This window comes from Cupriavidus sp. SW-Y-13 (genome assembly GCF_009793345.1).
Classification (GTDB): Bacteria; Pseudomonadota; Gammaproteobacteria; order Burkholderiales; family Burkholderiaceae; genus Cupriavidus.
This window is the reverse complement of record NZ_WHLX01000001.1, coordinates 1,779,960-1,835,611: the sequence shown is the minus strand read 5'-3', so window position 1 is coordinate 1,835,611 and position 55,652 is coordinate 1,779,960. Positions and strand designations below refer to the sequence as shown.

General features: G+C 63.7%; 56 protein-coding genes (2 of these 56 cut by a window edge). 22 read left to right on the top strand and 34 right to left on the bottom strand.

Going from position 1 to position 55,652, the window contains the following annotated elements; genetic code table 11:
* Positions 1–784, top strand: partial view of a BamA/TamA family outer membrane protein gene (locus GA566_RS08205; RefSeq protein ID WP_160472472.1) — the 3' portion only. 386 nt of this gene lie to the left of the window's left edge; the window shows 784 of its 1,170 coding nt (coding positions 387–1,170); its start codon lies beyond the left edge, outside the window; it ends in the stop codon at positions 782–784.
* A gap of 28 nt (positions 785–812) precedes the next feature.
* Here the strand turns inward: GA566_RS08205 and GA566_RS08200 are convergent, their stop codons facing one another.
* Entirely contained in the window at positions 813–1,355 is a 543-nt protein-coding gene (locus tag GA566_RS08200) for a carboxymuconolactone decarboxylase family protein (protein WP_160472470.1), read from the bottom strand.
* A 131-nt stretch (positions 1,356–1,486) separates the two neighbouring features.
* Here GA566_RS08200 and GA566_RS08195 point away from each other — a divergent pair, with 131 nt between their 5' ends.
* The 6 genes from GA566_RS08195 to GA566_RS08170 all read left to right on the top strand — a co-directional run bounded on the left by GA566_RS08195 (position 1,487) and on the right by GA566_RS08170 (position 6,549).
* Positions 1,487–2,446, top strand: a complete 960-nt coding sequence (locus tag GA566_RS08195) for an AraC family transcriptional regulator (protein WP_160472468.1) — start codon at positions 1,487–1,489, stop codon at positions 2,444–2,446.
* Positions 2,443–3,378 (top strand): LysR family transcriptional regulator, encoded by a 936-nt coding sequence (locus tag GA566_RS08190; RefSeq protein WP_160472466.1) that lies wholly within the window; start codon positions 2,443–2,445, stop codon positions 3,376–3,378. The genes GA566_RS08195 and GA566_RS08190 overlap by 4 nt, the downstream gene beginning before the upstream one ends.
* A gap of 104 nt (positions 3,379–3,482) precedes the next feature.
* On the top strand, positions 3,483–3,944 hold the full coding sequence (locus GA566_RS08185; RefSeq protein ID WP_346813628.1) for a CidA/LrgA family protein: 462 nt from the start codon (positions 3,483–3,485) through the stop codon (positions 3,942–3,944).
* 3 nt (positions 3,945–3,947) lie between these two features.
* Complete coding sequence (locus tag GA566_RS08180) at positions 3,948–4,637, top strand: LrgB family protein (RefSeq protein WP_137927476.1); 690 nt, start codon at positions 3,948–3,950, stop codon at positions 4,635–4,637.
* 112 nt (positions 4,638–4,749) lie between these two features.
* A complete protein-coding gene (locus GA566_RS08175; protein ID WP_160472463.1) occupies positions 4,750–5,700 on the top strand; it encodes a Ku protein in 951 nt (316 codons plus the stop codon).
* Between the two features lie 15 nt (positions 5,701–5,715).
* A complete protein-coding gene (locus GA566_RS08170) occupies positions 5,716–6,549 on the top strand; it encodes a tetratricopeptide repeat protein (RefSeq protein WP_137927474.1) in 834 nt (277 codons plus the stop codon).
* Between the two features lie 18 nt (positions 6,550–6,567).
* Here the strand turns inward: GA566_RS08170 and GA566_RS08165 are convergent, their stop codons facing one another.
* Positions 6,568–7,866, bottom strand: a complete 1,299-nt coding sequence (locus GA566_RS08165; RefSeq protein WP_160472461.1) for an Nramp family divalent metal transporter — start codon at positions 7,864–7,866, stop codon at positions 6,568–6,570.
* Between the two features lie 228 nt (positions 7,867–8,094).
* Here GA566_RS08165 and GA566_RS08160 point away from each other — a divergent pair, with 228 nt between their 5' ends.
* Both GA566_RS08160 and GA566_RS08155 read left to right on the top strand, forming a co-directional pair.
* Complete coding sequence (locus tag GA566_RS08160; RefSeq protein WP_160472460.1) at positions 8,095–8,439, top strand: toxin; 345 nt, start codon at positions 8,095–8,097, stop codon at positions 8,437–8,439.
* Positions 8,436–8,750: a DNA-binding transcriptional regulator gene (locus GA566_RS08155; protein WP_137927471.1), complete on the top strand. Its 315-nt coding sequence runs from the start codon at positions 8,436–8,438 to the stop codon at positions 8,748–8,750. The genes GA566_RS08160 and GA566_RS08155 overlap by 4 nt, the downstream gene beginning before the upstream one ends.
* Before the next feature lie 34 nt (positions 8,751–8,784).
* Here the strand turns inward: GA566_RS08155 and GA566_RS08150 are convergent, their stop codons facing one another.
* A complete protein-coding gene (locus GA566_RS08150) occupies positions 8,785–9,036 on the bottom strand; it encodes a zinc ribbon domain-containing protein (RefSeq protein ID WP_137927470.1) in 252 nt (83 codons plus the stop codon).
* 158 nt (positions 9,037–9,194) lie between these two features.
* Between GA566_RS08150 and GA566_RS08145 the strand changes: the two genes are divergently transcribed.
* Complete coding sequence (locus GA566_RS08145; protein WP_160472458.1) at positions 9,195–9,638, top strand: MarR family winged helix-turn-helix transcriptional regulator; 444 nt, start codon at positions 9,195–9,197, stop codon at positions 9,636–9,638.
* On the opposite strand, the gene GA566_RS08140 is transcribed toward GA566_RS08145, so the two are convergent.
* The gene (locus GA566_RS08140; protein ID WP_160473258.1) at positions 9,635–11,023 is read right to left on the bottom strand and encodes a sensor histidine kinase; all 1,389 of its coding nucleotides are present in this window, start codon (positions 11,021–11,023) and stop codon (positions 9,635–9,637) included. The two genes, GA566_RS08145 and GA566_RS08140, sit on opposite strands and share 4 nt — an antisense overlap.
* Complete coding sequence (locus GA566_RS08135; protein ID WP_160472456.1) at positions 11,020–11,736, bottom strand: response regulator; 717 nt, start codon at positions 11,734–11,736, stop codon at positions 11,020–11,022. The genes GA566_RS08140 and GA566_RS08135 overlap by 4 nt, the downstream gene beginning before the upstream one ends.
* Before the next feature lie 201 nt (positions 11,737–11,937).
* Between GA566_RS08135 and GA566_RS08130 the strand changes: the two genes are divergently transcribed.
* The gene (locus GA566_RS08130; RefSeq protein WP_160472455.1) at positions 11,938–13,014 is read left to right on the top strand and encodes a porin; all 1,077 of its coding nucleotides are present in this window, start codon (positions 11,938–11,940) and stop codon (positions 13,012–13,014) included.
* 117 nt (positions 13,015–13,131) lie between these two features.
* Here GA566_RS08130 and GA566_RS08125 read toward each other — a convergent pair whose 3' ends face one another.
* Both GA566_RS08125 and GA566_RS08120 read right to left on the bottom strand, forming a co-directional pair.
* Positions 13,132–14,451 carry a sorbosone dehydrogenase family protein gene (locus tag GA566_RS08125; RefSeq protein ID WP_202126761.1) on the bottom strand — a complete coding sequence of 440 codons (1,320 nt, stop codon included), beginning with the start codon at positions 14,449–14,451 and terminating at the stop codon, positions 13,132–13,134.
* Between the two features lie 120 nt (positions 14,452–14,571).
* Complete coding sequence (locus GA566_RS08120) at positions 14,572–15,057, bottom strand: GFA family protein (RefSeq protein WP_160473256.1); 486 nt, start codon at positions 15,055–15,057, stop codon at positions 14,572–14,574.
* 274 nt (positions 15,058–15,331) lie between these two features.
* Between GA566_RS08120 and GA566_RS08115 the strand changes: the two genes are divergently transcribed.
* Complete coding sequence (locus GA566_RS08115) at positions 15,332–15,667, top strand: hypothetical protein (protein WP_137927932.1); 336 nt, start codon at positions 15,332–15,334, stop codon at positions 15,665–15,667.
* Positions 15,668–15,834: 167 nt separating this feature from the next.
* Here the strand turns inward: GA566_RS08115 and GA566_RS08110 are convergent, their stop codons facing one another.
* From GA566_RS08110 to GA566_RS08090, 5 genes are read right to left on the bottom strand one after another with little or no spacing between them, the layout of a single operon-like run.
* The gene (locus GA566_RS08110) at positions 15,835–16,770 is read right to left on the bottom strand and encodes a LysR substrate-binding domain-containing protein (protein WP_160472453.1); all 936 of its coding nucleotides are present in this window, start codon (positions 16,768–16,770) and stop codon (positions 15,835–15,837) included.
* Positions 16,770–17,681 (bottom strand): 2-hydroxy-3-oxopropionate reductase, encoded by a 912-nt coding sequence (locus GA566_RS08105; RefSeq protein ID WP_160472451.1) that lies wholly within the window; start codon positions 17,679–17,681, stop codon positions 16,770–16,772. Before GA566_RS08105 ends, GA566_RS08110 begins: the two co-directional genes overlap by 1 nt.
* A gap of 28 nt (positions 17,682–17,709) precedes the next feature.
* Entirely contained in the window at positions 17,710–18,501 is a 792-nt protein-coding gene (garL, locus tag GA566_RS08100) for a 2-dehydro-3-deoxyglucarate aldolase (protein WP_137927929.1), read from the bottom strand.
* A 16-nt stretch (positions 18,502–18,517) separates the two neighbouring features.
* A complete protein-coding gene (locus GA566_RS08095; RefSeq protein WP_160472449.1) occupies positions 18,518–19,612 on the bottom strand; it encodes a malate/lactate/ureidoglycolate dehydrogenase in 1,095 nt (364 codons plus the stop codon).
* Positions 19,613–19,615: 3 nt separating this feature from the next.
* Positions 19,616–20,623 (bottom strand): tripartite tricarboxylate transporter substrate binding protein, encoded by a 1,008-nt coding sequence (locus tag GA566_RS08090; RefSeq protein WP_160472448.1) that lies wholly within the window; start codon positions 20,621–20,623, stop codon positions 19,616–19,618.
* 266 nt (positions 20,624–20,889) lie between these two features.
* On the opposite strand from GA566_RS08090, the gene GA566_RS08085 reads away from it, so the two are divergent.
* A complete protein-coding gene (locus GA566_RS08085) occupies positions 20,890–22,566 on the top strand; it encodes a thiamine pyrophosphate-binding protein (RefSeq protein WP_160472446.1) in 1,677 nt (558 codons plus the stop codon).
* Between the two features lie 79 nt (positions 22,567–22,645).
* Here GA566_RS08085 and GA566_RS08080 read toward each other — a convergent pair whose 3' ends face one another.
* Entirely contained in the window at positions 22,646–22,933 is a 288-nt protein-coding gene (locus GA566_RS08080) for a hypothetical protein (RefSeq protein WP_137927925.1), read from the bottom strand.
* A gap of 169 nt (positions 22,934–23,102) precedes the next feature.
* Here GA566_RS08080 and GA566_RS08075 point away from each other — a divergent pair, with 169 nt between their 5' ends.
* Both GA566_RS08075 and GA566_RS08070 read left to right on the top strand, forming a co-directional pair.
* Entirely contained in the window at positions 23,103–24,008 is a 906-nt protein-coding gene (locus GA566_RS08075) for a LysR substrate-binding domain-containing protein (RefSeq protein WP_137927924.1), read from the top strand.
* A 90-nt stretch (positions 24,009–24,098) separates the two neighbouring features.
* The gene (locus GA566_RS08070) at positions 24,099–25,454 is read left to right on the top strand and encodes a VOC family protein (protein ID WP_160472445.1); all 1,356 of its coding nucleotides are present in this window, start codon (positions 24,099–24,101) and stop codon (positions 25,452–25,454) included.
* A 258-nt stretch (positions 25,455–25,712) separates the two neighbouring features.
* Here GA566_RS08070 and GA566_RS08065 read toward each other — a convergent pair whose 3' ends face one another.
* The 17 genes from GA566_RS08065 to GA566_RS07985 form a co-directional block, all read right to left on the bottom strand.
* Entirely contained in the window at positions 25,713–26,819 is a 1,107-nt protein-coding gene (locus tag GA566_RS08065) for a porin (protein ID WP_137927922.1), read from the bottom strand.
* Positions 26,820–27,037: 218 nt separating this feature from the next.
* Positions 27,038–28,246, bottom strand: a complete 1,209-nt coding sequence (locus GA566_RS08060; protein ID WP_237380100.1) for an ABC transporter substrate-binding protein — start codon at positions 28,244–28,246, stop codon at positions 27,038–27,040.
* A gap of 180 nt (positions 28,247–28,426) precedes the next feature.
* The gene (locus tag GA566_RS08055; protein WP_160472443.1) at positions 28,427–29,485 is read right to left on the bottom strand and encodes a cyclase family protein; all 1,059 of its coding nucleotides are present in this window, start codon (positions 29,483–29,485) and stop codon (positions 28,427–28,429) included.
* Between the two features lie 151 nt (positions 29,486–29,636).
* Positions 29,637–30,872, bottom strand: a complete 1,236-nt coding sequence (locus tag GA566_RS08050; RefSeq protein WP_160472441.1) for an AI-2E family transporter — start codon at positions 30,870–30,872, stop codon at positions 29,637–29,639.
* Between the two features lie 194 nt (positions 30,873–31,066).
* Positions 31,067–31,222 carry a hypothetical protein gene (locus GA566_RS08045; RefSeq protein ID WP_237380098.1) on the bottom strand — a complete coding sequence of 52 codons (156 nt, stop codon included), beginning with the start codon at positions 31,220–31,222 and terminating at the stop codon, positions 31,067–31,069.
* Between the two features lie 239 nt (positions 31,223–31,461).
* The gene (locus GA566_RS08040; protein WP_160472440.1) at positions 31,462–31,899 is read right to left on the bottom strand and encodes a hypothetical protein; all 438 of its coding nucleotides are present in this window, start codon (positions 31,897–31,899) and stop codon (positions 31,462–31,464) included.
* Positions 31,900–32,013: 114 nt separating this feature from the next.
* Positions 32,014–33,696, bottom strand: a complete 1,683-nt coding sequence (locus tag GA566_RS08035) for an MBL fold metallo-hydrolase (RefSeq protein ID WP_202126674.1) — start codon at positions 33,694–33,696, stop codon at positions 32,014–32,016.
* Positions 33,697–33,910: 214 nt separating this feature from the next.
* Complete coding sequence (locus tag GA566_RS08030) at positions 33,911–34,213, bottom strand: integrase core domain-containing protein (protein WP_160472438.1); 303 nt, start codon at positions 34,211–34,213, stop codon at positions 33,911–33,913.
* The gene (locus GA566_RS08025; protein WP_160472234.1) at positions 34,197–35,573 is read right to left on the bottom strand and encodes an IS30 family transposase; all 1,377 of its coding nucleotides are present in this window, start codon (positions 35,571–35,573) and stop codon (positions 34,197–34,199) included. Before GA566_RS08025 ends, GA566_RS08030 begins: the two co-directional genes overlap by 17 nt.
* Positions 35,561–36,214: an IS3 family transposase gene (locus GA566_RS08020; RefSeq protein WP_370459281.1), complete on the bottom strand. Its 654-nt coding sequence runs from the start codon at positions 36,212–36,214 to the stop codon at positions 35,561–35,563. The genes GA566_RS08025 and GA566_RS08020 overlap by 13 nt, the downstream gene beginning before the upstream one ends.
* A complete protein-coding gene (locus GA566_RS08015) occupies positions 36,211–36,513 on the bottom strand; it encodes a transposase (RefSeq protein ID WP_160472436.1) in 303 nt (100 codons plus the stop codon). Before GA566_RS08015 ends, GA566_RS08020 begins: the two co-directional genes overlap by 4 nt.
* Positions 36,514–36,639: 126 nt before the next feature.
* The gene (locus GA566_RS08010; RefSeq protein WP_160472435.1) at positions 36,640–39,018 is read right to left on the bottom strand and encodes a DNA polymerase II; all 2,379 of its coding nucleotides are present in this window, start codon (positions 39,016–39,018) and stop codon (positions 36,640–36,642) included.
* Positions 39,019–39,115: 97 nt separating this feature from the next.
* Complete coding sequence (locus tag GA566_RS08005; protein ID WP_160472433.1) at positions 39,116–40,039, bottom strand: ornithine cyclodeaminase family protein; 924 nt, start codon at positions 40,037–40,039, stop codon at positions 39,116–39,118.
* A gap of 244 nt (positions 40,040–40,283) precedes the next feature.
* A complete protein-coding gene (locus GA566_RS08000) occupies positions 40,284–41,078 on the bottom strand; it encodes an enoyl-CoA hydratase/isomerase family protein (RefSeq protein ID WP_160472431.1) in 795 nt (264 codons plus the stop codon).
* Entirely contained in the window at positions 41,075–42,328 is a 1,254-nt protein-coding gene (locus tag GA566_RS07995; RefSeq protein ID WP_137928611.1) for a CaiB/BaiF CoA-transferase family protein, read from the bottom strand. Before GA566_RS07995 ends, GA566_RS08000 begins: the two co-directional genes overlap by 4 nt.
* 41 nt (positions 42,329–42,369) lie before the next feature.
* Complete coding sequence (locus GA566_RS07990; protein WP_137928610.1) at positions 42,370–43,350, bottom strand: tripartite tricarboxylate transporter substrate binding protein; 981 nt, start codon at positions 43,348–43,350, stop codon at positions 42,370–42,372.
* Between the two features lie 67 nt (positions 43,351–43,417).
* Positions 43,418–44,353 carry a LysR family transcriptional regulator gene (locus tag GA566_RS07985; RefSeq protein ID WP_160472429.1) on the bottom strand — a complete coding sequence of 312 codons (936 nt, stop codon included), beginning with the start codon at positions 44,351–44,353 and terminating at the stop codon, positions 43,418–43,420.
* 206 nt (positions 44,354–44,559) lie between these two features.
* Between GA566_RS07985 and GA566_RS07980 the strand changes: the two genes are divergently transcribed.
* The gene (locus GA566_RS07980; RefSeq protein WP_160472428.1) at positions 44,560–45,081 is read left to right on the top strand and encodes a BON domain-containing protein; all 522 of its coding nucleotides are present in this window, start codon (positions 44,560–44,562) and stop codon (positions 45,079–45,081) included.
* Between the two features lie 384 nt (positions 45,082–45,465).
* Here the strand turns inward: GA566_RS07980 and GA566_RS07975 are convergent, their stop codons facing one another.
* Positions 45,466–46,965 (bottom strand): UdgX family uracil-DNA binding protein, encoded by a 1,500-nt coding sequence (locus GA566_RS07975; protein ID WP_202126673.1) that lies wholly within the window; start codon positions 46,963–46,965, stop codon positions 45,466–45,468.
* Positions 46,962–48,176, bottom strand: a complete 1,215-nt coding sequence (locus GA566_RS07970) for a putative DNA modification/repair radical SAM protein (protein WP_160472426.1) — start codon at positions 48,174–48,176, stop codon at positions 46,962–46,964. Before GA566_RS07970 ends, GA566_RS07975 begins: the two co-directional genes overlap by 4 nt.
* Positions 48,177–48,317: 141 nt before the next feature.
* Here GA566_RS07970 and GA566_RS07965 point away from each other — a divergent pair, with 141 nt between their 5' ends.
* The 3 genes from GA566_RS07965 (at position 48,318) to GA566_RS07955 (ending at position 50,799) form a co-directional block, all read left to right on the top strand.
* The gene (locus GA566_RS07965; RefSeq protein WP_137928575.1) at positions 48,318–49,160 is read left to right on the top strand and encodes a class II glutamine amidotransferase; all 843 of its coding nucleotides are present in this window, start codon (positions 48,318–48,320) and stop codon (positions 49,158–49,160) included.
* 159 nt (positions 49,161–49,319) lie between these two features.
* Positions 49,320–49,778, top strand: coding sequence for a hypothetical protein (locus GA566_RS07960; RefSeq protein WP_160472425.1), 459 nt, complete (start codon positions 49,320–49,322; stop codon positions 49,776–49,778).
* 103 nt (positions 49,779–49,881) lie between these two features.
* Positions 49,882–50,799: a LysR family transcriptional regulator gene (locus tag GA566_RS07955; protein ID WP_137928577.1), complete on the top strand. Its 918-nt coding sequence runs from the start codon at positions 49,882–49,884 to the stop codon at positions 50,797–50,799.
* A 78-nt stretch (positions 50,800–50,877) separates the two neighbouring features.
* Here the strand turns inward: GA566_RS07955 and GA566_RS07950 are convergent, their stop codons facing one another.
* Together GA566_RS07950 and GA566_RS07945 are read right to left on the bottom strand one after the other, a co-directional pair.
* Positions 50,878–51,129, bottom strand: a complete 252-nt coding sequence (locus tag GA566_RS07950; RefSeq protein ID WP_202126672.1) for a DUF4148 domain-containing protein — start codon at positions 51,127–51,129, stop codon at positions 50,878–50,880.
* A gap of 184 nt (positions 51,130–51,313) precedes the next feature.
* Positions 51,314–52,066, bottom strand: coding sequence for an SDR family NAD(P)-dependent oxidoreductase (locus GA566_RS07945; RefSeq protein ID WP_160472422.1), 753 nt, complete (start codon positions 52,064–52,066; stop codon positions 51,314–51,316).
* A gap of 120 nt (positions 52,067–52,186) precedes the next feature.
* Here GA566_RS07945 and GA566_RS07940 point away from each other — a divergent pair, with 120 nt between their 5' ends.
* From GA566_RS07940 to GA566_RS07930, 3 genes are all read left to right on the top strand, one after another.
* On the top strand, positions 52,187–53,125 hold the full coding sequence (locus GA566_RS07940) for a LysR family transcriptional regulator (RefSeq protein ID WP_160472420.1): 939 nt from the start codon (positions 52,187–52,189) through the stop codon (positions 53,123–53,125).
* A 248-nt stretch (positions 53,126–53,373) separates the two neighbouring features.
* Positions 53,374–54,591, top strand: a complete 1,218-nt coding sequence (locus GA566_RS07935; protein ID WP_008648470.1) for a tyrosine-type recombinase/integrase — start codon at positions 53,374–53,376, stop codon at positions 54,589–54,591.
* Positions 54,531–55,652, top strand: partial view of a site-specific integrase gene (locus GA566_RS07930; RefSeq protein ID WP_237380096.1) — the 5' portion only. It continues 474 nt past the right edge of the window; the window shows 1,122 of its 1,596 coding nt (coding positions 1–1,122); it begins with the start codon at positions 54,531–54,533; its stop codon lies beyond the right edge, outside the window. The genes GA566_RS07935 and GA566_RS07930 overlap by 61 nt, the downstream gene beginning before the upstream one ends.

Below are 55,652 nucleotides of genomic sequence, written 5' to 3'. Positions count from 1 at the left end.
GTGGGATGGGGACCGCATCCGCTATCTCGGTGCCATCGGGAAGGCGAATGCCAATCTCGAGTATTTCGGGCAGAACAACCAGTCTCGCGCCTATGAACTGGACGGCTTCCTGCTGGTGCAGCAGTTACTGTTCCGGCTGGGCGATTCGCGCTGGTACATCGGTCCGCGCTACGTCTATGCCGATACCTCTGCCACGTTCAAGTTCGGGGGCAATGCGGCGGAACTCGGTTCGTTCGACAAGAACCAGCGCATCGGCAAGGGCGGTCTGGTAATCGACTACGACTCGCGCGACAACATCTTCTTTCCGAACAAGGGCAGCTACGCCGAGATCGAGGCGCAGTTTGCACGTGGCGGGTTCGGTAGCACGCAGAGCTTCAACATGTTCAACGCGCGCGGTTTTACGTGGTTACCGCTGGCGCGCACGTGGATTCTCGGCCTGCGCGCCGATACGAAGTTCTCATCCGGTGACGTGCCTTTCTACGCCCAGCCATACGTAGACCTGCGCGGCGTGCAGAAGGGGCGCTACCAGGACCGCAACGCACTGGCTGCCGAGGTGGAATTGCGCTGGGACGTGACGCCGCGCTGGTCGGTGCTGGCCTTTACGGGCACCGGCAAGGCATACGGACGCTGGCACGATTTCTCCGACGCCAGCACGGTGTTCAGCGTGGGCGGAGGCTTCCGCTACATGATCGCGCGCAAGCTTGGGCTCTCGATGGGTATCGACGTGGCTCACAGCAAGGACCAGAACGCCTTCTATATCCAGGTGGGCAGCGCGTGGCATTGATACATGCCACGCAACCCACCCTTGATCCTTAAGACACGGCCGGGAAATCCAGCGTCGTGTCGTTGACGCGATTGATCATGTTCGTGAACAGGATCGCACTGATAGCCTGGATTGCCTCGACGATCTGGGTATCGCTGTAGCCCGCGGCACGAACGGCCTCGACTGAAGCAGCCGGTACCGTACCGCTTGTGCTGACCAGTTCCACCGCAAAGCGCGTCAGCGCGTCGATCTTCGCATCTTCCGGATAGCTGCCACGGCGCAACTGTTGCGTTTGCTCCACGCTATAGCCGGCCAGCTTGGTCGCGGTCAGCGTGTGGGCGGCCAGACAATAGTCACAGCCGCTAAGTTCGCTCACGGCCAGGTTGATGGCCTCCAGTTCCTTTCCAGAAAGACTGCCTTGCTTCAGCGTGGCATTGGTCTGCAGCGCCTGGGCCAGCACGGCCGGCGCGTTGCTGCCGATGGTCGCGTAGGCGTTGGGCACCTTGCCTACTGCCTTGCGAATGGCGCCGAACAGTTCGGCGGTCTGGCCGGAAGCGTCGGCGACGGGGAGGGTGTGAAGGCGTGTGGTCATGATCGATTTCCTTTCTGAGTGTCTGGTTCGGTAGTGCTCGGACGCTTGTGTCGTTGCCCTTGGAAACCATGGTAGATGTCGCCGTGATCCGCATGGATTAGAATCGGATCAGTTTTTTGCTCGATCGGATCATGGACAGTCTCAGCGAACTTGTGCGCCTGCTGGCACCTTCCGGCACGGTGGATCTGCATTGCCGGGTGGCCGGGGCCTGGTCGGCCTTTCACGACCAGGCCCCGCCGGGCCACGTGCCGTATCACGTGATCCTGCACGGACGCGCCGAGGTGATGGTCGGACGCCAGCAGTTGCACGTGGCGGCCGGCGATGTCCTGCTCTTTCCGCGTGGCGGGGCGCATACCGTATCTGGCATGTATGCGGGCACGCGCCGTGCCGAACCGTCGCGCCACTTCAACGGCGTGGTCACAGAGGTGGTGGTGCCCGGCAACGCCGCACCGCTGGACATCCTGTGCGGCACCTTCGTGTTGGGACGTACTGCCAGCGTGCTGCTGGGCGCGATGCCCGAGGTGCTGCGCGTTCAGACCGCCGGGGCCGGCGACGAGGCCGATAGCGAGCGCCACGGCTGGCTGCGCGGGCTGATCGGCATGATGCATGAAGAGGCCGAGCGGCCGGGGCCCGGCAGCGCGGCCATCGTGGCCAGCCTCTCGAATGCAATGTTTACGGTACTACTGCGTGTGCTGACGGCCGGGGGGCAGGTATCGGCTGGCGTGCTTGGACTCATGGCAGATCCGCGCACAGCGCGGGCCGTGGACGCAGTGGTGCGCGACCCCGCGCACCCTTGGACCGTCGACGGACTGGCGGCCACGTGCCATGTGTCGCGCGCCACGCTGCTGCGGCGCTTTGCCCACGCGGGCTTTACACCGCTGGAACTGGTAAGCGCCTTGCGCATGGAACGTGCGGCGCGCTTGCTTGCGGAAGGCGCGATGTCGGTGTCCGCCGTGGCGGGAGCGTGCGGCTATGTCTCGCAGGCTGCGTTCGGACGGGTGTTCGCGCAGCATTTCGGCGAGCGGCCAAGTGACTACCGGCGCAGGCATCGCGACGCGCGCGGCCACCCCATTGAGGAAAGCGCCGCATGACCACGCGCAAAGCTACCGCACGCGCCACCCCGCGTGCCCAGGACAACTGGGACGACTATCGCTACTTCCTGGCCGTGGCGCGGTCGGGAACGTTGTCGGCTGCGGCCGAACAACTCGGCACGGAACACACCACTGTCGCGCGGCATATCCATGCGTTGGAGGGTGTGCTCAATGCGCGCCTGTTCCACAAGAGCCATGTGGGTTATGCGCTGACGGCGGCCGGGGAGCGGTTGCTGACCACGGCGGAGGCCATCGAGAGCGCCTTGCTGGCATCGAAGGCTGCGGCGGCGGGCGAGCAGGACATCGCCGGGACGGTCCGCATTGGTGCACCCGATGGCTTCGGCAGTATGTTCCTGGCGCCGCGCATCCATCTGCTGACCGAACAGCATCCGAGGCTGGAAATCGAGATTTTCGCGGCGGCTCGGCTGTTCAGTCTCACGCGTCGGGAGGCCGACATCGCCATCGGTCTCGCGGGTGCCGATCACCTGCGCGTGGCCTCCCGACGCCTGACTGACTATCGGATGTTCGTCTATGGCACGAAGTCGTACCTGAAGCGGGCGGCTCGTATTCGAACCAAGACCGATCTGCTGCAGCATCCGTTCATCGGTTACGTGGAGGAACACCTGTTCTCGCCCGAACTGAGCTTCGCGGGAACCATTGGCGTGGACTACAACGCCCGGGTGCGCAGCACGAACCTGCTGACGCAGGTGCATGCGACGCTTGCGGGCCATGGCCTGTGCATCCTCCCAGCCTACGTCGCCGCCGCATTTCCCACGCTGGAAGCGGTGTTGCCGGACGAGGTAGAGGTCACGCGCACCTTTCACATGCATGTCCATGAGGATCACTGGAAGGCCGCGCACGTACGCGCCGTCGCCGCATTCATCGCCGAGCAGGTGGATGCGCATGTCTCGCTGTTTCTGGACGGCGCCTAGCTGGTAGGTTGTGCATATTTGCACAACCAATGCGGAGTATCGGTCTGTCGTTGTGCGGAAATTATGCGAATAATCGCCGTCATCGCCCCCGATTTCTTGTTGCCGTGTCCGTTACCAACGCCGTTTCCCCTGCCGCATCGTCCCTTTCCGAAGCCCGCAAGCACCGCCTGCCGAGAGTCGCCGCGCAGGTTGGCGCCTTGCTGGCCCTCTGGTGGGCGGCGGACTGGCTGACGCGCACGCTGGGCTGGTCCATTTCGCCCGGCGTGCTGGGCCTGCTGGCTGTGCTGGCACTGTTGCTCTCGGGCAAGGCCCCGGTGGGTTGGGTCAAGGATGGCGCGGACTGGATGCTCGGTGAACTCGTGCTGTTCTTCATCCCGTGCGTGGTGGCCGTGGTCAACTACGTGCCGCTGTTCCGCGCCGAGGGCGTCCAGCTCACGATTGCCGTGGTGGCGGGCACGGTGCTGGTGATGGCCGCCACCGCGCTGGCCGTCCACGCGGGATGCCGGCTCGAACGCCGCATCGCGGCATGGCGCGGCAAGGGTGTCACCGAAGGCGAGGGCGAGTAAGCCATGGCCTCGTTCTTCTGCCTGGTGTGGACGATTGCGCTGTACTTCGCCATCAAACCGTTTCATCGTCGCCTGCCGCGTTTCTGGCTGTCGCCAGCCATCGTGGTGCCGGCGCTGACCATTGCGCTGCTGCTGGCCGCTGATATTCCATACGCCGCCTATGTGGCCGATACCCGCTGGATGGTCTGGCTGCTGGGCCCGGCCACCATCGCGTTTGCCGTACCGATCTACGAGCATCGCGCCATCGTGCGCCGCCACTGGCTGGCGCTGGCGATCGGCGTCGTGGTCGGCACGCTGGTGGCATTGGTCAGCGCGCGACTGCTGGCCGAGGCCTTTCATTTCAGCAATGAGGTGTCGAGCAGCCTGATGGCGCGCTCGGTCTCCACGCCGTTCGCCGTGGCCGTGGTGTCGCACACGGGCGGCTCGGCCGATCTGGTGTCGCTGTTCACGGTCATGACCGGGCTGGTGGGCATGATGGTGGGAGATGCCGTGCTGGCGTTGCTGCGGCTGCGCTCGCCAGTGGCGCAGGGTGCATCGCTCGGGGCGGCCGCGCACGGCTTTGGCACGGCACGTGCTCGGCAACGTCATACGGAGGAGGGTGTCGTGGCCAGTCTCACGATGGTCCTGGCCGGCGTGCTGATGGTGGTGGCCGGGCCCACGCTGACTGGCTGGGTGATTGCCGTGGTGGGCTGACCTGAAGGCAGAGCAGCTTGCTGCACCTGGGGCGCGGTCAATGCCACGAGCTTCGTCCCGCGGACTAGACTTCCTCAACCAGTGATGCGCGACTCTTGTGGAGGAAGTTGCCATGGCAGCACGTTCCATTGCCTCGCTATCCATCAGTTTTGGCCTGGTGTCGATCCCGGTGAGGGTCTTCTCGGCCACCGAGACCAAATCCGCCGTGAGCTTCAACCTGCTGCACAAGGGGTGCGGATCGCGGTTGCGGCAGCAGTACATCTGCCTCAAGGAAGACGTGGTGGTGGATCGCTCCGAGATGGTCAAGGGTTACGAATTCGAGAAAGACCGATACGTAACCTTTACGCCGGATGAGTTGAAGGCGCTTGAAGATGCGGCGGCACAGACCATCGATATCGTGTCGTTCATGCCACTTGGTGCCATCGATCCCATCTACTTCGACAAGGCCTATTACCTCGGGCCTGACAAGCGCGGCGCCAAACCCTACAACCTGCTGGCGGAAGCCATGCGGGAGACCGGCACCTGTGCGTTGGCCAAGTGGGCGTGGAAGGGCAAGCAGTACATGGTGCAGATCCGGGTGGGTGCCGATGGCCTGATCCTGCAGCAATTGCTCTATGCGGACGAGGTGCGCGACATGAGCGACCTCAACGTCGAACACACGGACGTGAATGCGGCGGAACTGAAGCTGGCGTTGCAGTTGATCGAACAGAACGCCGTGGAGGGCTACGATGCGGCGGCTTATACCGACGAGGAAAAGCAGCGCATCCTCGACCAGATCGACAAGAAGATCGCCGGGAAGAAGATTACCGTTGCCGCCGAAACGCCAGCCTCCACAGGTGGCGAGGTCATCGACCTGATGGAAGCCTTGCGCAAGAGCATCGGAGCCAACAAGCGGCAACCGGCGGCGCAGGCGTCGGCAAAGACCACTGGCAAGGCCGCGCCAAAGCCGGCGGCGAAGGTGGCCGCCAAGACCGAAGCTGCCGCAGCGCCGGCGCGAAAGACCGCACGGCGCGCCGCCGCGCCAACACCGGTCGAGGCGCCCAGGCGCGCGGCACGCAAATAGGGAGCGCCGGCCACGATGCAAGCCTATTCGATGCGCGATGTGCAGGCGTTGCTTGGCATCTCGCGCACGGTTATTTCCGCCTTGATGACTGCCGGCGTGGTGGCGCCCCGGCGCGGCGCGCGGCACGAGTATCGGTTCAGTTTTCAGGATGTAGTGCTGCTGCGCACCGCGCAATCGCTACGCGAGGCGGGCATTCCCACGCGCCAGATCACGCGTTCGCTGCGGCGGCTGCAGGGACTTGGCGAGGGCCGTCCGCCTACCGGGTTGCGTGTGACCGCTGTCGGCGGCGACGTGACGGTGCAAGATCGGCAGGGCCGCTGGCATGTGGATTCGGGGCAGTTCGTGCTGGATCTCGACGCGCTCAGCGAAACCGCGCGGGCCGATGTGCTCGACTTGCACCGGGCTGCACGGCCGTCACGGTCCGGTCCGTCCGACGAAGACCCGGCCACGTGGTTCGATCGCGCGGTGGCGCTGGAACGGGTGGATCGCCCGCAGGCCGAGGCCGCCTATCTGCGCGCCGTATCGGCTGCGCCCGATTATCTCGATGCCTGGCTCAACCTGGGCTGCCTGCTTTGCGACCAGGAACGCTTCGAGGAAGCCGCCAGCCGGTATCGCGAGGCGCTGGCGCACCTGCCGGACCAGCCGCTGCTGCATTTCAATCTAGGGGTGGCGCTCGAGGACCTCGGCGCATTGCGCGCGGCGCTGGATAGCTATCACGCCTGCATCGACCTCGCCCCCGACTTTGCCGATGCGCACTACAACGCGGCCCGGCTGCATGAGGAACTGGGCGATCCGCATCGCGCGATTCGCCACTACAACCAGTATCGGCGTCTGGAGCCCGTGGATTGATCCACGGGCGCCGGCATATCAGGACACCGCACCCTGCCAGAGCAGCGCACCGTTCAGGAACAGGATGACGGCGGCGCAGCCCCATGCGGCCATCAGAGGCAAGCCGCGAACGCGCCACGCTCCCATCAGGTCGCGGCTCGATCCAAACCAGATCAGCGGCACCACCGCCAGCGGCAGCGTCAGACTCAGCACCACCTGGCTGGCCACCAGCAGGCTGGCCGAACCATGTTCGCCGAACGCAGACACGGCGAGCAGCGCGGGCACGATCGCCACGGCCCGCGTCAGCAGCGCGCGGCGCATGCGCGACATCTTGAGATTCAGGAACCCTTCCATTACCGCCTGACCGGCCAGCGTGCCGGTCAGCGTGGAGTTCAAGCCGCAGGCCAGCAACGCTACGGCGAACAGCAGGCTCGCCATGTCGGAGTGGAGCAGTGGGGCGAGAAGACGATGCGCATCGGCCAGATCCTCGACGTCCGTCAGCCCGTTGGCGTGGAACACCGAGGCCGCCAGGATCAGCAGCGCCGCATTGATCAGGAAGGCGAAGCTCAGCGACCCGAAGGTGTCGAGGTTCATGCCGCTCAGGATCTCGGCCAGCGAACGCCGACGCTCGCGGCGCCCCCCCGGTGGCGGCGTGAACCGGCGCACCAGCGAGGAATGCAGAAACAGGTTGTGCGGCATCACCGTGGCGCCGACGATACCGGCCGCGAGCCAGAGCATGCCCGCGTCACGCACTAGTTGCGAGGACGGCGCCATGCCGCCGAGCACCGCTGCCCACTCGGGCTGCGCCATCGCCAGTTGCGCGACAAAGCACAGTGCCACCAGAAGGATCAGGCTGGCGACCATGCTCTCCATGGTGCGCTGCCCGTAGCGCTGGACCGCCAGCATCAGGATGGTCACCACGGCAGCAATGAGCACGCCTACCCACAGCTTGACGTGGAACAGCAACTGCAATGCCACGGCACTGCCGACGATTTCGGCTACGTCGCAGGCAATGATCGCGATTTCGCTGGCCACCCACAGCGCTACCGTCACAGGCCGGGGGAACCGGTCACGGCAAAGCTGCGCCAGATCCCGCCCGGTCACCACGCCCACGCGCGCGGCAATCCACTGCAGCAGCATCGCCATCACGCTCGCGACGGCAATGACGATCAGGAGGCTGTAACCATACTTGGCGCCCCCGGCGATAGCCGTGGCCCAGTTGCCAGGATCCATGTACCCGACCGCCACGAGCGCGCCGGCACCCACGAACGCAAGTCGCGAACGCCGGGGTGGCGTGGCGGTGGGCTGGAGGACGGCGGAATCGGTCGGGGGCGGCATGGCGAGGTATTCCAGGGCGGGGATACGGGATGATCCCCATGCAGCATTCTAGGACCTTGTTGAGAATAGTTCCCAATTGTATTTGCACATTTGCGCAATAGATGTCGCAAAAGCCGTTCCGGAAACACAAGTTCACATATCCACAGGAGTCGGACACGTTTAGCAAGGCGTCTTCGATACACAGTTACGGCAACCACACTTCCTATCTATACGTAACTAACGTACATTATGCATGCCACATTCGTTGAGTTGCCGGCGTTCGAACGCCACCGCGAAACCTATCTGGACGACGATGGCTTTCGTCTTCTTCAGGCGGCGCTGATTCTGAACCCCATTGGCGGCGAAGTGATTCGGGGCACCAATGGACTCCGGAAGGTGCGCTACATCGATCCGCGACGACAAAAAGGCAAGCGCGGAGGGCTGCGGGTCATTTACTACTACTGGCGAGGCGGCCCGCAGTCCTGGCTCTTCACAATATATGACAAGGACGGACAGGCTGATCTGACGCCTGCCCAGACAGAGCAATTGAGGTTGTTCCTGGAACGGGAACAGAGCAAAAGGAGAGGTATATGACCCGCGACATTTTTGCGGAACTTGTCGAAGGCTTCGACGCACTGGAAGCGGAGCGCCAGGGCAAGACAACGCTTCGCACTCACAAGGTTCGATTGGCGGACCTCCATGACATCGACGGCAAGGACCTAGTTGAAATTCGCCAGCAATTCGGCATGTCGCGGCCAGTTTTCGCTATGTATCTGAGGACTAACGCTCGCACGCTCGAAAATTGGGAGCAGGGCCGGGCCAAGCCCAATGCGCAGGCGACGGTGCTGATCAAGCTGGTTCAGAAGTACCCGGAAACGCTGGAGAAGCTCGCCTCACTTGTCTGAGCGGCAATCGGAGTTGCAAAGCTGCCGCAAGCGCCTATCGACCTGCCGACCACCCACTCCCGCCCGTCCTTCCAGCCAGCTTGACCGGTCCGCAACAGGCGCAATTGCCGCCGTGCGAGGATGAGGTGCCTTCTGCGGCACCGCCGGAAAGCGATGGGGCGGCTACCAACGCGCGGGGGGCCACCTCGCCGCAGCCTGGGCACACGGCGGGTACGTCGCGGCTGGCAATCGGGCGAAGTTGCGAGAAATCACCGCATTTGTCACATCGGTAGTCGTAGGTGGGCATCGCATTTCCGGAGTTTCGGTGTACAGCGCTAGCTTAGATCAGGTTGAGGTGGCCGCGGTGATTCCCAGCGCTTTCCTACGCCATATGGATGGGGCTTGCCAGGTGCAAGACGGTTTCCATCAACGAATGGAACGCTGCGAATCCCTATAATCGCGCGCATGGACAAGAATCTCGACAAGCGTTTTGGCTTTCTGGTGGCGGACGTGGGCCGTCTGTCAGGCAAGCGGTTCGACGAACTCTCGCGCGCCACGCTCGATCTGACCCGTGCCCAGTACCGGGTGATCGCCAATCTATCGTTCCACGGCGAGATGAATCAGGCCGCCCTGGCCGACTTGATGGAGGTGGCGCCGATTTCGGCAGGGCGGCTGCTGGATCGTATGGAAGAGGGCGGCTGGATTGCGCGCCGGCCCAATCCGCAGGATCGCCGCGAGCGCATGGTCGATATCACCGAGAAGGCTGGTCAGGCCCTGGACGCGGCGCGCGCGGTGGGAGATCTGGTTACCAGCGAGGCCCTGAGCGGTTTCAGCGCGGAAGAGGCCGAGCGCTTCATCGGCTTTCTGCAGCGGGCGCGCGCCAACCTGCTGAAGCCGCAGCAGAACTAGTTTTCCGGGAACACGATGGCGACGGTCAGGCCGCCGCCGTGCGTCTCGGACAGCGATATGGATGCGCCGTGCAGCCGCACGATTTCGCGCACGATGGAAAGCCCCAATCCATTGCCTTCGCGGCTGGCGCTTGCCTGCCCGCGATAGAACCGCTTGAAGACGTCCTCGCGCTCGCTGGCGGATACACCGGGACCGTTGTCTTCCACGATCAGGCGCCTGCCCTCCACGCGGACGGTCACCACGGCGCCGGGGCCCGCATAGCGGATTGCGTTGTCGATCAGGTTGCCGAGCATCTCCTGGAGCAGATGGGTCTGTCCTTCGATCCGCGTGACGCTGGCCGCTTCGGTGTCGTGGCCTTCGAATCCGATATCGATACCGTCGCGCCGGGCCACCGGCACCCAATCAAGCACCACGTTTCGAGCGAGCGCATCAAGCTGCAGCGGCGTCAGGTCGGGAGCATAACCACTATCGTTTTCAAGGCGGGACAACGAGAGCAACTGCGCCACCTCTCGCGCCGCATGCTGCACCGATCCGTGCAGCCGCGCCACATGAGCGTGAACATTGGCGGGAGCGGATTCGCGCAGGGCCAGTTCCGCTTCGGCCTGGATGATGGCCAGCGGCGTCTTGAGCTGGTGCGCGGCATCGGCAAAGAATCGCTTCCGCCCGGCAATCATCCGGTGCAGCCGGGCCACGTACTGGTTCACGGCGGCCACCAACGGGCGGATATCGTCGGGCAATGCGGTGTCATCGAGCGGCTGCAGATCGTCGGGGCCACGTGCGGCCATGGCGTGCGATAGCCGATGCAAGGGCCGCAATCCGCGCCCCACGGCAAACCAGACAATGACCAGCGCCAGCGTGACGAGCACCAGTTCCTGCAGCAGCGATCCGACGAGGATGTCATGGGCAAGGTGCTGCCGGGCCTCGGTGGATTCACCCACCAGCACCCACACCATGCGCGTGCGTGCCGATCGCACATCGTGCAGCGGAATCGGCGTGGCGGCCATGCGCAGGGGCGTGTTCTGGTAGACCGCGTCGTAGAAGTGGGTGCGATAGAGCGTACGGTTCGGCCGGGGCGGCATCGGCAGGCCGTCGTAGCCGGTGATCGTCGTACCGTCGGCATCGCGGACCTGGTAGTACACCCGTGAACCTTGCTCGGCGTCGAAGACCTCCAGCGCAAGGTAGGGCACCTCCACTTCCACACGCCCATCGCGCAGGGCGATGCCCTCGCGCATGGCTTTGAGCGAAGCGGCGAGCGTGCGGTCGAATGCCTGATCCGCCGCGGCGGATGCGCGCCGATCCGTCAGCCATGCATCGAGCGCCAGCAGCAGCACCAGCGGCAGCAATAGCCAGAGCGTCAGTTGCAGCCGGAGGCTGCCGGTCTTCATCGTGGATGGGGCGCGTCCTGCGCGTCGGTCTGCCGGCATGCGTCCTGTGCCTGCGCTTCGAGCCGATATCCCAGGCCGCGCAGCGTGACGATGCTGACGCCGCTGCCTTCGAGCTTCTTGCGCAGCCGATAGACATAGATCTCGATGGCGTCCGGATTGACCGATTCGTCGATCCCGAAGATCTTTTCCGAAAGCGCTGCCTTGTTGAGCGCGCGGCCGTCGCGCAGCATCAGCACTTCGAGCACGGCCCGCTCGCGGCCCGTCAGCGACAGCAGTGCACCATGCAGCGTGAACGCGCCGCTGACACTGTCGAAGTGCAGCGGCCCGCACGACAGACCCGTGCGGTCGTGACCATGACTGCGCCGGATCAACGCACGCGCACGGGCTTCGAGTTCGGTCAGCGCGAAGGGCTTGGCGAGGTAATCATCCGCGCCCAGGTCCAGGCCCCGCACGCGATCCTCCACGGTGCCGTGGGCTGTCAGGATCAGCACAGGCAGCGGGTTGCGGCGCTGCCGCAGCCGGCGCAGCACTTCCAGACCATCCATGCGCGGCATGCCGATATCGAGAATGGCAAGCGCGTAGTCTTGCGTGGTCAACAGATGATCCGCGCTGGCGCCGTCGTGCATGCAATCGACCGTGAAGCCGCTCTGGCTCAGCGATGCCACCAGTGACTCGGCCAGTTTCAGATTGTCTTCGGCAAGCAGGATACGCATGGGTTAACAGCGGGGCAGGGGATTGGGGCAAACGGTGCGCGTGGATAGATACCTGTTACGCGCGGCCCTCGCCAGTTAGGGAAACTCCCAGTCGTGTTGCCTGGACCACGCGCAAAAATGCCAGCCGCTTTGAAAGCGAAGTGAAAGTGCGCGCCTTCTACCATCCGCTCCCGATCACACAAGAACGACGAGGAGACTGGCATGAAACGGAAGGTGGCGGCGGTGGCCGCAATGGGTTCGCTGGCAGGCGTGGTGGTGTCGGGCAATGCAGCGGCGCAATCGAGTGTGACGCTCTACGGGCTCGTGGATACGGGTATCGAATACTTGAGCAAAGCCGGCCCCAACGGCAACTCGACCGTCAAGATGACGTCGGGCGGCAAGAACACGTCGCGCTGGGGCCTGCGCGGCAGCGAGGACCTGGGTGGCGGGATGAAGGCGATCTTCGCGCTGGAATCGGGCATCGCCGTGGATACCGGCAAGCTCGATACCGACAACACGCTGTTCGATCGCCGGGCATGGGTGGGCATCGAGGACAAGACGCTGGGCAGCATCCGTATGGGCCGCGACTTCACGACGACCTACGATTTCATGCTGCCGTTCGACCCGATGGGCTACGCACCGAGCTATTCGTGGGCCACGTCGTCGACGGCCACGGGTGGCCGCAAGGACGGCATGTTCTCGCGCTCCGCCAACATCGTGCGCTACGACGGCAAGTTCGGTCCCGTCAAGGTGGGGGGCACGATGTCGTTCGGCGAAGTGCCGGGCAGCTTCAAGTCTTCCTCGAAATACGACCTCGGCCTGGGCTACAACGCGGGCAAGTTCGCGGCGGCGCTGACGTGGGATCGCCAGATCGGCGCGGGCACGAGCACTACGCCGCCTGACAATGTGGATTACGTGCAGGGCATCCACGCCGGTGCGAGCTACGACTTTGGCGCCTTGTCGGTCTACGCGGGATATCGCAACTATCGCAAGACGTTCACGACGTCGGCGTCCAAGCAACTCAGCGATCTGTACTGGGTGGGTGCCGCGTATGACTTCACGCCGGCCTTCACGCTAATCGGCGCGGTCTACAAGCAGAACATCAAGGGCGATACGGATGGCGATCCGATCCTGTTCTCGGTGCGCGCCCAGTACAACTTTTCGAAGCGCACGGCGGCCTATCTGTCGGGCGGCTATGCACGCGCACGCAATGGGCAGAACGTCAGCGTGTCTCGTGACTTTGTGGGCTACGGCAGCAATCAGGTCGGTGTGATCGCGGGTCTGCAACACCGCTTCTGAGTCGATTCCAACCGCTTCGGAAACTCGACACTTTCGAGGCTTTGGGCTGCCGTGGTGGGTGGTCCCCCGGCGATGCCAGTGCTGGCATCGCCGGTTTTTCTATGCGCTTTCGCAGATTCACTGCGCGCCCGTGACGCGCCAGATGATATTGCCGACATCATCGGCCACCAGCAGGCCACCGCGCGTATCCACGGCCACACCAACGGGGCGCCCTTGCGCGTCGCCGTCATCGGTGAGAAAGCCGGTCAGTACATCGAATGGCGCGCCCGTGGGGCGGCCCTGATCGAACGGCACGAAGATCACCTTGTAACCCGCGCGCGGCTTGCGATTCCACGAGCCGTGCTGGCTGACAAACATCCCATCGTGGAATCTCGCGGGCAGGCTGTTGCCCGAGGCACCGGTCATGCCGATCGATGCCGTGTGCGAACCTACGGCGTAATCCGGCACGATGGCCTTTGCCACCATATCCGGAGCAGGCGGTTTCACGCGTTCGTCCACATGCTGGCCGTAGTAGCTGAACGGCCATCCATAGAAGCCGCCATCGCGTACCGAGGTGATGTAGTCCGGCACGAGGTCGCTGCCGATCTCGTCGCGTTCATTGACCGAAGTCCACAGCATCTTCGTGGCCGGCTCCCATGCCATGCCGTTTGGATTGCGCAGGCCGCTCGCGTAGATGCGATGCTGTCCGGTTTGTCGGTCCACTTCCCAGATCGCCGCGCGACCCGCTTCCTTGTCGAGTCCGTTCTCGCCAACGTTGCTGTTGGAACCCACCGTCACATAGAGTTTGCTGCCGTCCGCGCTGGCGATGACGTTCTTGGTCCAGTGGTGATTCAGCGGACCACCGGGCAGATCCACGAACTTCGTGCCCGCATCCGTGATGCTGGTCTGTCCCGGTGAGTACGGGAATCGCACCACTGCATCGGTATTGGCCACGTAGAAATCGTTGCCGACGAGCACCATGCCGAACGGCGAATTCAGATCCTTGAGGAAGACGCTGCGCTGATCCGCCACGCCGTCGCCATCGGTATCGCGCAGCAGCGTGATGCGGTTGGCGCTCGGCGTTACGGCACCGGCACGCTTCATCACCTGCTTCATGACCCAGCCGCGAATGCCCTTGCTGTCATCGGGCTTGGGCGGCGCGTTGGTCTCGGCCACGAGCACGTCGCCGTTGGGCAGCACGTAGACCCAGCGGGGATGGTCGAGCTTGTCTGCGAAGGCGGCCACGCGCATGCCATCGGCGGCTACGGGCATCTTGCCGTTTTCCCACCCCTTGGCGGGGGCAACGTGGACGGTGGGGATGGTGGTCTGGTTCGGTGCAGGCAGCTTGGGCGCGGGACCAAAGCCGGCCGCTTCGGGCAGCTTGGCCGATTCGCCGCAGCCGCTCAGCAATACGAGCGTGGCCACGACGGCGAACATCGTGGCCATGGGATAGATCATGAAGGGGCGAACCATTGAGGGCTCCAGGAGGCGGTGTCGTGCAGAACTCCCTGAAGCATAGGAATGTGCGCTCGGCTTGTATGTCAGCGGCGCTGCAAGCCGATGTCCGCTGCCGTCTGACTACCCCAGCATCCCGTGGCGCTGATGCCATTCGCGCAGCGATTCCTTGGGAAACTTTCTGAAATGGCGGTGACTTTTGCCGCGCGGCACATCGACCCACTCTGGTGCGTCATCCAGCATGATCTCGACGGTTTCCGGTGGTTTCGGCAGCGGCGTATCGATGGCGCTGGCATAGGGATGGACGAGTTCGGGCCAGCGCGGGTCCCACAGCCACAGCGGCGTGCCGCATTGCTTGCAGAAGTAGCGATACGCCTTCGAGTGATGGGGCGATTTACCCGGCTCGCGCATCACCGCATGAAAGTGGGCAACGTGCTTTTGCCCGCTAACGCGTAGCGTTTCGGCATCGCCGCCGATATTGATGCCGTAGCCCGCGCTGCCGCCAGTCTTGCGACAGATCGAACAGTGGCAATGCATGAATGGCGACGGTGAATCCGACTCAAGCGAGAACTGCACGACGCCGCATTGGCACGAACCTTCGAGATGCATGATGACTCCGATATCGAGGTGGCAATGCATCACAGTGTGGGTGACCGGACCCCTCGTTTCAAGCACTTGACGCAAGGATTGGCCACGGTAACCCGGCAAAAACTGTGGCGTTGTCAGGCGTTGTCTGTCAGTGCGCGCGAGTTTTTGTAAGGGATTGTTTGAATGCGGCACGCGACACACCAGATGGCTTCTAAACTTGGGCAAACGGTGCGGCAACGCTCCGTTTTCGTTTCAGGTTCCAGGTTCTTTCGATAACAACATTGAGAGGTCTCTTATGTCCAAGACTCGAATCATTCGCAACACCTCGCTCGTCGGCGCCCTGGTTGCAGGCTTGATGTCGGCGACCGCATTCGCGCAGACCACGACCGCTCCCGCCAACACCACGAGCGCAGTGCCGCCGGGCACGGTGCAGATCCAGCCGCCGAAGGACCCGCTGGTGGAGCGCCGCGAAGCGCGCAAGGCCGCCAATGACCAGTACAAGGCGGAGAAGGCAGCAGCCAAGAGCACGTACAAGCAGGACGTGAGCGCCGCCAAGGGCGAACAGAAGGACGCCAAGAAGGCTGCGAACGAGGCCGCGAAGGCGGAGTTGCAGCAGGGGACGAAGCAGTAACGCCTCGCATGCTTGCGGCATCCTCCCCTCTCCCGCGTTGCGGGAGAGGGGTCGGGGGAGAGAGGGCATGGAGCTTCAAATAGCGACTTGTCTGTCGTTGAAGCCGCTGGCCCTCTCCCCCAGCCCCTCTCCCGCGCGCGGGAGAGGGGAGCAAAACCGTCGATGCGTTATATGAGCCGCGCCCCCGGCCAGGCCCCCGACATCACCGTCTTCCTCACAGACTGCCGCACCGTCTGCATCACATCCCACAAGTCAGCCACCGCCGGACGATTGCGTGCCGTTGCCACGGCCACCTGGCGCGTGACCACCGGATCGACCAGTCGTGCCGAATGCAGCCGACCCTGCGCCACGCGATCCGCTACAGCTGCGAAAGGCAGCAGCGTCGCGCCGCAGCCGTCTTCCACAAGCCGCATCGACACCGCGTTCGACGCATCGCATTCCATCGCAACGTTCAATGTCGTCCCGGCGCGCGTAGCCAATGCTTCAGCCAGCATGCGAAGGCCACTGGTCGTGCTCGGCAGGATCAGCGGTACCTCGCCCAGGCGTCGGGCTTGGAACGTGGGGCCCACGTGGCTCCATGACGCCGGCGTGACCAGCGTCAGGTCTTCTTCCAGCAGCACATCCACTTTGAGTGCGCCCTGTTGCTCGGGCAGGTAGAGCAGGGCAACGTCGATTTCACCGGCTGCGAGCCAGGACAGGATCGGCGATGCCAGTCCTTCGACAAAACGCAGTTTCGTTGCCGGATAGCGCTCCTTGAGTGCGGTGCCGATGGACGCAAACGCGGTGTTGGCGATGGTCGGCTGCGCGGCGATGACCAGTTGCGTGGGCCCTTGCGCGGAAGATGCCCGCACCGCGGAGCGAGCTTCGGACAGCGTGGTGGCCACCTGCCGCGCGTAGCCCAGCAGCGTGGCGCCAGCCTCGGTCAGTACCACGCCGCGCCCGCTGCGGTGAAACAGCCGCGTGTCGAGCGCAGCTTCGAGCCGCGTGATCTGACGGCTCACGGTGGACTGGTCGGCGCCCAGTTCCAGCGCAGCGCGCGAGATGCTCTGCGTGTTGGCCACGCAGACGAAGCACGCCAGGTCGTCGGAATTGAGCGCAGACATCAGGCCGTAGTTGTCGAAACAGGCGGCTTGTCGCCGATAGCAAACGCCGACAGGTGCTCGATGGCCTTGACCAGCCCCGAGTGATCCCACGCCGCACCGCCCTGGGCTACGCACACGTTGAACAGTTGCTGCGTCGATGCCGTGTTCGGCATGCCCAGACCCAGCGCCTTGGCCGTGGACAGCGCCAGGTTCAGGTCCTTCTGGTGCAGCTCGATGCGGAAGCCCGGATTGAACGTGCGCTTGATCATCCGCTCGCCGTGAACTTCGAGGATCTTCGAGCTGGCAAAGCCGCCCATCAGCGCCTCGCGCACGCGCGCCGGATCGGCGCCGGCCTTGGCGGCCAGCACCAACGCCTCACTCACGGCCTCGATGGTCAGCGCGACGATCACCTGGTTGGCAACCTTCGCCACCTGTCCGTCGCCAACATTGCCCACCAGCGTGATGTTCTTGCCCATCAGTTGCAGCAGCGGCAGGACCTTGTCGAACACGGCCTGTTTGCCGCCGGCCATGATCGACAGCGTGGCGGCCTTCGCGCCCACTTCACCACCCGAGACCGGCGCGTCTACGTAGTCGCAGCCCAAGGCTTCGATCTTCTTTGCGAACTCGCGCGTCTCGATGGGCGAGATCGAGCTCATATCGACCACGATCTTGCCCTTGGCGAGACCCGCTGCCACGCTGTTGTCTTCAAACAGCACGCGCGCCACGTCCGGTGTATCGGGCAGCATCAGGAAGGTGACTTCCGCTTGCTTTGCCACGTCGGTAGCGCTCGCGCACGACTGCATGCCTGCGTCAAGCAGTTCCTGCGGCACGCCGCTGCGCGTGTGCGCGTAAACAGTGTGGCCGCCGGCCTGAAGGTGTTGCGCCATGGGCTTGCCCATCACGCCCAGTCCGATGAATCCGATCTTGCTCATGATTGATGTCCGGTTGCTACAAGTTCTGTCAGGAAGGAAAGCGCTCGCGCAGCGCGCGGGCCGCATCACGCAGCAGCACGTGGTCGATACCCACGGCCACGAAGTGCGCGCCCATGTCGAGGTAGCGTTTGGCGTCGGCCTCCACCGGCGTCAGCGTGCCGATGGCCTTGCCCGCGCGATTCGCTGCATCGTAAATCTGTTTTACGGCGGCCTGCACATCGGGATGGTTCGGATTGCCGAGATGACCGTATGCCGCGGCCAGGTCGTTCGGACCGATGAAGATGCCGTCCACGCCGGGCTCGGCGCAGATTGCTTCCACGGCTTCCACGCCCTTGCGGCTTTCGATCTGTACGAGCACGCAGATGTTGTCGTTGATCGTCTTGAAGAAGTCGGGCAACGTGCCGTAGCGGTTCTGCCGCTGCGCACCGGAGACACCGCGAATGCCATCGGGGGGATAACGCGTGGCTTGCACCGCGCGGCGCGCTTCCTCGGCGGATTCCACGAACGGAATCAGGAAGTTGTAGAAGCCGATGTCGAGCAGCCGCTTGATCGCTACCGGATCATTCCACGGCGGGCGCACCACCGGCGCGCTGGTGCTGTCCTTGAGCGCCATCAGTTGCGGCGCGAAGGTCAGCACATCATTGGGCGAGTGCTCGCCATCGAGCAGAATCCAGTCGAAGCCGGCCAGACCGACAATCTCGCTGGTGGTGGCTTGCCCGAGCGAACTCCATAGTCCGATCAGCCGCTTGCGCGCGAGCATGTCGGCGCGGAAGCGGTTGGGCAGCGGATGAAGCTGGGGCAGGTGAGGGGTGGCAGTCATGTTGGAAAACTCCTGATCAGTCTGCGGCCAGCGCCGACAGCGGGCCCGGGGATTTGCCGCGCGATTGCAGCACGCGTGCCGCGGCATCGTCGAGTTGCGCGAGCGTGCCGCTATCCACGGGGATGAACTCGGCGCGGGCACGACGCCATGCGCGCTCGGGATCGCCGGGCAGTTTGATGTCGTCATTGCCGGGTTGCAGGCGCGACGCTTTCATCCATTCCACGAACGATTCCACTTCGTGGCCGAACGAGGTGCTGCTACCCATCCGCGCGGGATCGAACACGATGGCCAGCATGTTGTTCCACACCGCGTGTTCGTGCGTGAGCGTTTCCGGGCGGATCGTGTGGCCGCCCGTCACGGCGGCGCCGAGCAGTTCGCACATCACCGCAAGGACATGACCCTTGTGCTCGCCAAACGTACGCAGCGCGCCCTGCGGCGTACCGGGCTGCGGGAACATCACGGCGGGGTTGTCGGTGGGGTGCCCGTGCGGATCCATGAGGCTGCCCGGCGGCACCGGCACCCCCTTGTTGTTGGCCACGCGTACCTTGCCGAGTGCGATGGCGCTCGTCGCGAAGTCGAGCACCAGCGGCGGCTGGCCCGCCACGGGCACGCCAATCGTGAACGGATTGGTGCCGAAGCGCGCATCGTAGCCGCCATGCGGAGCGACGATCGGCTTGGACAGCACGTTGACGAAGTGGATCGAGATCATGCCGGCTGCCGTGGCCTGCTCGGCCCAATGGCCCACACGTCCCAGATGGTGCGAGCGGCGCAGGCCCAGCACGCAGACGCCGTGCTCCTTGGCGCGCTCGATCCCCATGCGCATGGCCTCTTCGGTCACCGCCTGGCCCATGCCGCGATTGCCGTCGAGGCTCAGGATGCCACCGGACTCATGCACCACGCTGACCTGCTGGTTCAACTGGAGTTGGTCCGCCTGCCATGACATCACGTACTTGGGGATCATTCCCACGCCGTGCGAATCGTGGCCGGAGAGGTTGGCGCCGACGAGGTGATCGGCGGTCAGCGCCGCCTCGCGCGCGTCGGAACCCGCCGCCAGCCAGAGATCGACCACCCACTGATGCAGGCCAGCAGTCGGGATTCGATGTTCACTCATGCATTACTCCAGGTGGATATTGGCGACCTTGATCAGGTTGGCCCACTTGGCCACCTCGGCTTTCTGGAAGGCGGACAATTCTGCGGGGCCGGCGCCCGAAGGCTCCACGCCCATCGAGGCCAGCTTGGCACGCACGTCCGGCTGGCGGATGATCTTGCCGATTTCGGCGGAGAGCTTGTTGACCACCGGCGCGGGCGTACCGGCCGGTGCGAAGATCGCCTGCCACGACACGATCTCGTAGCCGTTCAGGCCCGATTCGGCCATTGTCGGCACATCGGGCAACTCGGCAGCGCGCTTGCCGCCAGTGGTGGCCAATGCCCGGAACTTGCCAGACTGGATCATCGGAATCGCGGCGAGGCTGTTTTCGAAGACGAGATCCACCTGGCTGCCGAGTAGCGCCTGCACGGCCTGGCTGCTGCCCTTGTACGGCACGTGCGTCATGCGCAGGCCGGCCATGTTGGCGAACAGTTCGGCGGCCAGATGCTGCGAGGTGCCGTTGCCCGACGAGCCAAAGTTGATCGAGCCGGGCTTGGCCTTGGCGGCGGCAATCACGTCCTGCACGCTCTTCCATGGGCTGCTGCTGTTGACCACCAGCACGTTTGGCAGCGTGCCGATCAGCGTGATGGGCTGGAAATTCTTGACCGGGTCATACGGCATCTTCGGATACAGGCTCGTATTGATGGCATGCGAGCTGATGGTGCCACCCAGGATCGTGTAGCCGTCGGCAGGCGCCTTGGCGACATAGTCCGAGCCGATGTTGCCACCCGCGCCTGCGCGATTCTCCACCACCACGGACTGGCCCAGTGTCTGCGAGAGCTTCTGGCCGATCAGGCGACCCAGCAGGTCGGTGGTGCCGCCGGCTGCGAAGGGCACGACATAGGTGATGGGCTTGGACGGATAGTGGTCGGCCGCATGCGTGCCGGTCTGGGCGCCGGCATGGCCGGCCACGGCCATGCATCCGGTACAAAGCACGGCCAGCACGGGCCGCATGGCGCGTTGGGTCAAAAGCATAGGTTGTCTCCTGTTCACGGAACGTTTCGGGGTCTTCATCCCGGTTCGGCGTTTCCCTTTATGTCGTTCTGCCTGCCGGTTTCCGGGACGGAGCAGCGGCGCAGAACCGGGCGCCTTGTACGGCGCCTCGCCTGTCAATCTACACGGACACCCGCCGTGCGGCCTTGCAAAAAACGCATAACAGAAATGCACGATAGACCGCGCGGCCAGACACGTCAAACGGAACAATTGCAGACATTCACGAAGCCTCCCATCTGGATTTCGCCATGACAACTGCACCCCCCTCGGCCCGCTCCGGCGGCCACGTACTGGTCGACCAACTGCGTATTCACGGCACCGAGCGCATCTTTTGCGTGCCCGGCGAGAGCTTTCTCGACGTGCTGGACGCGCTCCATGACGAGTCGGCCATCGACCTGGTGGTTTGCAAGCACGAGGGCGCGGCGGCGAACATGGCCGAGGCGGACGGCAAGCTGACCGGCCGCCCAGGCATCTGCTTTGCCACGCGCGGGCCGGGTGCCACGCACGCTAGCATCGGCGTGCATATCGCCGCGCAGGACTCCACGCCGATGATCCTGTTCGTCGGCCAGATCGCGCGCCAGTACAAGGGCCGGGAAGCCTTCCAGGAGGTGGACTATGCCGCCGTGTTCGGCTCGATGGCCAAGTGGGCCGCCGAGATCGACGACCCCGCGCGCATTCCGGAAATGGTGGCACGCGCCTTCCAGGTCGCCACATCGGGCCGGCCCGGCCCCGTGGTGCTGGCGCTGCCGGAAGACGTGCTCGACGGCATGGTGGAATGCGCCGATGCCGCGCCGTATCGTGCGGTTGCTGCTTCCCCGGCTGCAGCCGATGCCAAGGCGCTGACCGCCGCATTGGCCGAAGCAAAACGTCCGCTGGTGATCGCGGGCGGAGCGAACTGGACGGACGCCGCCGTGCGCGACTTCGCCGCGTTCGTGAACGCGTGGGATCTGCCAGTGGCCTGTGCCTTCCGCCGTCAGGACGTGATCGACAATCGCGACCCGCACTACGTGGGCCACCTGAGCCTCGGTGTCAGCCCCAAGCTGGCGGAGCGCGTGAAGACCGCCGATCTGATCGTGGCTTTCGGTACGCGGCTGGGCGATATCGCGACCGATAGCTACACGCTTCTGGATGCGCCGCGGCCGAAGCAGAAGCTGGTTCACATCCATGCCGATAGCTTCGAACTCGGCCGCGTCTATCAGGCCGCGCTGCCCATCCATGCCGGCGTGGAAGCGGGTGCCGCGATGCTGGCGGCACTGCAGGCCCCGGCTGCCAAGCCGTGGAAGGACTGGACCACGGGTGCGCGGGCCGAGCACGAGGCATTTGTCACACCACCCAAACCGCACGCCGAACTGACGGGCGTGGATCTGGGGGCCGCGATGGCGCATCTGAACCAGGTGTTGCCGGAAGACGCGATGCTATCGAATGGCGCCGGTAACTACACGGTCTGGCTGCATCGCTTCTACGCGTACAAGCGGCCCCGTACCGAGCTTGCCTCGACTTGTGGTGCGATGGGGTATGGCTTGCCGGCTGGTATCGCCGCCAAGTTGCGCCATCCGGAAAAGACCGTGGTCTGCTTCGCGGGCGACGGCTGCTTCCTGATGTATCCGCAGGAAATCGCCACCGCCGCCGCGCATGGCGCCAACCTGATCACGATCGTGGTGAACAACCGCATGTACGGCACGATCCGCATGCATCAGGAAAAGCGCTACCCGGGCCGGCAGAGCGGCACGGCTATCGTCAATCCGGATTTTGTGGAGATGGCGCGCAGTTGCGGCGCATGGGCCGAGCGCGTGGAGCGGACCGAAGATTTCGCCGCGGCATTCGAACGGGCCATGAAGGCGGGCAAGCCGGCCGTGCTGGAGCTGGTGACAGACCCGCTGCAGATCACGCCGGCCATGCGGGTAACGGAGTTGCCGCTGCGCTGACCCCAGGCGCGTTTAGTTTGAATTATGGGAATCCAATAATTATGGGATTCCCATGGTTTCGGCTAAAGCGGGATCCTTCTCAAAAAAGAGATGTCTGCGCGGGTTCGGGTGTACCCAGGATCTGGCGAATCTGGGCCAGATACCGATCCCCGACGGCCCGATGGGTCTTCCGGGCTTCCTCCAGAAAGACACGCCGTGCAGGTGGCCGGATGTTCAGCATCCGGCAGATCGTGGAAAGATAGGGCTTCCTGCCATCTCCGGCAGCGCGACGGGCCGCAGAGGCGAGGGCGGCATCGCCGATGCGCCCGCGCAGCCAGACCAGGATCTGGCGGTCATATTCGTTCTGCACACGGATCAGATGTTCCATCTGTAGACTCCGAAATCTCCGATTACTGTTCATCCATACAGTACCTGTAAATATATACAGTGATTCGGAATTTTCAAGGGCTCGATAAGACAGCGGTGGGACGCCGGTGCCACAATGGCAGCCTTTGCGGCATCCCACTGTGGGTTGCCGCACGCCCCAACCTTGTTCCATGCGTCTTCCCAGTCTGATTGCACTCCAGATGCTCGAGTGCGCCGCCCGGCTCGGCAGCTTCACGCGTGCGGCGGCCGAACTGAACGTGACCGAGAGCGCGATTTCCCGGCAGATCCAGGCGCTGGAAGCCCGGCTTGGTGTGCGTTTTTTCGAGCGCGTGCGCCAGCGAGTGGTGCTGACAGCCGATGGCGACCGCTACGTCCGGGAGATCCGCGAGGAACTCAAGGCGATCGAGCGCGCCACCAAGGATCTGGCTTCAAGGGCTGGGGGCATGGACGTGATCGAGCTGGCGGTGGTGCCCACCTTCGCCACGCAATGGCTGATTCCCCGGCTGGCCAGCTTCCGTGCCGAGCATCCGCGCATCGTCGTCAATATCCACGCCCGGCCCGAACCATTCCATTTCGCCGAATCGCTGTTCGATGCCGCGATCTACTTTGGCGACCGGCCCTGGGAGGGGCATCCCCACGCGCGGCTGCTGGACGAGGGGCCCTCGATCCCGGTCTGCAGTCCTTTGTTGCTCGAACAGGCAAGGCTGCGCGAGCGGGACGATCTGCTCCGCCTGCCGCTGTTGCATCTGGCCAGCCGTCCCGATGCCTGGCCCGACTGGTTCAGCGCAGATGACGAGGACGTGCGCCGCAAAGCCCGGCTTGGCGCCCGCTATGACCTGTTCACGATGGTGACCGGCGCGGCGATCTGCGGGCTAGGCGTGGCAGTGCTGCCCGCGATGATGGTTCATTCCGAAATGGAAAGTGGGCAGTTGGTGGCGCTGCCATTTCAGGCTGCACGCAAGGCGGAAGACGGCGGGGCGTACTTTGTGTCCTATCGGGAAGGAAAGCCCGGCGATGACAAGGCCCAGTCATTTGCCGACTGGCTATTGCGCCAATGTGGTGCAAACCAGCGTTAATGCGTAAAAGGCATCAAGTAGCGTAGAAATGTTGCTTGCGAGGAAGGGCCGGCTGTCTGACACTTGGCGGCGCAATTTCCCCTCAAGATCATGACAGCCACTTTCTCGTCCCCCAGCCAGATCCGCGCGCAGTTCTCGCGTGCCATGTCCGATATGTATCGCGCCGAGGTGCCGCAGTACGGCACGCTGATGGCGCTCGTTGCCGACACCAACGCCGACGTGCTGGCCAGCATCGGCGCCGCTGCAGCCGGCGCGGCCGGCCAGGAATCGCGTATCGAGGTGGAGCGCCACGGCGCAATCCGCGTGGGCACGCCCGAAGAACTCGCCACCATCCGTCGCCTGTTCGGGGTGATGGGCATGTTCCCGGTGGGTTACTACGATCTTTCCGTAGCCGGCGTGCCGGTACATTCCACGGCGTTCCGTCCGCTCGATACGGCGGGTCTGGCCGAGAACCCGTTTCGGGTCTTCACGTCGCTGCTGCGACTGGATCTGATCGAGGATGCCGAGTTGCGCGATGCCGCTGCTGCGGTGCTGGCCACGCGCTCGATCTTCACGCGGGGATGCCTGGCGATGATCGAGCGTGCCGAAGCACAGGGCGGTTTGAGCGAGGACGATGCCGCGCGCTTCGTGACCGAGGCACTGGAAACGTTCCGCTGGCACGGTAAGTCCACCGTGACGTCCGAGCTTTACTGGAAGCTGCGCAAGACGCATCCGCTGATCGCGGATATCGTCTGCTTTCCCGGCCCGCACATCAATCACCTGACGCCCCGCACGCTCGACATCGACATGGTGCAGGCGCAGATGCCTTCGCGTGGCATCCAGCCCAAGGCTGTGGTCGAAGGTCCGCCTACCCGCCGCTGCCCGATCTTGCTGCGCCAGACGAGTTTTCTTGCGCTGAGCGAACCGGTGACCTTTACCGACGGCGGAGAAGCCGGCACGCACACGGCCCGCTTCGGTGAGATCGAACAACGCGGCGTGGCGCTCACGCCGAAGGGTCGCCAACTGTACGACCAACTGCTGGCCGAAGTCCGCAAGACGATCTCGCCGGCTGGCGACGGTTCGAATGCGGACGCGTACCGCAAGACGCTGTCGCAAGTATTCGAAGCATTCCCCGATACGCACGAAGGGCTGCGCCAGCAAGGGTTGGCCTACTACCGCTACGCCGTGGGCAATGTGGCGGCGGACGGCAGCGATGTGGAAGCGCTGATCGCCTCCGGCGCACTCGTGGCCGAGCCGATCACGTACGAAGATTTCCTGCCCGTCAGCGCAGCCGGCATCTTCCAGTCGAACCTCGGCGACGAGCGTCGCGACGATCTGCAGGCATCGCCCAACCGCGCAGCATTCGAGCAGGCGCTGGGAGCGAGCGTCAGTGACGAGCTGGCGTTGTATGCGGCAGAGCAGGAAGCGTCGTTGAGGGTGGCGTTGAAGGTGTTGGGCGTGGCCTGAATCTTTCGCACTTGGTTTTTCCCCTCTCCCTCCGGGAGAGGGGCGGGGGAGAGGGCCGGCGCTTCAAGTTCTAACAGCGGCTATCGCAGACGAAATGCTTGCCCTCTCCCCCAACCCCTCTCCCGCGTCGCGGGAGAGGGGAGAACACCACCAGCAAGAAAAAAACAAAAGAAAAAGACCCGCCAGGTCTTCACCCGGACGGGTCCATGAAAAGACGAAGGGAAAGTCTTCGTCGTGGAGCTTGTTCTTGCTGGGCGATCAGAACCGGTGACGCACGCCGACAATCCCGCCGAACTGGTTCTGGCCCGTACCAACCTGCGCACTGGTCGCAGTCAGCGTGGTAGCACTGCCATTCAGCGACGGGCCAAAGCCCGACAAGCCCATCGACGAGCCATTGCGATTCTGCGCGTACGCCGCAATCGCGTACAGGTCGGTGCGCTTGGACAGTGCGTATGTGCTCGACAGCACGAAGCTGTACGGATCGCCGCTGCTGTTGCGTACATCGGTGTAGTACGCGGCGCCGGTCACGGAGATGGCCGGGGTCACCTGGTACGTGGCGCCTACCCAGTACAGGTTTGTGCGCAGCGAACTGCTGGCGAAGTCGCCGTAGTACCAGCGATAGCCGGCAAACGCGCGACCACGTCCGAAGTTGTAGCTCGCACCCACGCTGGCGCGACGTTCGCGATTGTCATCGGTGGCCATGGTGCTGCCGCGCACTTCGTCATACACCACGCGGGCGGACACCGGACCCGAATCGTAGCCACCTGCCACCGACCAGTTGCGGCCAGCCTTGTAGTCGCCCGGCACTTCGCCGCCAGCGCTGCTGTCGTAGCCCGTGCTGTAGAGCAGGCCGTAGTAGAACGCACCCGTCTGGCCCGTGAATTTCAGCGAGTTGTCGGCGCGGCCGGACATCCACTTGTCGTGCATCAGCACCGAGTACCGCGTGGCGATGGCCATCGGGTCATAGGCCAGCGAGAAGTCATACAGCACGGTCTGATGGCGACCCAGCGACACGGTGCCGTACTGGTTCTGCAGGCCGACGAATGCCTGGCGCCCGAACAGGCGGCCACCCTGGTTCAGGCTGCCAGTATCGAGATCGAAACCGCTTTCCAGCGTGAAGACCGCCTTCAGGCCACGGCCAAGATCTTCAGAGCCGCGCAGGCCCCAGCGCGAGGTCGACATATTGCCGGCCGACATCCGGACCAGGTTGTTGCTGCCACCCGTGGCGCTGTTCGGAGCGTGAGTCAGGAACTCCACGCCGGCATCTACCACGCCGTAGAGCGTGATGTTCGATTGCGCCTGCGCCACGGCAGGCAGGGCAGGCAATACGGCCAGGGCGGCCAGGCAGGCAATACGGGTCTTCATGCTTCGTTATCCTTTTCTAGAGACACGCGCACGCGCGTCCCCATTCGGCTCAGGCGCGGTGCGGCGACTGAAATGTAACGATTGGTGTCGAAGCAAAGAAGAGCGGATCGTCTGACAGATTGTTTTGGGGTGTGGACAATAAAAAGCTCCGGCCAACTGCACGTTGACCGGAGCCTCGTTTTATCCGGCGATTCAGTCGCCGGCGGTCGGCACGACTGCTACTTCTTCAACAGCGGACACTGCGACTTCGCCACCGGCATGAACGCCTGGTCCCCGGACACTGTGGCCAGCAACTTGTAGTAATCCCACGGATACTTCGATTCCTCGGGCTTCTTGACCTCGAAGAGGTACATGTCGTGGATCATGCGGCCGTCCTCGCGGATGCGGCCGTTCTTTGCGAAGAAGTCGTTGATCGGCAGCGACTTCATCTGCTTCATGACAGACGCGGTTTCGTCGCCACCCGCCGCTTGCACGGACTTCAGGTAGTGCGTGACTGACGAATAGACGCCGGCCTGACTCATGTTCGGCATCTTCTTGACGCGGTCGAAGTACTTGCGCGACCACGTGCGCGTGGCGTCGTTCATGTCCCAGTAGAACGCTTCGGTCAGTACCAGCCCCTGGGCGGTCTTGAGGCCGATGGCGTGGATGTCGTTGATATAGAGCAGCAGTCCGGCCATTTTCTGCGTGCCGCTGCGGGTCAATCCGAATTCGGATGCGGCCTTGATGGCGTTGACGGTGTCGCCACCGGCGTTGGCCAGCCCCACGACCTGCGCCTTGCTGGCTTGTGCCTGGAGCAGATACGACGCGAAGTCGCTGGTGTTCAGCGGATGACGCGCGGCGCCGAGCACCTGCCCGCCGGATTCATTGACGACGCTCGTCGCCGATGCCTGCAGCGTATGGCCGAACGCGTAGTCGGCAGTCAGGAAGAACCAGGTCTTGCCGCCGCGCTGAACCATGGCGCGTGCGGTGGTGTTGGCCAGTGCGTAGGTGTCGTAGGCGTAGTGGACGGAGACCGGCGTGCAGAGGTCGTTGGTGATGCGCTCGGTGCCGGGGCCGGAGAACACCACGATCTTGTTCTTCTGCTTGGCTACGTCGAGCACGGCAAGCGCCGGGGCCGAGGCGGCGACGTCGAGAATCGCGTCGACCTTGTCGGTGTCGAACCATTCGCGTGCCTTGTTGGCGGCGATGTCGGCCTTGTTCTGATGGTCGACGACCACCAGCTCCACCTTCTTGCCCAGCACCTTGCCCCCGAAGTCGTCGATTGCCATCTGCGCCGCGGTGGCGCTGCCGCGTCCGGTGACATCGGCATAGAGGCCGCTCATGTCGAGCAGCAGGCCGATCTTGACGACGTCATCGGAGACGGCGGCATGAGAGGCGAGCGATGTCGCGGCGAGTGCGGCGGCAATGATGGTCTTGATGGGTTGCATGGGTCTCCTCCTGGAATGTTTTTTGGTTTTCTCCCCTCTCCCGCGAGCGGGAGAGGGGCGGGGGAGAGGGCAAGCCTTTCCTCTCCGAGATGCGGATTAGAACTTGAAGCACTGGCCCTCTCCCCCAACCCCTCTCCCATGTTGTGGGAGAGGGGAGCAAAGCAACGACGGGCAGCAAAATCAAACCGTCGCCACCGGCGTAACCGGCGACCCCACAGCCCCGGGCAGCCGGAGCGGCGGCGCAGTCAGCATGAAACGTGTGCGATGGTTCGCGCGCAGCCAGTCGGCCAGTTCGCGGAGGTGCCAGAGTTCGCCCAGTGGTAGTCCGAGCTTGAACAGGCAGTGATGATGCAAGGGCAGCAGCGGATGCGCCCTTGCATCGTCGGGCGGCGGCAGCGCAGGATAGCGCTCCACGGCGTAGTTATCGGCGATCAGTGCAGCGATGCCGGAATCGGTGATCCACTTCAGCAGCCGTTCGTCGCGGCCATTCAGCGCGCAGCAACTGTGGTGAAGCACTTCCTCGTCGGGATTGCGCTGCATCGACAGCACCACCTCGGCAAAGCCGGTGCGCAGCAGAAGCATGTCCCCGCGCTCCACTTCCACGCGATGGGTTTCCATGGCGCGCATGAGGTCGTCGTAGCCGACGTTGCGGAATTCGGTGCCGAAGACATCGGCCAGGTCTACCAGCACGCCCCGGCCCTGCATACCCTTGACGGCGAAGTTCTCGATGCCGAGCGCGTCGGCGTGACTGGCGTGGCCGTGGCCGCAGTCGTGCGCTTCGAAGTGGTCGTCCTCGGCATAGTCCACTGGCCCCACGATGTCGTCGTTGGCGCGGAAACCGTTGTAGTAGACCCGCTCGGGCCGGCCATCGCCATCGGCATCGAACAGGGCGCCCACGTGCGCGAGCGAATCCCACTGCGTCGAGTACTGCAGGCAGAGCAGCACCTGGTCATCGCTGATGACGTCGGTGGCGGCCGGATTGACCTTGGCCAGCGGGAAATTCAGGTAGGGGATATCGTCGCGAAAGGTGGGGCGTAGCTGTGGCGGATGGCGGCGGGGGTTGAGCTTGTTGCCGCCTGGGTAGTCGAGCGGCATCGACAGGCAGAAGCTGATGCCTGCCTGGATCTCGCGCGCACCCTTGACCACCTGTTCGGGGCCGATCAGGTTGACGCGGCCTAGCTGGTCGTCGGGACCAAAATCGCCCCAGTTGGAACCTTCCGGACGTTGCTTCCAGCGCATGCTTCAGGTCTCCTCGGATGTTTTACTTGTTGTGTCGCCAGCGAGTGGCGCCGAGGCCGTTTATAGGCGATTGCGCAGCGGCGGTCATTCTGCGCCGCACCAGAGTTTTGCCTGGCAATACGAAAGGGGTGCTCCTGATCGCGTGTGGAACTTACTCGCCCAGAAACTCGGCCAGGACTTCGAGTCCTTCCACATGGTCGGCCACGACTTTTGCGATGACCGCCAGCGGAATGGCCAGCAGCATGCCCCAGGTGCCCCACAGCCACGTGAACAGCAGCAGCGAGACGAACACGGCCACGGCATTCATGCGCGCCATGCGCCCGGTCATCCAGGTGGTCATGCCGTTGCCGATCAGCGTGGCGATCAGCAGCGAGCCGCCCGCTGTAGCGCCCACCATCGGCAGGGTGCCGAACTGCATGAAGGCGGCCACACCGAGGCACACCGAGGTCAGCAGCGAGCCGAAGTAGGGCACGAGGTGCAGTGCGGCGGCCACCAGCGACCACGTGCCGGCGTTCTCGACGCCGAGATACCGCAGCAACAGATAAGTGCAGATGCCGAGCGAGGCATTGGTGACCAGCAGCAACAGCATGTACCGCTGGATCGACCGGTTGATCTCGTCGAGCATGTGCACGTTGATTTTCTTGCGGCTGATGGTCTTGCCGGACATCTTGATGAACTTGCGCTTGAACATGTCGCCGCCCAGCAGCAGGAACCATGTGAGGAACAGCACCACCACCGCCTGCGCCATGAGCGCGAATACGCCCATCGAGCCGGCCCAGAGCACCGTGTTCAGGCTGTCGCCGGAACTGTCGACGATGATCCGGGCGCCACGTGGCGCCGGCGGCTGGCCGGTGCCGCCCAGCACCGTGGCGGCACGGCGCACCTTCTGCAGCATCGAATCGTCGCCGCTCATCAGTTCCCCGACCGAACGCGACAACTTGCTGGCGATATCGGGCAGGCGATCCACGATGGACGAGACCTGGCCCTGCAGCAGATAGGCGCTGCACAGGATCAGCCCAAGCAGGCCGAGCAGGACCACCGTCGCTCCCACCAGGCGCGGCACGTGCTGCCGCTGTAGCCATGCCACCAGTGGGTCAAGCAGGTAGGCCAGTACGATGGCAAACACCACGGGCACCACGAACGCCCGGGCCACGTGCAGGGCATAGAGCGACGCCAGCGTGGCGAGGACGATCAGCGCCACGCTGGCGCGTTGCATCGAACTCGTCCAGGCAGGCGGTGAGAAGTCGGGCGCGGTGATGGGCGCGGCCGCAGCAGACTCGGGGGCACCCGCCTGTTCCTGCGGCGGTGCTGGCATGGCGATCCCCGTCGAGGGCGGCACGGCCGGTACGGCAGGGGAGGCGGGAACGGCCGGTGGGACAGTCGACATGGCTCGGAGTGCAGGCTGGGGGAACCTGCTCTGAGCATAGTGCGTGGACCAGATCCGGGATGTCGGCGCGAAGCGAGGGGCCGTGTAGGACTCCGGCGCGCATCTCCGGCTTAGGCCTGGTTATCCCTTCGGGAATGCAAAACGCCGGTCTGGTGAACCGGCGTTCTGGGTGATGCAATGGTCATGACCGCACGCTAGCGAGGTGGATCGTCAGCAATCGGGCGAGAAGCGGTGTCGAGGCGCTGTTTGGGATTGAGCAGGGGGTCGTTCTTGAACATCCAGCGAGCACCAAAGGCGATGGCAACGATACAGGCCAGCACATACGCAACGGTCGCAGTGAGAGTCAGCATGGTTTTCTTTCACAGGAGGGGTTGCGACTGCAAAAGCCGCGAGAACCGGATAAACATCAGCCAACCGTGACTGACGCAACGGATTGTATGTGACCCCGCACGTGATCCCGACCCCATTTCCGCTGAAAGTTTTTGTATGCCGATCTAAATGTCACTAATATCGGCCCAAAGTACGATATCGCCAGCGGATCGGTGGCGATCTTCGTCGCGGTTCGGCTAGTCAGATTGCTCGGAATCAGTCAAAAGTAGCAGCCCATGCTGTACTGCTCCGCCCGGAGTGCGCGGGCCGCATCACGGTAGCGGTCGGCATGCGACCAGTATTCGGAGCGCTCCATGGCGCGTTCCGATGCGCGTGCCTGGAATTCCAGGGCCCGGCACTGATTCCAGAAGGTGGTCTGGGAGCGCATGGCGAGCTCGTCCTCGCGTGCATCCCAGTTTTCTATCTGTTGCGACAATCGCGCCCGCTGCGTCAGGTAGTCTTGTTCATCCTTGCGGACCTTTGGCGACTTGGTCACCGTGGTGACCTTGCCCTTCATCGAACTGGTGACATCCCGATAGCCGGAAGGGCACGCGCCGGAGGTATAGAGCGTCTCGCGATCCCCCTGGCACTTGGTCACGGCGTGCGCGGCGCCATAAGTGGCCAGCGTCAACAGCAACACGGCGAGCAGTCTGGACATGGCGGCACCTTCAGCGGGTTTTGTTCAGATCACTGTAGGCAGCGGCGAGCGCGGGGACCAAGCGAGGAAAGGTTTCCAGATATTTCTGGAGCTTGCCTTGACCCAAGTTGCCGGTCAGACGAGGGTCCAGACCCCGTCCACATCCCGCGCAACCCCATCCCCCTCCAGTTTCCTCAAATGCGCCAGCAACGACCGCTGCGCCACCGGGTGCATGCGTTCGGGCACATCGTCGTAGACGCTGGCCAGCAGCGTGGCGATATTGGCCGGCGCCAGCGCGCGCAACGCATTCATGACCTTGGCCTCGCGTTGCTGGCGATGGCGGATCAGCAGGCGGATCGCTTCGTGGGGGCGCGGCATCAGGAAGCCGTGGCCGGGTGCGATCCAGTCGATGTCCTCGTCCAGCAGCATCTGAAGAGACGCCAGATAGTCGCGCATGTCGCCATCGGGCGGATTGATGACAACCGAGGAGCCTTGCATCACATGATCGCCCGTGAACAGCGTCTTTTCTTCTTCGAGCAGGAAGCAGAGGTGGTTCGACGCGTGCCCTGGGGTATGGATCACGCGCAGCGTGGTATCCGGACTCAACACGATGCGGTCGCCGTGATCGGGCATGTGGTCGGGGCGGAACGTCGGGTCCTGGCGATCGGCCACCGTAGTCACGCGGCCCCAGACCGGCGCCGAGGTGGATTCGCGCAGGCGCACCGAACCGGGCGAGTGATCCAGGTGCGTGTGCGTGGTCAGGATCAGCTTGACCGGTCCTGGTGCGGCGGCCATCACGGCGGCGAAGTGCTCGGCATCGTCAGGACCCGGATCGATCACGGCCCACGTGTTGTCCGCGCCGGCCACGAAGTACGTATTGGTGCCGGGGCCGGTCATCACGTTGCCGTTGTTGGCCGTCACACGCCAGACGCGTTCGGACAGCCGCACGGCCAGCCCAGGTTCCAGTGTGTAGCGGCCATGGCCCGCGCCGTCCGGATCGATCCGCGCGATCTCCGCGTAGCTCGGCTCCTCAGGCATGACGGGCCGCTGCCCCTTGGGACCGTGCGCCAGGCGCGGCATGACCAGTGCGATGTTGCGCTGCTGCCGGGCGTAGTCGAAGCACGCCTGCGCCGTGGGAAAGTGCGCGATCGACTGCAGGATGCGGCGCGTGGCATTGACGAGCGTGAGATTGGCGGCCGGATCGGCGGCGTCACCGGGTCGCATCCAGCGATGCTCCACCGCTTCCACGCCATCGTGGATGGCGGTCTGGCCGGCCGGCAGGATTGCCATGAAGAAGCGTGTATCGAATCGCTTGGCCAGCCCCGGGGGCGTGAGCCAGTAAGCGCAATAGGCCAGCTTGTCGACGGCCAGCGTCAGGCCCAGCGTCTCGCAGACATGGGCCACGCCCTTGCCGCCATAGCTGGCCGCTTCGCGCAACTGGCCGCGCACCGCCTCGCCAAGATCGTCGAGCCGGACGATCTGCCCGCTGGCATCGTAGGCAAACAGCAGGTTGGCTTCCTCGAACGCCTCGCGCACCGCGCACAGGTAGTAGTCGAGCCCGTTGCCAGCCACATCGAGCCGCGCACTCGCCGCAGCGTCATCGAGCCCCGTACAGAGCGGATGGAGCGCAGCATCCTGCGGATCGAGCACACCGCCCGGAAACACGTAGGCACCGGCGCTGCGATCATCGTCGCGTTGCGGACGACGCATCAACAGCACTTCCATGCCTTGTGGCCCGTCACGCAGCACAAGCATGCTGGCAGCGTGGCGCATGGCCTTGGAGGGGGCGAGGGGAGTGGGCGTGGCAGTGGAAGACATGGCGGGGGATGAATGCTCTGCGGATTCTTTTTTGATTGAGAGGGGAAGGATACCGCAGAGTTTGAATTACCTGACTCCCGCTGTTATGCGCGCCCCTCTCCCGCGCAGTGGGAGAGGGGTGGGGGAGAGGGCCAGCAGTTCAAAATGCGAGCTTGGCAAGCAGAACCGCCATGCCCTCTCCCCCTGTAGTGGTCAAGTAATCTTGGACACTTTTTCAGGCAGACCTACTCTTTAAAGCCTCGTACTCGGCCGGCGGCATGTCTTGCGTCGCCGAGTGAAGCCTGCGATGGTTATAGAAGAACAACGCGTAGTCCGTGATGTCCGCCTTCGCCTCCGCGTGATTGCGGTAGGCACGGTCCCTGATGCGCTCGCCCTTGAGTGCACAGAAGAATCGTTCTACCACCGCGTTGTCCCAACAGTTGCCCGCCCGGCTCATGCTTGGCGTAATGCCTTCTTTCTGCAGCTTGGCCTGGAACGACAGGCTTGAGTACTGGGCGGATTCAACCGGTCGTCGCAACACCAGATTGTTGAGCAGATTTTAGATACTCTTCCAGGGCTTCTGCGGGTGTCTTCCAACCAAGCGTCTTGCGCGGCCTAGTATTCAGTGCATTGGCAACGGCTTGGATATCTCGAGCGCTCCACCGTGATAGGTCGGTGCCTTTCGGGAAGTACTGTCGCAGGAGCCCGTTCGTGTTCTCGTTCGTGCCACGCTGCCATGGACTGTGCGGGTCGGCGAAGAATACCTGCACTCCGGATTCAACGGTAAAGCGAGCATGATCGGAGAGTTCCTTGCCACGATCCCAAGTCAATGATCGCCACAACTGGCGAGGCAAGTCCACTACAGTCCTCTTCAGTGCATTTGCCATCGTGACAGCTCCGTAGCCGGCCAGCGCAGGGCCATTCTTCGTCCTGGGGATTAGTCCGTAACCCTCCTCTCGAGGCAGGTGAACAAGCATAGTGAATCGGCTTGATCGTTCGACCAGCGTCCCGATTGCGGAGCGGTTCAGGCCGATGATCAGGTCACCTTCCCAATGCCCCGGCACAGCACGATCCTCCGCTTCTGCAGGACGGCTGGAGATCATCACATCCTCGCTAACGTGCGCCCAGGTCTTGGCTTGTGCCCGGCCTCTCGGTACGCGCAATGCCCGCCCGGTGCGCAGGCAACTGACCAGTTCGCGCTTGAGAGCGCCTCGGCCTTGGATATAGAGAGCTTGGTAAATGGCTTCGTGAGAGATGCGCATGGATTCCTCATCCGGGAAGTCAATCTGCAGCCGGTTGGAAATCTGTTCGGGCGACCAGCCATGGACCCATTTACGGTCACCTCGATGCGGTTTGTTTCTCCCTTTGAACTGCGATGGCCGAGGCCCAGAGATCTCGCCCCCATCCGAAGCACGTACCTTGCCCTCCAAACGCTCTTGCACATAGCGGCGCAGCTGCGGGTTGGCTACCAGTTTCGACGGCTTGGGTCTTTTGGCAACCAGTTCCGCCTTCCACTGTGCAACCGACGCCCGATACTCGAGCTTGCCGCCACGAGTCGCGGCGTTACGCTTCAGTTCCCGCGAGACCGTTGACGGGCTACGTCCGATCCGGCGCGCGATCTCGCGTATTCCAATGCCTTGCAGCGAAAGTAACCCAATCTCTTCTCGCTCCTGGAACGACAAGTACCTACCGGATATGGGGATCGACATAAATAGTGGCATGCCGCCACTATGCCGGAACCATCGCGTGCCTACTGCCTGCGACACGCCAACCGCCTCTGCAGCCTTCTCACTGGTAACCCCTGTCGCGATTTGCTCCCAAAATCGCCGCTCGGTCTCACGCCGATGCGATGGTGCACCTGGCGACCGCATCACTCCTCGGCCTGTCAGCTTCTGCATCCATCCCGCTGGTCGTCCCATAAACACCTCCTTGGTGAAAGGTGTTGCGACGACCGGTTGAATCCGCCCTGACTGCCCTGATCCGAATGGAACAGCAATCCATCCGTTGGCCTTCGGTTGCCGAGAGCTACGTTCAGTGCTCGTGTGACCAGGCTGGTGTCGGCGCACGCCGAGAATGCCCAGCCGACCACTCGACGCGAGAACAGATCGATCACCACAGCGAAGTACATCCATCCCTGCTGCGTCCACACGAACGTGATATCGCCCGCCCACACCCGATTGGGTAGCGACACCGTGAACTGCCGGTTCAGCCGATTCGGTGCGATAGCCGAGGATTTGCCGCCTTTCGAGTAGTAGTGGTGCCGCTTGCGCTGCACCGTCACCTGCGCTTGCTGCATCAGGCTCCTGGTCCGATGCCGCCCCACCTTGTGCCCCGCGCGGCGAAGCTCTTTAGACATGCGGCGCGTCCCATAGCTTTGACCGCATTCCTCGTGTATCTGCCTGACTTTATCCACGAGCGCCTCGCTCTGCATGTCGGGCCTGGCTCGCCGAGCCTTCCACGCATAGTAGCTACTGCGCGGCGCGCCAAGCGTCTTGCACACTACCGCCACCGGCCAGACCTTCTCCGCCTGCTCGATCACTTCGTATTGCGATCGAGTTCCTTGACGAAGAAGGTCGTGGACTTTTTTAGGATGTCACGCTCCCGTTCGAGTCGTGCCACTTGCTTCTCCAGCTCGCGGATACGCGCCTGGTCTGGCGACATGTTCGCCGGTCCAACAACCACCGGCGCTGCCTTCGGCTGCCGGTCGCCAAGCCAGCGTCTTAGCGCCGTCTCACCCACGCCGAGCGCCTTGGCCGCTTGCGTAACCGAATAGCCTTGCTCCAGTACCAGATTCACGGCGTCAGCCTTGAACTCTTCCGTAAAGCCCTTGCGTGCCATTTTTCACCTCTCCAGTTGACTCGAAGTCTACCTTTTGAGGTGTCCAGGTTTATTGGACCACTACACCCGACCCCTCTCCCGCGTAGCGGGAGAGGGGAGAAAACCAAACAGGCGAGGGCAAGACGTCTATGCCCCAAACAACACCATCTGCCCACTCAGCAACCTTTCGAAATCATCATCCAGAAACGGCAGGATCGCATCCGCGATGGGCTGCAGTTGCCGCGTAACATAGTGGTCGTAGTCGATGGGCGCGGCGCGGGTTTCCAGTGGTTCGGGACCGGCCAGGGTCATGAGGTAGCTGATCCAGCCGCCGCGCTGGTATTGACGGGGCCGGCCGTGGCGTTCGTTGTATTCGTCGGCGATGCGGGCGGCGCGTACATGGGGCGGGACGTTGCGCTGGTAGTCGCCCAGTTGCCGGCGCAGGCGTTTGCGATAGACGAGTTGGTCATCGAGTTCACCGGCCAGCGTGCGGCGCACGGTGTCGCGCACGTATTCCTGGTACGGCTCGCGATTGAAGATCTTCTCGTAGAGCGTTTGCTGGAACTGCTGCGCCAGTGGCGACCAGTCCGTGCGCACCGTTTCCAGTCCCTTGAAAACCATCTCGGCCTTGCCGTCGGCGCGCATGACCTGGCCGGCGTAGCGCTTCTTGCTGCCGAGGTCGGTACCGCGAATCGTCGGCATCAGAAAGCGGCGGTAGTGCGTTTCGAATTGCAGTTCGAGTGCGCTCTCCAGCCCGTAGGTCTGCCAGAGATGGTCGCGCCACCAGTCGTTCACGTACGCCACCAGACTCCGGCCAATGCTCGCGGCGTCTTCCTCGGCGCGCGCGCGGCGCAGCCAGACGAACGTGGAGTCCGTGTCGCCATAAATCACCTCGTAGCCGCGGGCCTCGATCAGTTCGCGCGTCTGGCGCATGATCTCGTGCCCGCGCATCGTGATCGACGAGGCCAGCCGGGGATCGAAGAAGCGGCAGCCGCTCGATCCCAGCACGCCATAGAACGCGTTCATGATGATCTTGAGCGCCTGTGACAGGGGCTTGTTGCCCTCGCGCTTGGCCGCTTCGCGACCCTGCCACACACGCGCGACGATGGCCGGCAGGCAGTGCTTGGTCCGTGAGAATCGCGCACCCCGGAAACCGGGCACCGAATCGGTGTCGTCAGGGTGTGCCAGCCCCTCGATCAGCCCGACTGGGTCGATCAGAAACGTGCGGATGATCGACGGATACAGGCTCTTGTAGTCGAGCACAAGCACGGATTCGTAGAGGCCCGGGCGCGAATCCATCACGAAGCCGCCGGGGCTGGCCTCGGGCGCCTTGTCACCGAGGTTTGGCGCCACAAAGCCCTGCCGATGCATCATCGGCATATACAGATGGGTGAAAGCCGCCACCGAGCCGCCATTGCGATCGGCAGGCAGGCCGGTGACCGAGGCGCGCTCCAGCAGGAAGGGCAGCAGTTCCGTGGCGTGGAAAATGCGCGTCACCAGTTCGCAATCGCGCAGGTTGTAGCGGGCCAGCGCAGGCTTGTCCTGCGCGAACATCCGGTCGATCTCGTCCATACGATCGTACGGATTGTCGATGGCCTTGCCTTCGCCCAGCAGCGTGCGCGCCACCGATTCCAGGCTGAACGAGGGGAAGCTCCACGTGGCGGAACGCAGCGCCTCGATGCCGTCGATGATCAGCCGCCCCGGCGCTGCCGCAAAGTAGTGCTGCTGCTGGTTGTGCTCGCGCCATTCCATCTCGGTGCCGCCCCGGCCCAGCCGCAGCGGAATCCGGAACTTGGCGGCATGCTCGCGCAGCACGCGCAGATCGAACTGGACGAGGTTCCAGCCGATGATCGCGTCGGGATCATGCGCGGCCATCCAGTCGTTGAGGCATTCGAGCAATTGCTGGCGTGTGTCGCAGTATTTCAGCGCGAAGTCGATGCCTTCATTCACCGCATCGGCATCCTCCTGCGCAGACCCGAGCATGTAGACCTGCCGCTGGCCGCAACCCTCCAATGCAATCGAATAGAGGTCGCCAAACGCATTGGTCTCGATATCGAGTGACGCCAGCCGCAGCGGCGGTCGATAACCGACAGCCGGCTTCATCTGTGCATCGCGCAGCACGCCATCGGCACCGGCCTCGCCGTCGAACCAGACCGGCGCGGTGATGAAGCGCTCCATCATGTAGCGCTCAGGCGGCCGCACATCGGCCTCGTAGACATCCACGCGGGCATCGCGCAGCGCGCGGTCGATCTGGATCAGTTGCCGATGCTGGTGGCAGTAGAGGCCCAGCACTGGTCGATGCTGGAAATCCTGCAGCGGCAGCTCGCGCAACTCGACATCGCGCTCACCGCGCAGCAGCGCTTCGGCAGCGGCACGCTGGGCCACGGGGATAAACGCGGTCGAAGGCTGCGGCGGCAGACGCAGCCGGCGCGGGCCATCGTCGGTGGCGAGCCAGAACTCGACCTCGGTGCCCGCCGGTGTGTCGCGCCAGTGACGGGTCAGGATGAAACCCTGCTGAAGGGGCACGCTGGAAAACCTTGGGGAATTGTTTCTGGCGCGATTCTAGCGCCGGATGCGGGCCGGCGCCGAACTCCTGCAGAAAGGGACCGCTCCCCATGCGTGCTTACGGCTTCGCGGCGGCAATCTTCTTGTAAACCAGCGCGGACAGGGCGACATCGACCAGGCCCACGCCAACCGACTTGTACACCCGAATCCCCTGTGCCGCACCGATGGCCGACGCATCGCCGGTCAGCACATCGCCAATTTCCACGACACGATCCCAATCCACCACGCCGGGCTGGGCCATGACGAGGTCTCCGGCCTCCTTGCGCGCCTGCTCCTTGTGCTCGACGACAATGCGCGCCGCACGTTGCAGCGTGACATCGTCGATCTCCCGCGTTTGCGGCTTGCTCGATCCAATGGCCGCCACCACCGCATCGGGCTTGAGGAGGTTGCCGTCGAAAAGCGGCGTCGCGCTACGCGTGCAGGTGATGACGACATCGGATTCCGGCACCGCCGTGATGGCGTCCGCAGTCTTGAACTCGACCTCTGGATGCGACTTGGCAAACGCAGCCGCCATCGCCGCACCATCGCCCCGGCTCACGATGAATACGCGGCGGAAGACATCGAGTTCGAGCATGGTGGCCAGGTGCGCCCTGGCCTGGACGCCGGTGCCGAAGATCGCCAGCGTGGAGCCCTTCGGCGGCAATTGCGCCTCGATCACGACGCGTGTGGTGGCGGCCGTGCGGAACTCCGTCAACGCATTGCCCTGGATCGTCGCCACGTAGTGACCATCTGCACCATCGAACAACACGACGACGAAATCGAACTGCCCCGCGTTCGTCGAGTACACCTTCGCCCCACACATCCCGGCGGGGGCCACGATGCCGCCCATGACGCTGAGCGTCAGGTGATCCAGACTGGTGCGGGTGCGCGGCAAGGTCACCGCCTGCCCACGCGCCGCCGCAACAAACGCGTCGCGCACCACCTGGCTGCTCTCGCGCATCGTCAGAACTTGACGGACCTGCTCATCGGTAATCAGTGTCATGGGCTACTTCGGTCGAAAAATGGCGCTGCATGCCGCAACGAAAGCGCCGATTGTTTCCGGATTGTGCCGCGCCGTCTAATGACTATTTGTCGGGGAGTATGTCCTGGGGGTATGGGGAAGAGCGTTTCCCCACATCGCAGTTGCCATCCATGACAACACTATTGCGATAAGAAAACTTATCGCAATAGTGTGATGGAAAGACATGGAAACAGAGCGCGGATGGTTTCGCGACTAGGTTTCGCGACTAGTAGCCCCGCCACCCCGGCGGCCTTTTCTCCACAAACGCCTCCACCCCCTCCCGAAAATCTTGGCTGCCATAGCAGCGGCGCACCAGATCGTCGGTATCCGCCACGGCCTCGACGGTTTGGCGGCGCAGAGCTTCCTTGACGACCGCTTGCGTGACGGGTGCGAGCTTCGCCAAGCGGTCGCAGAGCGAAGCCAGTTCAGCGTCGATGTCTTCGGCGGTTCGCACGAATTCCAGGAATCCGCAGGCCAGCGCTGCGTCGGCATCGAGGATCTGCGCCAGCAGCAGCATGCGGCGCACGGGCTGCAAGCCCCATGCCGCGCGCAGCTTGGCGAGGTTCAGCGCGGAGAGCGTGTTGCCGAGCGTGCGGGCAATCGGCACGCCGAAGCGGGCATTGGGGGTGGCGATGCGGAAATCGCAGGCGGTGGCGATGGCCAGGCCGCCGCCTACGCACCAGCCATCGACCACGGCGACGGTGGGCATGGGGAGCGATTCGACGAGGCCGATGCCTGCGTCGATCTGTTTTTCGTAGTCGATGCCGTCGTCGCCGCTCTGGAACGCCTTGAACTGGGCGATGTCGGTGCCGGCCACAAATGCCTCGCCGCCGGCGCCCCGCATCACGACCACGCGGATGCCCGCGCCGCCGTCGCCGGCCAGATCGCGGCAATGTTGGCCCAGTTGCTCGTACATCGTCCACGTCATCGCATTGCGCGCGGCGGGGCGGTCGAAGGTCAGCGTGGCCACCTGCCCGGAGACGAACAGGCTCACACGGCCAGTATCCTGATCGCCGCTCATGCGCCGAACGCGCCGGCTGCGGCCAGCGCCTCTTTTTCGTCCTGTGCGATGCCGAGTTCGGTCAGTACCTCGTCGGTGTGCTGGCCCAGCAGCGGCGGATGGCGACGTACCTGTTGCGGCGTGCCGCCCATCTTCACCGCGAAGCCGATATTCGGGACCTTGCCTTCGATCGGATGGTCGATCTCGATGCGCATCTGGCGGTGCTTGCCGTGCTCGCTGTCGAACGCTTGCGGATACGTCAGGATCGGCCCGGCCGGAATCCCTACTTCGAGCAGCGATTCGATCCACTCGTCGCTGGTCTTCTGCGTGAAGGTGCGCTCGAGTTCGGCAATCAACGGCAGCCGGTTAGCCAGCCGCAGCGCCACGGTTGCGAATCGTTCGTCGGCCAGCAGATCGGCGCGATCCAGCGTGTTGCACAGCAGTTGCCAGAGCTTCTGGTTGGTGGCGCCCATCACGAAATAGCCATCGGCGGATTTCATGGCCTGGTAGGGCGCGCTCATGCGGTTGGCCGTACCCAGCGGCTCGGGCTCGCGCCCCGTGCCCCAGTACTCCGAGGTGTCCCAGATCGAGAACGCCATGGCCGAGTCGAACAGCGATGCGTCCACGTACTGGCCCTTGCCGGTTTCCTTGGCGCCGATGTACGCGGCCAGCATGCCGTAGGTGGCAAACAGCGCGCAGCCGATATCCGCCACGGGCACGCCGCATTTCACTGGGGCGTCGCCGGGATAGCCGGTCACGCTCATCACGCCGGACATGGCTTGCGCCATCAGGTCGAAACCCGGGCGCTTGGCCCACGGACCGGACTGGCCGAACCCAGAGATGCTGACATAGACCAGTTTCGGGTTGATTTCGGCCAGCGTCTCGTAGTCGATGCCGAGCCGCTTCATCACGCCGGGACGGTAGTTTTCCACGAGGATGTCGGCGGACTCCGCGAGCTTGTACAGTACCTCGCGGCCAGCCTCGGTCTTGAGGTCGAGCGTGACGCTGCGCTTGTTGCGGTTCATGTTCAGGAAGCCCATGCTGTCCGGCCCCTTCATCTTGAAGCCCATGGCGCTGCGCGTCTGGTCGCCGCCATCGGGGGGCTCGATCTTGATCACGTCGGCACCCAGGTCGGCCAGCAGCATGCAGGCATAGGGGCCGGCCATCACCTGGCACACGTCGAGCACGCGCACGCCGGCCAGCGGCAGAGGACGCGCCTGTGCGTCGGAAGTCGAACCCGTGGAGGCGGCGGAGGTATTGAATGGCGTCATCGTTGAATTCCGTGGCAATGCATGTTCTGGGGGAGGGCGCGTCAGACTTCGGCCTTGACGCCGGCCTGCTTGACGACCTTGCCCCATTTGGCGGCTTCCGACGCGATGAACGCGCCGAACTGCTGGCTGGTGCCGCCCGAATCCTCGGCGCCGAAGCTCTTGAGCTTCTCGGCCACGTCGGGCATGGCCAGCGCGCGGTTCACATCCTGGTTCATGCGCTGCACCAGCGCGGGCGACATGCCTTTGGGACCGACCAGCCCGTACCACGACGCCGCATCCAGACCCGGAAACCCGGATTCCGCCAGCGTCGGCACGTTGGGATGACTGGCCGCGCGTTTCAGGCGCGTCTGGGCGATGGCGATGACCTTGCCCTGCGCGATGAATGGCGTGGCCGCAGTCATCGTGTCGAACGCATAGTCGATCTGGCCACCGAGCAGATCGGCAATCAGCGGGCCCGATCCCTTGTACGGCACGTGTACCACGTCGATCTTGGCCTGCATGCGGAACAGTTCCAGCGCCAGGTGCTGGGCAGAGCCGATGCCCGACGAGCCAAACGAGATCTGGCCCGGCTTCTTCTTGCAGAGCGCGACGATATCCTGCACCGAGCGCACCTTCTGCTCGGGCCGGCACGTCAGCATGTTGGGGGTTACCCCTACCATCGAGATCGGCGAGAAATCGTTGACGGGGTCGTACTTGACGTCGAGCAGCGCCGGACCGATGGCGTGGCTGTTCACGTGCGCCATCAGCAGCGTGGTGCCGTCCGGCGGCTGCTTGGCCACGTAGGCGGCGGCAATCGCTCCCGTCGCGCCCGGCTTGTTCTCCACGAGGACGCTGGTGTTCCACATCATGCCGAGCTTCTGGCCGATCACGCGTGCCAGCACATCGGTGCCGCCACCGGGCGCAAAACCCACCACGATGCGGACCGGGCCGTTGATATCGGCGGCGCGGACCAGGCTGGGGAGGGCCAGCGAGGGGAGGGCCAGGCCAGCCGCTGCCCCGAGGATGAACTGTCTGCGCTGCATGAGGTGTCTCCAATATGGGAATCGTTATGGATCCCATCATGGGCGCGGCGGGCAGCGCGGGCTATCGTTATTTGGGGGATTCTGGTTTCGCATTTTGCGCAAGCACCGCCAGCACGCTCAGCGCGGCCGACGACAGCGCATCGGGCGGGCGGTGGCACAGCACGAACTCACGCTCCGCCCACGGCTCGGCAATCGGCACGCGCACGAAATGGCTGCCGCTCGCGATGACGGCGGCGATGGCCTCCGGCATGACGCCCGCGCCCAGGCTCTGCGCCACAAGGGCGGCAATGCTGTCGAAGCCGCCCACGCGCATGCGCATCCGGGGCACACGACCCGCTTCCTCGGCCAGCCGGTCGAGCATGATCGAAATCGCAGAACTCTCGCCCAGCGTGATCAGGTCGCAGTCGAGTACATCGTCGAGCGTCACCTTGCGTCGGCGCGCCAGCGCATGTCCCTTGGCCACCACCAGCACCAGACGATCCGTGCGATACGGTTCGATCGGCAGGTCCACCATGCCAAGGCTGCCCTCATAGATGCCGATATCGACCGTGCCCCGGCGTAGCGCCTGCTGGACTTCCTGGCTGTTCATCTCCTGCAGGTCCACGCGCACGCCCGGACAAACGGCGGCGCAGCGCTGGATATCGAACGGCATGAACTGGATCACGGCGGACTTGGGCGCCGCCACACGCACCACACCGAGATCGCCGCCCACATAAGACGCGGCGTCGTCCTGCATGCGTTGCACGGTATGCGTGATGCCGCGCGCGTGCGCCAACAGCGCACGGCCCGCCTCGGTCAACGCCATGCCATGCGGCAGGCGCTCGAACAAGGCCACGCCAAGCTGGCCTTCCAGTTCGAGCACGCGCCGCGACGCCGCTGCGGCGGCCAGGTGCAAGCGCTCGGCGCCGCGCGTGATGCTGCCGAGTTCGGCCACGGCGATAAATAGCTGGACGGTGGTCAGGTCGAAATGCAGGCGGGCAGGGCGGGGCGGCTGGGTATTCACGGGGGGCGGGCACGTCCTTTGAAAGGTGCTGAGAGTCTACTCCTGCACCTCCCCGCTGAATGTCCGGTACGACCCCAATGCAGGATTTACCGGCTGAAAACGCGACTGACGACGTGCAATCCGTTGCCACGCAAGGATCTGGCGGGGTGGCACGGTCGATGCGTCGCCATGCCCGATGACGACAACCGCTCGAAAGGAGTTTTCAGATGGCCACGCAAAAGCCCACGCTGACGGACTACCACTACGGCGGCCATAGCGCCGTACGCGATGATCGCAACAACCTGCCGGAGGCGCCTGTGAGTGAGGCGTCCGGCGCGGTCAAACCGGCCAGCCATGACAATCTGCCCGATACACCCTATGTGCCGCATGGCGGTAAAGAGCCTGATGGCGTGGAGCGCTACGGCATGTACGGCGTGGCGCCAGGCTCGGCTGCGCCCGAACCGCTGGTCACTGGCACGCGGCCGGTACCGGGTCCGGCATCGCTGGGGCAATACAACAACAACGATATGGACGCCGTGGCGCCACTCAGCGATCTGCAGCGGCGCGAAGTCCTCGACGAACAACTCGCCACCCTCGTCGATCCCGGCGTGGTGACGGCAGACTTTTCGGATGGTGTTTGCACGCTGCACGGAACGGTGCGCGACGCAGCCACGCGCGAGCAGGTCGAACGCGTGGCGCGAGAGAGTCTGGCAAGGTGCGAGATTCGAAGTGAGGTGAAGGTGGGTTGAGGCGAGGCGCCTATGAAACCCGCTTGGCTATGCGGCTCCCCTCTCCCGCGAAGTGGGAGAGGGGTTGGGGGTGAGGGTAGGAGGCTCTGCTTGCCGACCAGTCGCAATTTGTACCGCTTGCCCTCACCCCCGCCCCTCTCCCGCCATGCGGGAGAGGGGAGAAAACCGGTAGCGCGGGAGAGGGGGCAAGTGAGTAGCGTGAGAATACGCGTCACCGCTCCACACTCACCCCAACATCCACCACCCCATAAGCCGTCACCCCGGATTTTCCATCGTCGTACCCCGTCCGTGACGCGCACCCGCTCATCGCGGCCAGCAGCAGAAGCGCGGCAAGCGCGCCGGAAAGTGACTTTCTCATCGTGTTCCTGAAAGCAAAAGCGGAAACTACTCCGACGCCTCAGTCGCCCGGAAAGTTTCCCGCTCGGCCAGCCGCATGGCCTGCGACAGTGCCGCCTCGATCTCTGCTTTCACATTGGCGCGCGCGTCCGGGCCATCAATTCGCAGCGCATACGAGGGATGCCACGTCGCCACGATCCACGTATCGCCTAGCCGCATCGGGGCGGCCATGGCGTCGGCGAGCCGGATCTTCTGCCGCACCACCGCGCCCAGCGCCGTCGCGCCCAACGTGACGATGACGCGAGGCCGCACGCGCGCCAGTTCCTCGTCGAGCCAGTGCGCGCAGGCTTCTACTTCGCGCTGTCCCGGCGTCTTGTGCATGCGCCGCTTGCCGCGCGCCATCCATTTGAAATGCTTCACGGCATTGGTCAGATAGAGGCTGTCGCGCGACACCCCCGCACCACGCAGCGCCGCGTCCAGCACCTGCCCAGCCGGACCCACGAACGGCTCGCCCGAGAGATCCTCCTGATCGCCGGGTTGCTCGCCCACCACCATGATCGGCGCTGTATCGGGACCACGCCCGGGCACCGCCTGGGTGGCGTGGCGCCAGAGATCGCAACGCCGGCACTGGTCGAGCGAAGTCGGCACCGGGCGGACGGGCAGGGCCTGTGCAGCATCCACTGCCACCTGCTTGCCGCGCATGCTGCCGACCGTCGCCGCCTGCCCCACGCGCTGCGCGCCGTTTCGTGCGTCGGCAATCATGGCGGGAATCAGCGCGGCCTCGGGCAGGCCCTTCCAGAAACGAACGGGCATGTGCTGGTGCAAGGCCGCTTCGTTGAGGCGAGCCGGGTTGAAGATGTTCTTGTAGTACGCCATCCAGAGCGGCTCGATCTGGTCCGCGCCGGCGCGGAAGGCGCCCGGATCGGGTGGGGCGGCCGAGTAGCGGACCTCGCGGCCATCCCAGGTTGCCGCACCGTCCGGCGTGCCGATCCACCACGTGGCCTCGCCCATCCGTCGCGCGAAATGTCCTGCCGCGTACGCCAGCACATCGTGGTCGGGCTCGTACCACGCCAGGTATTGAGGCAAGTCATCGCCCGCGCCGACTCGCATGTCCGGCCGCCGCTCCTGAAAACGCACGTAGGCAATCATGTCGTGTTGCGCCCGCCGCACGGCCTTGGCCATGGCGTAGAGCCGCGCGCCATCCTCATCGGCGGCCGATGCCACCGCGCGGTCGCCCTGTGCCCATCGCCACAACACCCGATACAGGAACGCCCAGCGCTGGGCCGCGCGATGCTGTGCGGCGTCGCGGAGCAGGGCGGCGAGTTCCCTGGAAATCCGTACGGCCTGAATCGCGGCGCCTGAGTGGCTGGCAGCAACGGCCGGTGCGGCGTCCATACCCAATGACAGTTGTCCCGGCGTGGAAGTCGAAGCTTCACCACCGGCATCCCACGTCACCGCTTCTGGCGGCAAGCCCTGCGCCAGCGCACGCAGCGCCCACTCGCGCCAACTGGCGTAGTCCTTGATGGTGGCGGGCGCGATCTCGCTCATATCAAAGACAGTTGCTGTGGCGCGGGCGCCAAGGCGCGGCGCAATTGCTCGGAGGTGGGCTCGGCCAGCGCGGGCTTGTAGTCCTGCGTGACCACGAACGGCTTCACGGTATCCATCGCGCACCGCAGCCGGATCAGATCCTGATAGCGGATGGCCCGCGTGCGTCGCAACTCCGCCAGGCGCCTGGCGTTCCGCATGCCGATGCCGGGCACGCGGGCGATCAAACGCTGCGGCGCACGGTTCAGATCCACGGGAAAGGATTCGCGATGCGCCAGCGCCCACGCGAGTTTCGGATCGATGTCGAGCGGCAGGTCGCCGCCGGCCTGGAACAGTTCCTCGGCCCGGAAACCGTAACCCCGCAACAGGAAATCGGCCTGATACAGCCGATGTTCGCGCAGCAACGGCGGCGCCTGCGAGGGCACGGCAGACGGGCTGTCGGGGATCGGACTGAACGCCGAGTAATAAACCCGCTTGAGCTTGTAGGCGCCGTAGAGCGTCTGGGCGGTCTGCAGGATCGTGCGGTCGTCAGCCTCGTCTGCGCCGACGATCATCTGGGTGCTTTGACCCGCCGGGGCACGCGCCGCAGCGGGTGTTTTCTCGACCTCGGCTTCCTCCTGCGCCAACCGGATCGATCCCATCGCCCGCTTGATCGTATGGACGTTCTTCTCTGGCGCCAGGCGCTGCAGGCCGGCGTCGGTGGGTAGCTCGATATTGACGCTGAGTCGGTCCGCGTATTGCCCGGCTTCACGAATCAGGCGCGGATCGGCGTCGGGAATCGTCTTCAGATGGATGTAGCCCCGGAACTGGTGTTCGTCCCGCAGCGTCCGCGCCACCTGTACCAGTTGCTCCATCGTGTAGTCGGCGCTGCGGATGATGCCCGAACTCAGGAACAGCCCGTCGATATAGTTGCGACGATAGAACTCCAGCGTCAGGTCCACCACCTCGCGCGGCGCGAAGCGGGCACGCGGCACGTTGCTGGATCGACGATTCACGCAGTACTGGCAGTCGTACTGGCAAAAGTTGGTGAGCAGGATTTTCAACAGCGACACGCAACGGCCATCCGGCGTGAAGCTGTGGCAGATGCCGGCGCCCGTGGTGGCGCCCAGCCCGGCACGGCCTTGCGAATCGCGTTTCGGGGCGCCGCTGCTGGCGCAGGATGCGTCATATTTCGCCGCATCCGCCAGGATTTCGAGTTTCTTGAGCAGTTCCATGACTGAATACTGTATGGATGTACAGTATTCTACGTGACCTGCGTCATAGCGCAATCTCCAGTTTTCCTACTTCACGAAACGGCCATGCTTGCTATTCTGGAAGTGAAGATATCGTTACCAAGACAGTAGAGGAGGGGCATCATGTGCCGCTGGCTGGCCTATTCGGGCCGTTCCGTGCCGCTGGAAGCCGTGCTGTTTCAGCCCGAACATTCGTTGATCGACCAGAGCCTCAATGCGCGGCTTGGACATACCACTACGAATGGCGATGGGTTCGGCGTGGGGTGGTATGGGCGGCATTCGGAGTTGCCATTCCGGTATCGTTGCCTGCACCCCGCATGGAGCGACACGAACCTGCGCGAGACGGCGCGGGCAGTCAGGGCGCCGCTGTTCGTGGCCCATGTGCGGGCCGCCACCGGCACGCCGACGCAGGAAACCAACTGCCATCCGTTCCGGTTCGGCCGATGGCTGTTCGTCCATAACGGCCTGATCCGCGAGTACCCGCAATTGCGCCGCGAGCTGATGCTGGCGGTGGCGCCTCACCTGTTTCGCTGGATTGAAGGATCGACCGATTCCGAAGTCATGTTCTTCCTTGCCCTGACCTTCGGCCTGGAACGTGATCCGCGCGGGGCGCTGGAGCAGATGGCAGGGTTGATCGAGGAAGTGGCGCGGCGCTGCGACGTGCAGCATCCATTGAACATGACTGTCTGCGTCACCGACGGCAAGCAGATCGTTGCCGTGCGTTACTCCAGCGAAGGCGCCTCTCGTTCGTTGTTCCACAGCACGTCATTCCGGCAATTGCGTGCCTTGTATCCTGACGATCCACGCATCATCGCGGCGGGCGACGATGCCTTCCTCGTCCTGTCCGAGCCGCTGATCGATGTTCAGGACGTCTGGGAAGAAATCCCGGAATCCACCATTCTCATGGCGCGCGGCGGCGCCATCGAGCGGCAACGATTCAAGCCACGGGTGCCGGAACTGGCCTGAAGGGCGTGAGGGCGCGCAACAGGAATATCGAGCAGGTCTGCCCTTGCTGCGCCTTGCCGTTTCATTTCTGAAACGTTGACTTTCTGAAGCGGGTGTTTCGATAGGGAATTGGCAACGTTATGCTTTCGGCGCTAACAACCATGACTGAGGCTTCGCGCCATGAGCCAGATAGGCAGCATCACGCAGATTCATTCAACGCCGAGATACACGTCGGTTCCTCCGCAGTCCGAACCAGTGACTGCACAGACTGCAGCGAATGATGCCGATGGTCAGGCGCCTGGTGTGGAAGACACCGAGCGACCGTCTGAAGTGAAGGGAACGGAGGCCGGAGCGAGCGGCGAAAAGAAATCCGCACAGTCGGAAACTGCCGATTCGATCAAGGCTCAGATCGAGCAGATGCAGAAGCAGCTCGCCGAATTGCGGGAACACTTGCAAGCCGTGCAGTCGGAACAGCGCGATGAGCGCGAGAAGGCGGCAATGGTCGCATCCATGGAAACCCAGATGGCGATGCTGCAGTCCTTGATCATGGTTGCGACCATGAAGCTCGCGGAAGCCATGGCGAACGAAGGCAGCGATATTCTGGACCGCACAGGCGGCTACCTCCCGCCCGCCAGGTAACGCCACAAGAAAAAAGTAAAAAGCACCGGACGATGCGTAGCGCCTTGCGCGCGTCATGCGTGGCGGCGTCGCAGCCATGGCATCGTCACGGTGCGCAAGCAGAATGAGCAAGTTACCCGATTTCGAAGGTTTGGCGATGTTTGCCAAAGTCGCGGAGGAGGGCTCGTTTGCCGCCGCCGCGAGAGTCATGGATGTGTCGGTGCCGACGGTGTCCCGGGCGATAAGCAGGCTGGAAGACCGCCTCGGCGGCAGGCTTCTTAACAGGACCTCACGCCAGCTATCGCTGACCGAATTCGGCCATCAGATGGCCACCAAGGCCGCGGAAATCTATCGGCAGGCCGAAGTGGTAGAGCATGAAGCCCTGGAACTGTCCGAGAACCCACGCGGACGCGTGCGCATTGCAATTCCGATGTCCTTTGGTCTTCGCTGGGTGGTTCCGATACTCCCCAGGTTGATGGACAAGTATCCGGAGTTGTCTCTGGATCTGCACCTGTCCGACGCAACGGTGGATATTGTGGCGGAGGGTTTCGATGCGGCGTTGCGCATCGCTTCGCTGCCAGATTCCTCGCTGGTCGCCCGCAAGATCTGCTCGGTGACGCAATATCTCGTGGCGTCGCCAGCTTATCTTGAAACGCATGGACGCCCATCCCATCCCCGCGAATTGGCCGTGCGAAAGTGCCTCAGCTATGCGTATCGGGCACGCACCCAGGTCTGGCAGTTCACGCACGACAGTGGATATCAAGAGGAGGTGGTGCCATCCGGCCCGCTTCGCGTCACAAACTCCGAAGCGATGGTTCCCATTTTGCTGGAGGGCATTGCCATTGCAGAGTTGCCCGAGTTCATCGCTGGAGAGTACCTGGCGAATGGACGCCTGGAAAGGATTCTTCCGGAGTGGAACATGACGCGGGGCGGACTGTATTTTGTCACCCCATCTGCGCGGAGCAAGCCGGCAAAGATTCGTGCAGTGTCAGACTTCTTTGCCGAGCATCTGTCCGAACCGGCGTGGCGATGGCCACAGTAAGAATTCAGTCGATGGAAAAATGCCGGGATGAGCGACTGGTCCTCACTCTCCCGGCGCGTCTTGCAGACTTCCCTTGCTTCACTTCGTCGCGACTACGTTGTTAGCGTGCTGCTCGGCGAGGCGCGCTTCGGCGGCTTGCAGGTCAGCGGGGTAGTTGCCTTCGCGATGCGGATCGTAGCCGAGCTTTTCAAGCGCGGACAGTTCGCTTTGCACCTGTGCCCGGGTCAGTCCCTGACTGCTGTCCGTGGTGTGCGCGTGGCAAACAGAAAGACCGGCGACGACAAGGCCAAGGGTAGCGACAACGTTGCGCAGGGTGTGGTTCGTCTTCATGATTGACTCCATTTGTGGTTTGAGATCGCAGCACGTCGGTTTCGATGTGCTTGATAGGTAGACGCCGATGCCTGTCGATTTATTCCAGCGATGTAACGGGATTGCGCTTTAAAGGACAGGACCATGCTCGGCACGGGAAGGCAAGCAACCATCGGCAGTTGCCGCGGTCGCTTGCCGGCTGGCTTCAGACTTGGGCCTGGCCGCCGTCCACGAACAGTTCGGCGCCGTTCACAAAGCTTGCATCGTCCGAAGCCAGGAAGAGGGCGGCTCCGGCGATTTCCGAGGGTTCTCCCACGCGGCCCATCGGGATGCGCGATGCGAGGTAGTCCAGCAGACCCTGCTGTTGCGCGGCATCCGGACCGGCCAGCTCCACAAGACCAGGCGTGCGCGTCGCCCCCGGGCTGATCGTGTTGACGCGAATGCCGCGATCCTTCAGGTCCAGAATCCAGCTACGCGCGAAGGCCCGGATGGCGGCCTTCGATGCGGAATAGACGCTGAACGCGGCCGTGCCCTCAATGGTCGCGGTTGATCCCGCCAGAATCACCGATGCGCCTTTGGACAGCAGCGGCAGCGCCTTCTGCACGGTGAACAGCGTGCCCTTGACGTTGCGGTCGAAGGTGTCGTGGTAGTGCGCTTCGGTGATATCGCCCAGCGGCACCATCGTGCCGCCGCCGGCGTTGGCGAACAGTACGTCGAGGCGTCCCTTCTCTGCGCGGATTTGCTTGTACAGCGCATCCAGTTCTTCAGGCTTCGACGAATCCACGCGGACACCGGTGGCGTTGCCGATCGCGGCAACGGCAGCATCGAGTTCCGCCTGGCGGCGGCCCGTGACATAGACGTAAGCCCCCTCGGCAGCAAAGCGCTTGGCCGTGGCCAGGCCGATACCGCTCGTGCCGCCGGTGACGAGTGCAATCTTGTTTGCGAGCTTGCCGGTCATGATGTTTCTCCTTGGTTTGGTTTCGGAGGTTTCTGAAAGGGTGATGCGATGGGAGAAGAATATCGACGCGCGCATCATTTCGAAATAGAATCGATCGCAAATCATCGTTGCACAAATGAAATGACGAAGCTTCCGGATTTCGAAGGGCTGGCAATGTTCGGCAAGGTGGCGGAGGAGGGGTCGTTCGCTGCGGCGGCGCGTACGATGGGAGTCTCCGTCGCGACGGTATCGCGCGGGGTGGCAAGGCTGGAGGAGCGGTTGGGCGGGCGCCTGCTCAATCGCACGTCCCGGCACCTGGCCCTGACCGAGTTCGGTGCCACGATTGCGGAGCAGGCGGGCAATCTCTATCGGCAGGCAGAAGCAGCCGAGAACGTCGCACGCGAACTGTCGGTCAAGCCGCGTGGGCTGATACGGCTGGCGGTGCCGATGTCGTTCGGGGTCCGATGGGTGGCACCGTTGCTACCAGGATTCTTCGAAGCCTATCCCGAAGTGTCGATCGATCTGCATCTGTCAGATGCCACGGTGGACATCGTGGCGCAAGGGTTCGATGCGGCGCTGCGTATCGCTGCCTTACCGGATTCCTCGCTCGTCGCCCGGCAGTTGTGCCCGGTTTCCCAGATCGTCGTGGCGGCCCCGGCCTACCTGGAACGCGCTGGCCGCCCGACCCATCCGCGCGACCTTGAAGCAAGACCTTGTTTTTCCTATGCGTACCGGGCGCGCAGCGATGTATGGCGCTTCGTCAACGACGCAGGCGAAGAACATCCGGTGACGCCCGTTGGCCCGCTGCGCGTGACCAACTCCGAGGCCCTGCTGCCCATGTTGCTCGCAGGCGAGGGCATTGCCGAATTGCCCGAGTTCATGGCCGGTGAGTATCTGGCCGATGGAAGGCTGGAAACGCTCCTGCATGGCTGGCACCTGACGCGGGGCGGCTTGTATTTCGTCACCCCCTCGGCCCGCGCCAGACCCGCAAGAATCACGGCACTGATGGACTACTTTGCCAAACACCTGTCGTCGCCCGCGTGGGTTGGGCAGCGCGACACAACATTGCTTTCCAGATAGGGGTTTCCGCTGCGATCTGGCCTGATGTCCGCAAGCGGGGTGCGTGACTGGCTAGCGTCGACGCCGCTGGGTCCAGTCCGTTCGGGCTTCGCAGCTGCACATCTAATTTAACATAATGCTTATTCTTGCCACTGTTGGTATGTTCTGAAGTGTTGCGTGTGGGACGGCACGGAGACTTCAGATACCGCAACGGAAAAGTGCTTTTATGGTATCTTTCGCCGTTGCGTTTTGTTGTGGGTTTAGGTTTTATGTTCGTTCAGGTCAGCGCCGCCGCCGTGCCACGGGCGCTCCGGGGGGTTGCGCTGGTCGACAGCAACCACATGCCCAGGTACTGGGCCGCGGTCTGGCTGGTCATCGCGGGTGCGCAATGGGCAACGTCCACGCAGACCATGCGGCTGCGGTACATCGAGAACCTGTATGAGCATGCGGATCGGTCATTCAAAGCGAATGCGCTGGATGACGCGCTATCCGACCTTGACGATGCCCGGCTTGCGGACATTCTCGAGTCGTGGTTCGTGAGTCTGCGTAATCAGCCTGTTGCCACTCGCAGCAATGAGGACCGGTGGCAGACCGGACTGGCATTCGTGACATCGGTGGTCACATGGCTGTCGAAGTCGGCGGACGCGAAGATGCGACAGATCGAGGCGCGCATCCACCGACTATCAACGCTTTACCGTCAGCTTCACATTCGCCAAGGTGCCCGCAGCGAGACCGTTCGGTCGTTGCCCTCCAGCGTGGTCGAGAATCTCTATCAGATCCTGGATCCGGAATCGGATGCCAATCCCTTCCAGCGCGCGCACACCCGCTGGCGGGTCTTCATCGCCTTCGTGCTGATGCTGCATCAGGGTCTGCGCCGCGGCGAACTCTTGCTGCTGCCAGCAGACGCCATCAAGAGCAGCTATGACCGCGAACTTGGCCGGACAAGGTACTGGCTGAACGTCCGGCAAAACGAGTATGAAGAAGTTGGCAGCGACAGCCGTTACTCGAAACCCAGCATCAAAACGCTCCATTCGGTCAGGCAAATTCCCGTCAGCGACGCAACGGCGGGCCTGGTGCAGATCTATTGCGAAAATTACCGGGGCCGGCCTTCCCATTCGTTCATGTTAAGCGCCCAGACTGGCGGCCCTCTTTCCACAGAGTCGTTGACGAAGATCTTTACAACGATATCGAAAGCGTTGTCTACGGATGTGCTGCAGGAACTGCACGACCGCACCGGAAAGAAGTCGGTCACCTGCCACGACCTCCGGCACACCAGCGCCGTATTGCGGCTTCACCAGCTGCTGGAGCGAGGCGACTCGATGCCCGAAGCGCTGCAGAAACTGCGTACATTCTTCGGATGGTCGAAAGAGTCGGACATGCCGTCGCGCTATGCTAGGGCTGTCTTTGAAAGCCGACTCGCGAGCGTATGGAACGACGCATTCGACGATCGTGTGGCCTTGCTGCGCGCGCTGCCGCAGGGACGCTGATCATGCTGGAGGCCTTCCCATCCCGGCTTCGTGGGCAAGCCGAGCCATCGGTGCTCGAAAGCATGGTGGCGTCACTGCCGGAGCTACCGCCCGTTGTACGCTACTACGACGACTTCGACGACCAACTCCGCTCCATCCCGGCAGTCCGTCAGACAGATGTCTTCGGACTTCACATCAATGGTCGGATGTCCCGGCTCGACTTTGGCCGGTATCCTGCTGTCTACGGCGCTGTGCAGAAGCATCTACTGGTCTTCCTGTTGGGCGAAGACTTGCATATCTCGACCTGCTTCAATGTATTGATCGCAGCAATGCATCTCGATGTGCATGACGTCGACCGCGTTGTTGCAGCCGGCCCAACCCGCATATCAACGATATGGATGGCGCTGCGCGCCCGTCAGTTGCCGGTTCACGCCTATCGTTTCGTTAAGGCGGTTCTGCGGCTGCTATGCAGACATCGCCAGCACGGGTGGTCCGAGTCCTATCTGACCTATGTCAGCGCTGCCCTGCCCGGCCCCGCGTCGGACTCATATGCCGGTGTGCGGTCGGGCGATGTCTTCCTGAGTGCTGATGAAGAAGCCGTAATCGTTCGCTACCTGGACGAAACGTCGGACCTCGTGAGGGCCCGAGGCTGGTCAGGCATCGCGCACGACGAGCTTTGCGAGGCTGCGATGGTGCTCTGTTCCTATCAGTTCGCCATGCGCCCAATTCAGGTCGCGATGCTGACGATGCGTGATGTACGGGTCTGGCAGACAGAGCCCCGCGGCGAACCGGCCGTTCACCTCACGTTTCTCATGGTCAAGCAGCGGGGAAGGCTTCGAAAAAGGCCGATGGTCCGTCGTGTGAAACAGGAGTGGGCGGTGCTGTTCACGGCCCTGGTCGCCTATGCAGATTTGCAAGGTCGTGACGCGAGCGATCGCGTCTTCGACGTCAGTTCCAATCATGAGGCCGGCTCTCGCATCGCCCGCTGCATGGAACGCCTCATCGGGGACGGCGCTTGCGCGATGGACCTTCGTCATACGGCAGCCCAACGCCTCGTTGACGCTGGTGCAAGCCACGAAGAA

Excerpts from the sequence above, each read along its gene's own strand:
- GA566_RS08160 (WP_160472460.1), top strand. The coding sequence starts at position 8,095 with ATGCATGCCACATTCGTTGAGTTGCCGGCGTTCGAACGCCACCGCGAA.
- GA566_RS08105 (WP_160472451.1), bottom strand. The coding sequence starts at position 17,681 with ATGAGCAAGATCGGATTCATCGGACTGGGCGTGATGGGCAAGCCCATG.
- GA566_RS08115 (WP_137927932.1), top strand. The coding sequence starts at position 15,332 with ATGTCCAAGACTCGAATCATTCGCAACACCTCGCTCGTCGGCGCCCTG.
- GA566_RS08005 (WP_160472433.1), bottom strand. The coding sequence starts at position 40,039 with ATGACACTGATTACCGATGAGCAGGTCCGTCAAGTTCTGACGATGCGC.
- GA566_RS08025 (WP_160472234.1), bottom strand. The coding sequence starts at position 35,573 with ATGCAGAAGCTGACAGGCCGAGGAGTGATGCGGTCGCCAGGTGCACCA.
- GA566_RS08180 (WP_137927476.1), top strand. The coding sequence starts at position 3,948 with ATGGCCTCGTTCTTCTGCCTGGTGTGGACGATTGCGCTGTACTTCGCC.
- GA566_RS07935 (WP_008648470.1), top strand. The coding sequence starts at position 53,374 with ATGTTCGTTCAGGTCAGCGCCGCCGCCGTGCCACGGGCGCTCCGGGGG.
- GA566_RS08050 (WP_160472441.1), bottom strand. The coding sequence starts at position 30,872 with ATGTCGACTGTCCCACCGGCCGTTCCCGCCTCCCCTGCCGTACCGGCC.
- GA566_RS08060 (WP_237380100.1), bottom strand. The coding sequence starts at position 28,246 with ATGCAACCCATCAAGACCATCATTGCCGCCGCACTCGCCGCGACATCG.
- GA566_RS08170 (WP_137927474.1), top strand. The coding sequence starts at position 5,716 with ATGCAAGCCTATTCGATGCGCGATGTGCAGGCGTTGCTTGGCATCTCG.
- GA566_RS08145 (WP_160472458.1), top strand. The coding sequence starts at position 9,195 with ATGGACAAGAATCTCGACAAGCGTTTTGGCTTTCTGGTGGCGGACGTG.
- GA566_RS07995 (WP_137928611.1), bottom strand. The coding sequence starts at position 42,328 with ATGACGCCATTCAATACCTCCGCCGCCTCCACGGGTTCGACTTCCGAC.
- GA566_RS08080 (WP_137927925.1), bottom strand. The coding sequence starts at position 22,933 with ATGGAACATCTGATCCGTGTGCAGAACGAATATGACCGCCAGATCCTG.
- garL (WP_137927929.1), bottom strand. The coding sequence starts at position 18,501 with ATGACTGCCACCCCTCACCTGCCCCAGCTTCATCCGCTGCCCAACCGC.
- GA566_RS08000 (WP_160472431.1), bottom strand. The coding sequence starts at position 41,078 with ATGAGCGGCGATCAGGATACTGGCCGTGTGAGCCTGTTCGTCTCCGGG.
- GA566_RS08035 (WP_202126674.1), bottom strand. The coding sequence starts at position 33,696 with ATGTCTTCCACTGCCACGCCCACTCCCCTCGCCCCCTCCAAGGCCATG.
- GA566_RS08140 (WP_160473258.1), bottom strand. The coding sequence starts at position 11,023 with ATGAAGACCGGCAGCCTCCGGCTGCAACTGACGCTCTGGCTATTGCTG.
- GA566_RS08200 (WP_160472470.1), bottom strand. The coding sequence starts at position 1,355 with ATGACCACACGCCTTCACACCCTCCCCGTCGCCGACGCTTCCGGCCAG.
- GA566_RS08150 (WP_137927470.1), bottom strand. The coding sequence starts at position 9,036 with ATGCCCACCTACGACTACCGATGTGACAAATGCGGTGATTTCTCGCAA.
- GA566_RS07990 (WP_137928610.1), bottom strand. The coding sequence starts at position 43,350 with ATGCAGCGCAGACAGTTCATCCTCGGGGCAGCGGCTGGCCTGGCCCTC.
- GA566_RS08190 (WP_160472466.1), top strand. The coding sequence starts at position 2,443 with ATGACCACGCGCAAAGCTACCGCACGCGCCACCCCGCGTGCCCAGGAC.
- GA566_RS08095 (WP_160472449.1), bottom strand. The coding sequence starts at position 19,612 with ATGAGTGAACATCGAATCCCGACTGCTGGCCTGCATCAGTGGGTGGTC.
- GA566_RS07980 (WP_160472428.1), top strand. The coding sequence starts at position 44,560 with ATGGCCACGCAAAAGCCCACGCTGACGGACTACCACTACGGCGGCCAT.
- GA566_RS08165 (WP_160472461.1), bottom strand. The coding sequence starts at position 7,866 with ATGCCGCCCCCGACCGATTCCGCCGTCCTCCAGCCCACCGCCACGCCA.
- GA566_RS08065 (WP_137927922.1), bottom strand. The coding sequence starts at position 26,819 with ATGAAGACCCGTATTGCCTGCCTGGCCGCCCTGGCCGTATTGCCTGCC.
- GA566_RS07975 (WP_202126673.1), bottom strand. The coding sequence starts at position 46,965 with ATGAGCGAGATCGCGCCCGCCACCATCAAGGACTACGCCAGTTGGCGC.
- GA566_RS08085 (WP_160472446.1), top strand. The coding sequence starts at position 20,890 with ATGACAACTGCACCCCCCTCGGCCCGCTCCGGCGGCCACGTACTGGTC.
- GA566_RS08195 (WP_160472468.1), top strand. The coding sequence starts at position 1,487 with ATGGACAGTCTCAGCGAACTTGTGCGCCTGCTGGCACCTTCCGGCACG.
- GA566_RS07950 (WP_202126672.1), bottom strand. The coding sequence starts at position 51,129 with ATGAAGACGAACCACACCCTGCGCAACGTTGTCGCTACCCTTGGCCTT.
- GA566_RS08110 (WP_160472453.1), bottom strand. The coding sequence starts at position 16,770 with ATGTCTGCGCTCAATTCCGACGACCTGGCGTGCTTCGTCTGCGTGGCC.
- GA566_RS07965 (WP_137928575.1), top strand. The coding sequence starts at position 48,318 with ATGTGCCGCTGGCTGGCCTATTCGGGCCGTTCCGTGCCGCTGGAAGCC.
- GA566_RS08130 (WP_160472455.1), top strand. The coding sequence starts at position 11,938 with ATGAAACGGAAGGTGGCGGCGGTGGCCGCAATGGGTTCGCTGGCAGGC.
- GA566_RS08055 (WP_160472443.1), bottom strand. The coding sequence starts at position 29,485 with ATGCGCTGGAAGCAACGTCCGGAAGGTTCCAACTGGGGCGATTTTGGT.
- GA566_RS07955 (WP_137928577.1), top strand. The coding sequence starts at position 49,882 with ATGAGCAAGTTACCCGATTTCGAAGGTTTGGCGATGTTTGCCAAAGTC.
- GA566_RS08120 (WP_160473256.1), bottom strand. The coding sequence starts at position 15,057 with ATGCATCTCGAAGGTTCGTGCCAATGCGGCGTCGTGCAGTTCTCGCTT.
- GA566_RS08070 (WP_160472445.1), top strand. The coding sequence starts at position 24,099 with ATGACAGCCACTTTCTCGTCCCCCAGCCAGATCCGCGCGCAGTTCTCG.
- GA566_RS08125 (WP_202126761.1), bottom strand. The coding sequence starts at position 14,451 with ATGATCTATCCCATGGCCACGATGTTCGCCGTCGTGGCCACGCTCGTA.
- GA566_RS08075 (WP_137927924.1), top strand. The coding sequence starts at position 23,103 with ATGCGTCTTCCCAGTCTGATTGCACTCCAGATGCTCGAGTGCGCCGCC.
- GA566_RS08040 (WP_160472440.1), bottom strand. The coding sequence starts at position 31,899 with ATGTCCAGACTGCTCGCCGTGTTGCTGTTGACGCTGGCCACTTATGGC.
- GA566_RS08045 (WP_237380098.1), bottom strand. The coding sequence starts at position 31,222 with ATGCTGACTCTCACTGCGACCGTTGCGTATGTGCTGGCCTGTATCGTT.
- GA566_RS08155 (WP_137927471.1), top strand. The coding sequence starts at position 8,436 with ATGACCCGCGACATTTTTGCGGAACTTGTCGAAGGCTTCGACGCACTG.
- GA566_RS08175 (WP_160472463.1), top strand. The coding sequence starts at position 4,750 with ATGGCAGCACGTTCCATTGCCTCGCTATCCATCAGTTTTGGCCTGGTG.
- GA566_RS07940 (WP_160472420.1), top strand. The coding sequence starts at position 52,187 with ATGACGAAGCTTCCGGATTTCGAAGGGCTGGCAATGTTCGGCAAGGTG.
- GA566_RS08015 (WP_160472436.1), bottom strand. The coding sequence starts at position 36,513 with ATGGCACGCAAGGGCTTTACGGAAGAGTTCAAGGCTGACGCCGTGAAT.
- GA566_RS08090 (WP_160472448.1), bottom strand. The coding sequence starts at position 20,623 with ATGCTTTTGACCCAACGCGCCATGCGGCCCGTGCTGGCCGTGCTTTGT.
- GA566_RS07970 (WP_160472426.1), bottom strand. The coding sequence starts at position 48,176 with ATGGAACTGCTCAAGAAACTCGAAATCCTGGCGGATGCGGCGAAATAT.
- GA566_RS07945 (WP_160472422.1), bottom strand. The coding sequence starts at position 52,066 with ATGACCGGCAAGCTCGCAAACAAGATTGCACTCGTCACCGGCGGCACG.
- GA566_RS08135 (WP_160472456.1), bottom strand. The coding sequence starts at position 11,736 with ATGCGTATCCTGCTTGCCGAAGACAATCTGAAACTGGCCGAGTCACTG.
- GA566_RS07960 (WP_160472425.1), top strand. The coding sequence starts at position 49,320 with ATGAGCCAGATAGGCAGCATCACGCAGATTCATTCAACGCCGAGATAC.